The organism is Vibrio jasicida CAIM 1864 = LMG 25398, assembly GCF_000400365.1.
GTDB classification, from domain to species: Bacteria; Pseudomonadota; Gammaproteobacteria; order Enterobacterales; family Vibrionaceae; genus Vibrio; species Vibrio jasicida.
Map to the genome: position 1 here is coordinate 1 of NZ_BAOG01000054.1, position 57,671 is coordinate 57,671.

Consider the following 57,671-nt stretch of genomic DNA (forward strand, 5'->3'; position numbering starts at 1 on the left):
ATTTTAGCTCGCGGCTATATTTGGACATAAAAAGACCCCCAATAATTAGTGTCCAACTATTGGGGGTCAGTTCATTTCGCAGGCTTTTCTTTTTGTCTTACGCTTTGCGCCTAATCAGTTGGCTAAGCATAAATAGGGATGTCGCGCTAATCACAACAGAAGGACCTGCGGGTGTATCAAAATGCCAAGACAGACTGAGTCCCATTAATACAGCAACAGAGCCAATGATTGAGGCGAAAAAGGCCATTTGTTCCGGCGATGAAGAGACTTTACGTGCGGTTGCTGCAGGGATGATCAATAGGGAAGTCATAATCAGTGCACCAACAAACTTCATACCTACTGCGATAACAATACCGACCATCAGCATTAATACTAAGCGCACTAAATCTGTATTTACGCCTTCGACAGCAGCTAACTCTTCACTTACGGTGCTCGATAACAATGGACGCCAGAAAAAGTACAAACATGCACTTACAGCCACAACACCAGCGTAAATGAACATTAAGTCTTGTGGAGAAACGGCGAGTAAATCACCAAATAGGTAGCTCATCAAGTCAATGCGAACATTATCCAAGAAGCTCACAGAAACTAAGCCGATGGAAAGGGCGCTATGAGCTAAAATACCAAGTAGGGTATCGGTGGCAACGAGTTGCTGTTTTTGTAGCGTTACGAGCAATACCGCAAGGGCTAAACAGCACACTAAAAGAGCCAGATACAAATTTACATTAAGCAGAAAGCCAAGGGCGAGTCCCATTAGGGAAGCATGCGCTAACGTATCACCAAAGTAAGCCATTTTCCGCCACACGACGAAAGAGCCTAATGGTCCTGCAATAATGGCAATACCAATGCCAGCAAGAATAGAAGGCAGTAAAAACTCAATCATGGTGGTGATGTCCGTGGTTATGTTGTGAGCAAGATGTCGCATCGCCTGTTACAGGAGAGCCAGCAAGATCGTGATGATGGTGTTCATGATCATGATGATAAAAAGCAAGCGATTCACGAGTCGCGTTACCAAATAGAGCGATGTACGACGGATGCTGAGTAATCGTCGCTGGTGAGCCAGAGCAACAAACATGATGGTGCAAACATATGACATCATCTGTTTTCGCCATTACCAGATGCAGGTCGTGCGATACCATGAATACACCACAATCGAAGCGATGACGAATGCTTTCGATTAAATCGTATAAGTCAATCTGACCTTGAATATCAACGCCTTGAGCTGGTTCATCAAGTACTAAGAGTTCTGGTCGCTGGAGTAGAGCACGAGCGAGCAATACCCGCTGGTTCTCACCACCAGACAAGCGATGCATATTGCTATTTAGTAAGTGTTCCGCTCCAACTAATCTCAAAGCATCTAGGCATTCTTGTTTGCTGTATTTCCCAGCAAGATTAAGGAATCGAACGACATTGAGAGGCAGAGAGTCGTTGAGTTTCAGTTTCTGAGGAACATATCCAATCTTCAGCTTTCGTTTGTTCGTAAGTTTGCCACTTGTCGGTTTTTGTAACCCTAAAATGACTCGAACTAAAGTGGATTTTCCCGCTCCGTTGGGACCGATAAGAGTAGTGATTTTACCCTTTTCTAATTCCATGCTGATGTTATCAAGAACTCTACGACCATCGAATTCGACGCACAGCTGTTCAAGACGGACTAATGAAGACATGAATGAAACTCATTTGCAAACTGATGATGTTATAATGTAACATTATCTCACTTTCAACGCCATATCCCAAGTAAAACTATGAAAAGAGCACTAATTCTTGTTGCTTCAGCAATACTAACTTTACCTGCACACGCAGTGACCGTGTTAACTAGCATCAAACCTATTCAAATGATCACAACTGAGCTAACGGAAGGTGTAACAACACCGGATGTGTTACTTCAGAATAATGCCTCTCCTCATGATTATGCTTTGCGTCCTTCGGATGTAAAAAAAGCGGCTGCGGCTGATCTTGTTATTTGGTATGGGCATGATTTAGAACCCTTCCTTGAAAAAGTGGTAGCAGACAAAGACAACACGCTTACCGTAAGTAAAATCCCAGACCTTAAATTGCGTGAATTTGGTAGCGAGCATGCTCACGACCATGATGGGCACGATCACGGTACCCATGATCCTCATTTTTGGCTTGGTATTGAAACCGTTCAACAAGTCGCTAACGCGATCGCCCATAAACTCGCTGAAATCGATCCTGCTAATGCCAGCACTTATGCAGCAAACCTGAAAAAATTTGATGAACATCTGAAAACGACAGACGCAGAAATTAAGCAAGAGCTTACGCCAGTTAAAGACAAGGGGTACTTCGTTTTCCATGATGCCTATGGTTACTTTGAAGCGCGTTATGGGCTAAACCAAATGGGCCACTTTACTGTCTCTCCTGATCGCAAGCCTGGCGCAAAAACATTGATTCATATCCGTAAAACACTAGGGACGGGCGATGTAGCATGTGTCTTTTCTGAGCCACAGTTTACTCCTGCAGTGATCGAAAGTGTTATGCGTGGTAATGACGTGAACACTGGCGTACTTGATCCGCTAGGCAGTGAAATTGATGTACAGTCAGGCAGTTACTTTGCATTTCTGAAACAAATGTCGAATAGCTTTAGTCAATGTTTGAGCGAAAAGTAACAAATGTGTTGTTACTCCTTACACTGAATTCGTTTTTAACGTGATCCAACAGTAAGAATTGCAACCTTTGGCGCAGTGAGTCTTTCCTATTAAAGGATTTGAAGTATCATTATCAATAATTAGCGGCTCGAAATAACCATATTGACACTTAGCTATGGAAGGCATGAATGTACAAGAGCACGCACGTATTGATACATGTAAGGATTTCAACTTGCTGCGCCCATTAGCCCTATTTTTTGGGGTTTTTATCCTCTCATTTCAAACGTTTGCTTCAAGTGAAGCGAATGCGATCTTCTACCCTTTGCCAAATCAGGTTAAGGGCACTTTTATTGCGGCGAAAAAATTGTTTCCTGGTGAACAGGGCGGGCTATGGATCCATGATGTTCACGGCAGAGTATTGTTCTATGACGGTCAAACGACGCTTCCCAAATCAGGCAGTTTCCTGCCAGCGAGAGAAGAACAATTAGCCTATCACAAAGGGTCATTTTGGACCTTTGTTGAAAATGAAGTTTATCAAACCTACCCAAATCGAGATCGTCGGCTAGTCTTTAGCCTCAATCCAGGCTCCCAAATACGTAAAATTGGTTCTTCGGGTCAATATATTTGGGTCAGTGATGGTGCGCATTTCTATACGTATAACATCGACACCAGCGAGCTGAATTCCTTCTCATTGCTCCAGCTTTATCAGCACAGCAACAATAGTTATGTATACATCAACGATGCCATATTTGTTGAAACAAAATGGGCCTTGGCGACGACATCAGGTGTCTACCTTTCTGAAGGCAATTCGTTTAACCACGTCGTTTCCTCAGGTAAGCACTACATAGAAAAAGTCTATTATTCGCATACCCGAAGGGAAATACTCATCGGAACGTTGAAAGGTGCGCTGATTTTCAATATTTACGAGCCTAACAAACCCGTGATCAGAATCGGAGCCTCCCATGTTTTGACGTTTGCAGAGACGAACCAAGAGTATTGGGTTGGTACAGAACAAGGGTTATATCTGTACTCTTTTTTGACTGGTGCTGTGACTCAGGTGACGCCTGCAAGTTTCTTGGAGATCGAATTAGCGAGTACCAAAATTTACTCTTTGTTGAACGATAATATGGGAGGAATGTGGATCGCGACGAATCAAGGGATTCGCTATTACTCACTATTCAGCAAAAAGTTTGAACGTATTACTTTCAGCAGTTATGACTCACAAACACTTTCTGGCCGTATTCGACAGACATTAACTGGCCCAGATGGCGTGTTATGGTTTGTCGATGACCACAACTTATATCGTTCTGGCTCTAAAGGTGTCATGAAAGTGATGAATTTAGCATCACAAATCAATGAGTTTGCTTTCCAAGGCGACAGATTATGGCTGGCGACGTCTTCAGGATTAGAGATCTACAATTTAAATGATTTAGAACGTGTTAGTTATCCCTATTTAAGGGTTATGGCTGGTCGACCTATCGAACATATCGTTGCTGATGGTTCAACAAGACTGTGGGCTTCAAGTGGGTATCAATTATTTAATATTGATGTTTCTAGCCAAGAAGTTAGGAACTTTGGTAGTGATTGGTTAGTCAGCCAATACCTACCTGCTAAGATCACCCGTCTCTACGACAAAGAAGAACTGTTATTGATTGGTACTGACCACGGTGTGTACGAGTACGATGGAGAACGAATCCGATTTAACCGTTTCTCAGAAAAATACGGTGAATCCTTAGACATGATTACAGCAATCGACGGTTCTCAGTGGTTTGCCTCTGCATACGGCGTGTTTAAAACGGTGCCAGGTAGTGATTCAAAGCAAGTCATGGAAATGAGTGTTTCCAACTCTCGTCCTGCATGTATGATCAGTGACTCTGAAGGCGTCTGGCTCGCATCGTCTGTTGGCCTGAGTTATTACCATTTGTCTGGTCAGTTAATGAAACATTATTCCTCTTCATCCGGCTTGATAAATAATGAGTTCTTGCCTGGTGTATGTAATACGATCAGGCGTGCTGAGGATAGTGACCGCCAACTTATCTTTGGTTCGCAATATGGGTTGGTCAAGGCTGATGCTTCTAAGCTTCTGGTGTCTAATACGCCAGAATCCAAGCTTATTGTTAGCCAAGTCATGTTAGAAAATGATGTGGTTCAAGTCGGAAGCGCCGATCTTTTGGAGATGAAGCTACCGTATGGGTCTTCTTTAAGTTTCCTTTTTGGTGTCATGCCTAAACCTGACAATCAGAATTTGTATTATCGCTTGCACGAAAATGAGAAGTGGCAAACTTTAGAAGGTGGACAACTGACTCTAGAGCACCTGAATTCAGGAGAGTATCACTTACAAGTGAGTAATGACTCACAATTAGCCTCTGGAATGATAGGGCTTGATTCGAAATTTACTGTCTTGGAACCGTGGTATTTATCTAAACTCGCGATCACGGGTTTTACCATGGTGGTTATTGTCATTCTTGCTTTGATTATTTACTGGCGTTCTCGCTATGTACTACAGGCCAACCGTGACCTCGCTGCTCAAGTTACATTGAAAACAAACCAATTACGCCATCAAAGTCGTGTATTACTCACCAGTAATCAGCAGTTGAGAAAGCAAATACAGGTAAGAAACTTATTAGTCGACCATGTTGCCCAATCGATTAAGACAAGCGTCGATTCCATTGCCAATAGGTTGCCTATAGATCTGGACTCAGCAACCCAAGACCATCTTTCGAAAACCTACTGGCAACTTAACGAATTAAAGAGTTCGCCAGAAGATAGCAGCGGTGGCAGCCAAAATTACAACCTAAGCCAAATAACGCAGTCTGTCGTTGACGTATGGCGAGAGGATTTCTCGAAAGCTGGCATTGTTGTCGAGTTGGAAGATGCTTATAAATCCAGTCGAATCGCACTTGAGAGTTTTAATCTCGATGTTATCTTCAATAGCATCTTTGCTAATGCGATAAAGCGTTCATTCCGAGGTCAGTCAGTTAAGCTGGTCTTAGAGGAGGGAAATGACATTGTTTCGCTCAGCTTTATCGATTACGGAACTCAACTGCCTAGTAAAGTGTCGACGATGCGTCCTTCTAATACTACAAATGTAGACTTAAGTATGGACAACCTGCCTCAACTGGTATCGGTGAGTGGAGGACATTTATCAATGTTCGCCTCTGATGCTCAGAATAAAATCGAAATCACTTGGCCATGTGCGCAAGAGCTGAGCCATGTTGAGGAATCATTACCGGAATTTACCCAATCAGAACCAATATCGGAGAAAGTGTCACCGGAGCAAGAGTGGCTGATGAAAGTTTATCAATTAGTTGCAGAAAATTATCATGATGCGGAATTCGGTACCGCCTCTGCGGCGAAGTTGCTGTTTATGTCTGAACGTAGCTTACAGCGTCGTTTCAAATCCGCGTCATCGAGAACTTTCAAAGATTATCTTACAGAGGTGCGCTTAGAAACAGCATGTGAGCAACTATTAGCGGGTGAAAAAATCAGTGAGGTTGCATTTAATTGCGGATTTAATGACCCTTCCTACTTCAGTCAAAAGTTTAAGCACCACTTCGGTTTACCTCCGTCTAAGTTTGCTATGACGCAAGAGAATCAAGTTAGCTAGATTCATTAGCTTTTGATGCTCTGCTATTAAATTGTTAAGCCCGGCTCGTTTTGATGCTGGGCTTTTTATTACGCCAAGCATCGAATCGACTTGGTTTGACGCGGCTTGTTAGAGGCATGCTTTGAGATGCGAGTTATGACTATTTATCACATGATCTTTTGGTTGTGTGGGGTTGAGCGTGCTCGAGGTAGTGCAATTAAGTTCGGGAAACTAACAGTGAACAATGGAGTGTTGATGTATTGAGTATTAAGGGGAGTAAAGCGTTAAGTGGATAAAGAAAGAGAAGAAAAAAATATCGTGGTATAGCCGGGGGGACTATACCACGGGTGTCAATGACACCTTCGCTTGCTGCCGGAGTGACATGTTGCCATGTCACCTCTGGAATTCTTTTGAGTGGCTGTTGCCTCTCGATGGATTAACTATACGAGACCTTACTTATTTTTCTTATAAAAATAACGACAGGTTAATGTGAGAAAAGCGACAAAATGCCAAGTTTAACCTAAGCTCATGTTTTTGTTTGTTATTTTGTTTGACTAGTATTGGCTTGTTGCGATTGTGTTAATTGCTGTATTGCTGAAAATATTCAATTTTGACGAAAATGACGAGAGATTGATTAACGGAGTTGACGTTGTATTTCGTCAAAAGCATTAATGAAATCTTTGATTTCACACAATGAATGCAAGGGAATGGCGGAGTATCATCTGCTTCCTGTATACTATTAATAATAATATTTCTCATTAGCACTACCCTTAAGGGCCATTATGAAGTTATCAGAGATTAAACCCGGCGAAACGGTGACTATTCGTTTATTGGAAGGTCTTACATCGGATGTCAGAAAAAAGCTTATGGTGATGGGTTTACTTCCCAATACTGAAGTGAAAGTCATTCGACGAGCTCCAATGGGTGACCCACTGCAAGTAGAAGTACGTGGTGTTTCTGTGGCACTACGAGAAGCTATTGCTCAAAGCATCGAAGTGGAGCGCGTATAATGCAATACCAAATTCTTACAGTCGGTAACCCAAACAGCGGTAAAACGACGCTTTTTAATGGTCTTACTGGTGCAAAGCAGCAAGTAGGTAACTGGGCAGGTGTCACCGTCGAGAAGAAAACCGGTCAGTTCAAACATGCCGGTGACGACTTTGCTTTAACTGACCTGCCGGGCATTTACTCTTTAGACAGTGGTAATGACAGCAACAGTATTGATGAATCCATTGCCTCTCGTGCGGTTCTGACGCACCCTGCTGATCTGATCATCAACGTAGTCGATGCAACAAGTCTTGAACGTAGCTTATATATGACACTGCAGTTGCGCGAACTTGGTCGTCCGATGATTGTTGTATTAAACAAAATGGACGCACTTAAGCGTGAACGCCAAATCATCAACGTTGCAGAACTAGAAAAAACGTTGGGTTGCCCGGTAGTTAGCCTTTCAGCGACAAACAAAGCACAAGTAGCAGAATTTAAAGAGAAGCTGCACAAGTCTGTGGTTCAAGGTGTCGCGTTAAAAGAAGTCGCTTTGAATTACGGCGAACAAATGGAAGCGGCGATCGGCAAAGTTTCGGCTCTTTTCAATGATCAAACCGTTTCTCACCGAGCATTGGCGATTCGCGCACTAGAAAAAGATGCACTGGTTCTTAATAGCATGTCGGATGCAGACCGCAATGGTGTTGAAAATACGATTGCCGAGCTAGATCTTGATGTTGACCTGCATGTGGCTGACACCAAATACACACATCTTCACGAAGAGTGTAAGAAAGTACGCCGTAGCGAAGGTAAGTTAAGCCGCAGCGTGACTGAAAAGCTAGACCAATTCATTTTGAACAAGTGGGTGGGCATCCCATTCTTCTTCGTTGTGATGTACCTAATGTTCATGTTCTCTATCAACATTGGTAGTGCGTTCATCGACTTCTTCGATATCGGTGTTGGTGCTCTGTTGGTTGATGGTGGTCACCACTTGTTAGACGGTCATTTGCCTGTGTGGTTAGTGACGGTGCTTGCTGATGGTATCGGCGGCGGTATCCAGACGGTTGCAACCTTCATTCCGGTTATCGCTTGTTTGTACCTGTTCCTAGCGGTACTTGAGAGCTCAGGTTACATGGCTCGTGCAGCATTCGTACTAGATAAAGTGATGCAGAAGATTGGCTTACCGGGTAAAGCATTCGTTCCGCTCGTGCTGGGCTTTGGTTGTAACGTACCGTCAATCATGGCGACTCGTACTCTAGACCAAGAACGTGAGCGCAAACTGGCTGCATCTATGGCGCCATTTATGTCATGTGGTGCTCGTCTGCCTGTATACGCGTTATTCGCTGCGGCATTCTTCCCAGGTTCTGGTCAGAACATTGTATTCGCACTTTACCTACTTGGTATTGTGGCAGCGATCTTCACGGGTCTTTTCCTTAAGCACACGCTTTACCCAGGTAGCAGTGATAGCCTAGTGATGGAAATGCCAGACTATGAGCTTCCTACGCTACAAAACGTCGTGATCAAAACTTGGCAAAAACTGAAGCGCTTTGTTCTAGGTGCCGGTAAAACCATCGTAATCGTTGTTGCTATTCTGAGTTTCTTCAACTCATTGGGTACTGATGGCAGTTTTGGTAACGAAGACAGCGAAAACTCTGTGCTTTCTAAAGCAGCGCAAGTTGTGACTCCAGTATTCTCACCAATCGGTGTTCAAGAAGACAACTGGCCAGCGACGGTAGGTATCATTACCGGTATCTTCGCAAAAGAGGCGGTAGTTGGTACGCTGAACAGTCTATACACTACGCCAAGCGACGGCGAAGACGCAGAATTTGACCTAATGGGCAGCCTAGAAGAGGCAGTAATGAGTATCCCAGAAAACCTAGCCGGTTTGAGCTACTCAGATCCACTAGGTATTGAAGTGGGTGACTTAACTGACTCAAATGCGGTTGCAGAAGAACAAGAAGTCGATGCTTCTATCTTCGGTAACATCAAATCGCAGTTTGCTTCTGGCAATGCAGCGTTTGCTTACCTAATCTTTATCTTACTGTACACACCATGTGTTGCAGCAATGGGTGCTTACGTACGTGAGTTTGGCCATAAGTTCGCTCGATTTATAGCAGTATGGACAATGGGATTGGCTTACCTATGTGCGACGTTCTACAACCAACTGACACATTTCGCAGATAGCCCAGTGACCAGTGGTATTTGGATTGCGGTAATTGTAGCAATCTTCTTTGGTACATACCGTGTGTTCAAACGAGTTGGTAAGAAGCAAAACGGTGCATTAGAGGCGCAAGTAGCATGATTTTAAAAGAGCTTTATCAATACATTGCAGACAAAGGAATCGTCTCTCAATCAGATCTGGCTAAGCAGTTTGGGATGAGTGAAGATGGCGCCGACGCGATGTTAAGCGTGTGGATCAAGAAGGGAAAAATTAACCGTCTAGTCGACACCAATAAAGCTCATGATGTGACTCGAGTACGTTACTCAGTAACTAAGCAAGATGGTTTATCACTGACAGTGACCATGTAGCAATTAAAATTATCATGTAAAGACGACAAAGCCGCATCAGTAACGATGCGGCTTTTCTTTTGCTAGTTATTGTATTGTGAATACAGCGGAATCAATGCTCTTCAGAGTGTTTAGTCGCACCTAACCCGAGGAACTTCAACCCTAGACTTAAAACTAAAATCGAAATAGGTAAGGTCAAGATCGTCCAATTTAAGCTGTCGAAGTTAATCAGTACGAGCTCCAAGAACTTCACAAACAAAATCACAATGATGACTTCAGCCAAGATATTTTTCAGGTGGCCGATGTTTGGGGTTCTGATCCAATGTAAAACCGACTGTTCTTGTGTTTTCGCTTTAGCTTTGTTGGAAATAAATAGTGTGTAGATGCCGTGAGCAAAGATGAACAAAACTAGCGCAACAAGAAATGTATCCAGCGACTTAATCAAATAAGCGATCGCGATATCTGCTTTATCTAAATGTGCGAGTGCTTCCGGAGGTGTTTGATTAAGAATGAAGACTGCAAACGCCGAATAGGTTTTCGCTGCGCCCATAACAAAAAGCAAGAACGAAGCAGCCATAGAACAGATGATGGCGATCCAGCTGACGTATCGGAATGTGTTGAAGACTTGTTTCATGATGACCCTCTCTAATTGAGCTGGCAGTCTAAACAAGTTTGATTTAAGTGATAATCCCAGAAAAATGAGAAAGATTGTTACAAATATGTATTAATCTTCCTCTACTTATCTCGTGTGTATTCAAAGGCGGATGATTTTTACTCGCGGTGCTTATGCCTTTTGGAAAATAGAGCTCAGTGACAGTACGTTCTTAATGCGCCCAAGTAGCTCGTTTTGCTCTTCTTCTGTACGGAATTTACCTTTGGTGTTACCCCAAACCGGTCCAGGCCATGCGACGTCATCTTTGAAGCGAGCGATATGGTGAATGTGCAGCTGTGGCACCATATTACCTAGCGCACCAAGGTTTAACTTGTCTGGACGGAATGTGGCTTCCAGTGCTTGGCTTACCGCTTGAGACTCTAGCAAAAATTGTTGCTGTTCTTGCATTGGCAAGTGGTGAAGCTCTTTTAGGTTTGCACGTTTAGGTACCAAGATAACCCATGGCACGGCATTGTCTTTATGCAGAAGCGCCACACACAGTGGGAAGTGACCGATAACGGTGGTGTCTTTTGCCAGTTGAGGGTGCAGTTCAAAACTCATTATATTATCCGATTTGAATTGAATGACATCAGTATACGCCAGATAAAACAAAAGGTTGGCGCTTTCACGCCAACCTTTCTAAATCATCTCGATTCTCAATTCGCTTACATGCGCTCTAGAGTATCGATACCTAGTAGAGACAGCCCCTGCTTGATAGTCTTCGCTGTTAGCGCTGCTAGTTTCAGACGGCTTTGTTTCACTGCTTCGTCTTCTGCAACTAGGATAGGGCACGCTTCGTAGAAGCTAGAGAACTGACCTGCTAATTCGAATAGGTAGCTACACATGATGTGTGGTTGACCTTCGCGAGCAACAGATTGAACCGCTTCTTCGAACTGCATGAGTTTTGCAATAAGCGCTTTTTCTTTCTCGTCAGTGATTTTGATTTCACCTTGTAGATCATCCATAGAAACGCCAGCTTTAGCGAATACAGATGCTACACGAGTGTAAGCGTATTGCATGTACGGTGCAGTGTTACCTTCGAACGCTAGCATGTTGTCCCAATCGAACACGTAGTCCGTTGTACGGTGCTTAGAAAGGTCTGCGTATTTAACCGCTGCCATTGCAACAGTATTTGCGATCGCTTTCTTCTCGTCTTCAGCTAGCTCAGGGTTCTTAGATTCGATCAGCTGTGCTGCACGAACTTCTGCTTCATCAAGAAGGTCTGCTAGACGAACAGTACCACCAGCACGAGTCTTGAATGGTTTACCGTCTTTACCTAGCATCATGCCGAATGCATGGTGTTCAAGAGAAACAGATTCTGGAATGTAACCCGCTTTACGAACGATAGTCCAAGCTTGCATTAGGTGTTGGTGCTGACGAGAGTCGATGAAGTAAAGTACGCGATCCGCGCCTAGTTCCTCGTAACGGTATTTCGCACATGCGATGTCCGTTGTTGTGTATAGGAAGCCGCCGTCGCGTTTCTGAACGATAACGCCCATCGCTTCGCCGTCTTTGTTCTTGAATTCTTCAAGGAACACAACTTGCGCGCCATCATCTTCAACCGCAAGACCTTGTGCTTTAAGGTCTGCTACGATCTTAGGTAGCATGTCGTTGTACATGCTCTCGCCCATTACGTCATCACGAGATAGAGATACGTTTAGACGATCGTAGTTGCGTTGGTTTTGGATCATGGTAACGTCAACTAGCTTCTTCCACATTTCTGCGCAGAACTCGTCACCGCTTTGCAGTTTTACAACGTAGCCACGAGCTTTTACTGCAAACTCTTCGTCTTCATCGTACAGCTTTTTCGATTCACGGTAGAAACCTTCAAGATCCGCCAGTTCCATAGAAACTTCGCCAGACTCTTGTTGTACACGCTCAAGGTTTGCGATAAGCATGCCGAACTGAGTACCCCAGTCACCGATGTGGTTCGCACGGATCACTTTGTGACCTAGGAACTCAAGAGTACGTACTACTGCATCACCGATGATGGTTGAACGTAGGTGACCAACGTGCATTTCTTTAGCAACGTTTGGTGCAGAGTAGTCAGCAACGATAGTTTGAGCTTCGTCTGCTGCAACGCCAAGACGTGAGTCAGCCAGTGCTGCTTCCGCTTGTTTTGCTAGGAACTCTTCGCTTAGGAAAATGTTGATGAAACCAGGACCAGCGATTTCTGTCTTGCTCGCAATACCATCTAGGTCTAGAACATCCAGTACTTTCTGTGCAAATTCTCGTGGGTTAGTACCCAGTTTTTTAGCAACGCCCATTACGCCGTTTGCTTGGTAGTCACCAAATTGTGGCTTTGCTGATTGGCGTACTGCCGCAGGGCTGCCTGCAGGTGCGCCAGCGGCTTCTAGAGCCTGAGATACTTTGTCATTAATAAGTGCTTGGATATTCACACGCGTTTCCTTCAATTCAAGGACGAAGAACTCGGCGAAGTAAGTGCCGAGTTCTGTTGGAGTTCACAAAAATGGGGCTAATGATAACAACTTTATTGCTTTTCATACAGAGAGGAATTGGGGAAATTTATACTTTTTCGATTGAATGGAAATGTGGCTTAGTTTGCGTTTACTATTGCGCTCAGAGTAATGAGATAAATCGCCCTATAAGAGAGCCACAATGACGACTCAACTAGTTGAAAAACGCCTAGCGCCTGAATTGATGATCCAAGATCTGGATGCATTTATGGCGAAGATTGAAGAGCTTGCATCCCTGTTAAAACTGGATCTGAGCTTTGCTCAAGCAGATCATATTGCATTGCGTATTAATGATACTGAAACAGCGAAAGCAGCGCATGAAGCATGGAGCCAATACGGTAAGGTGATTTCACAAGCGAAAATCAACGGTCGCCCAATTATCGTCATTGAATTTGATAAAGCACTGGAAAGCCGTGGCTGGAAGATAGAGTGTTTGGAGCTACCATACCCAGCGGAAGGCAAAATCTACTCAACTGAAAGCTGGGAACATGTGGAGTTTGTGATTCCGTCTCATGCTGAAACCGCCGATGAGTTTTTAGCGGATTTGAAACACACTTATCCTGCGTTTGGTGCGCGTTTTGATGAGTTAGGAGAGCTGGGCGTGAAGATCAAACTGTCGAGCCCAAAAGGGGAAGGCGAACGCTTGAACAACCCAACCGTGGCGTTTAAGTATCAAGGTATTTGTATCAAGTTGCACCCACATTCACTCAAGCGTATTGTGGAGTCAGAGCAGGCTGAATAAGTTAGCTTTTAACGATTAGAAAGAAGAAAGGGTTGCCCAATGAGCAACCCTTTCTTTTATTGAAATTCGATAAACTTAAAGAATAACCGTCTTATTGCCGTAAACAAAAACGTGATCATTGATCACTTTATTCAAAGCCTTGCTCAATACGTTCTTCTCGACATCGCGACCCGCTTGCGCCATATCTTGTGCGCTAAACGTGTGATCCACTGGAATAACGTCCTGCTTGATGATTGGGCCTTCATCCAAGTCATTCGTCACGAAGTGCGCTGTTGCACCGATGATCTTCACACCGCGGTCGTAAGCTTGTTGGTACGGTTTTGCGCCGATAAACGCGGGTAAGAAGCTGTGGTGGATATTGATGATCTTGTGACGGTATTTCTCTACGAAAGTTGGAGTGAGAACACGCATGTATTTCGCTAGCACAAGATAATCGGCATCATATTGATCAATCACTTCAAGCATCTTCTGCTCGTGCTCTTCACGGCTAAGATCTTCGTGTGTCACGTGGTGATAAGGGATATCAAAACGTTCGGTCAGCGTTTGCAGTTTGTCGTAGTTACCAACAACCGCAGCAATTTCAACATCTAAGCTGCCGTCATAAGTCTTCATCAGAATATCACCCAAACAGTGCGCTTCTTTCGTCACTAGGATAACGATGCGTTTGCGGCGAGAGCTGATCAACGTGCGCTTTGCTCCTTGCGGCAGTGCTTGATCTAAATCAGCGAGAAGCGTTTGATCGTTGAAGTACCCCTCCAACTCAGTTCTCATGAAAAAGTGCCCACTGGTGTTATCAACAAACTCGTTATTATGAACGATATTCAGCTGATGCTTATAACAGATATTGGTGATTTTTGAGATTAGACCCGGTGCGTCGCTGCAATGAGTCAACAGTGTTTTCTTTTCCATAAATCAGATACTTCCATGCATTATTTTTCTAGCGTACGAATAAAGTACTCACTTTAGAAGCGTGAATCGTACGGCAATCTGACTTCATAAATAATCTATTCTTGGCGTGGTTTCAACAAATTATCCGCATGATGCTAAAACCTAGTGCTTTTGTTGGCTGATGTTTACGCTCAACTCCTGATATACTCTCGACAATTTTTCCAACCAGATGTCAGGCATGATCGCAAAAACATTCTCCTCTGAGGGCGCGTTAGGTAAAGCCATTCCGGGCTTCCAAGCTCGCCAGCCACAAATTGATATGGCAGAAGCTGTCAGCAATGCGATCAAAGACCAAACTCAGTTGGTGGTTGAAGCGGGAACGGGGACCGGCAAAACCTTCGCTTACCTTGTGCCTGCGTTATTAAGTGGCAAGAAAGTCATCATCAGTACCGGGTCAAAGAACCTACAAGAACAGCTATATCACCGTGATTTGCCTTTGATGGTGAATTCGCTGGGCTTCTATGGTCAAGTGGCACTTTTAAAAGGTCGTTCTAACTACCTTTGTTTGGATCGTTTAAGTCGTCAAATGGTTGAAAGCCATACGAATCAAGCTGACCCAACACTGCTTACCCAATTGGTTAAGGTTCGTAGTTGGTCGTCTGAAACTAAAACGGGTGACTTGGGTGATTGCGATGATCTGCCAGAAGACAGCATGATTATTCCGACGATTACGTCAACGAATGATAACTGTCTCGGTAAAGACTGTCCGAGTTACACCGATTGTTTCGTCTTGAAAGCACGTAAACGTGCGATGGATTCAGACATTGTTGTAGTCAACCACCACTTATTCCTTGCGGACCTTGCGATCAAAGAAACTGGCTTTGGTGAATTGATCCCAGAAGCTGACGTGTTTATCTTCGACGAAGCTCACCAGCTTCCAGATATTGCCAGCGAATACTTCGGTCAATCGATCTCTAGCCGTCAGATCCAAGAGCTCGCCAAAGACATTGAGATTGCCTACCGTACAGAAGCAAAAGACATGCGCCAGCTGCAAAAAGTGGGTGATAAGCTGATGCAAAGTGCGATGGACATGCGCATCGTGCTGGGTGAGCCGGGCTTTCGTGGTAACTGGCGTGAAGCGATGCAATCTGAGTCCATTAAACGTGAATTGGTGCGTTTAACTGATAGCTTAGATCTGGCGATTGATGTGTTGAAACTGGCACTGGGTCGAAGCCAGTTGCTGGATACTGCGTTTGAACGTGCCAATCTAATAAAAGGTCGAATTGACCGTGTTTGCGATGTCGACATCACAGGTTATTCCTATTGGTTTGATACATCGCCACGTCATTTTGCTCTGCACATTACGCCGCTTTCTGTGGCGGATAAATTCCATGAGCAAATCGAAATCAAACAAGGCGCGTGGATTTTTACCTCAGCAACCCTAGCGGTTTCGGGTGACTTTAAACACTTTACCGACCGTCTTGGATTAAAGCCGAAGCAACAGTTTTCGTTGCCATCTCCGTTTGATTACGAGAAGCAAGCACGCTTATGTGTGCCTCGTTATCTACCAGAGCCAAACAGCCCTGGCTTAGCCGACAAACTGGTGCGAATGCTTGCGCCTGTAATTGAAGAAAACGATGGGCGTTGTTTCTTTCTGTGTACTTCGCACAGCATGATGCGTGAGCTTGGTGAACGCTTTCGTGAAGTGCTGGATTTGCCAGTGCTAATGCAAGGCGAAATGAGTAAACAAAAGACCCTTGCCGAGTTTATGGAGCTAGGTAATGCATTGCTGGTGGCGACGGGGGCATTCTGGGAGGGGATCGATGTTAGAGGTGATGCGCTGAGCTGTGTTATCATCGACAAATTACCGTTTACTGCCCCTGATGACCCGCTGCTCAAAGCCCGAATCGAAGATTGTCGATTACGTGGCGGTGAGCCGTTTGCAGAAGTGCAAATCCCAGATGCGGTTATCACGTTAAAGCAGGGTGTAGGACGTTTGATTCGAGACCAAAAAGACCATGGTGCCTTGATCATTTGCGACAACCGTTTGGTAACGCGTGATTACGGTGGCATCTTCCTCGGCAGTTTACCGCCAATCCCAAGAACACGGGATTTGGAACGAATCAAAACATTCCTAAAAACAGAACAACCTGCCGCAGATTAATACGCTGTGGCATCAATAAATTAAAGAAGAATTGTAGAGAGTTACATGAGCGCAAAAATTCTTGCTATCGATACGGCAACTGAAAACTGTTCAGTTGCGCTACTGGTTAATGACCAAGTGATTTCACGCAGTGAAGTGGCTCCTCGTGACCACACTAAGAAAGTGCTGCCTATGGTAGATGAAGTACTGAAAGAAGCGGGCCTGACTCTACAAGATTTAGACGCATTGGCGTTTGGTCGTGGTCCGGGCAGTTTTACTGGCGTTCGTATCGGGATTGGTATTGCACAAGGTTTAGCGTTTGGTGCTGATCTGCCAATGATCGGCGTTTCAACGCTGGCTGCGATGGCGCAAGCAAGCTACCGTCTACACGGCGCAACGGATGTAGCTGTTGCGATTGATGCACGCATGAGTGAAGTTTACTGGGCACGTTACACTCGCCAAGAAAACGGTGAATGGGCCGGTGTGGATGCAGAATGCGTTATTCCACCAGCGCGTCTAGCGGAAGAAGCGCAAGCAGACGACAAAACGTGGACTAAAGCGGGTACTGGTTGGGATGCTTACCAAGACGATCTTGGCAAACTGCCATTCAACTTAACGAGCGGTGATGTGCTTTACCCTGATTCGCAAGACATCGTGATTCTTGCTGAGCAGGAGCTTAAGAAAGGTAACACAGTCCCAGTAGAAGAATCGAGCCCGGTTTATCTGCGTGATAATGTGACGTGGAAGAAACTTCCGGGTCGCGAATAATTCATCACTACTAGAATATACGGGGCGTTTGCGTTTGCCCTGTATTTTTATGGAACGTTATGGCGTCTATCAATGGTTTACCTCCTGCGTTAATACCGGGTGCAAATCGCACCAATAAAGTCGGTAAAAAAGGGCAGGTAAAGAAAACTCAAGATAAGCAGTCCGTTGGTCAACCTTCTAAGGTGGCGAACGCCGTCGCGCATTCCATTAAGCAAGTGGATGAGTCTCAGATTCATCGTGCTCAAGTGCAATACGATTTGCCTGAGGGTCATGCTCGCAAAGCAATGGAACAGTATATGGATGTCATGAATCGAGCGAAAAAAGAGGAACTTGCTCAGTTACTCGGTGTCGATATCTATGTGTAAAACAACGAAATGATAGTAGGGGTTTATGAAACTTTCTGGACGTATTTTTCTGGTTATTATCGCAGCATTCGGGCTTTCTGCCTGTAGCTCTCTTCCTGAAGAGTTAAATGCAAGCACCGAGCAGGTTCTGACGGATTACAAAACCTTTGCCGAAGACCAAGGACAGGCTGCAAACGATGTTCGCCTTGGTGGTGTTATCGCGAAAGTGGATAACTTGAAAGACCAAACGCGTCTTGAGATCGTAAACCTTCCAATCAGCAAATCTGGCAAGCCAGATATCGACCAAGAACCAACGGGTCGCTTTGCGGTGTATTTTGATGGTTACTTAGAGCCAGTTTCTTTTAGTAAAGGTCGAATCATTACCGTTGTTGGTAAAGGTTCGGGCGAAGAAGAAGGCAAAATTGGTGAGCACCAATACATCTTCCCAGTCATCAAAGGCGATGGCTACCGCTTATGGAAGATTGAAGAGCGCGTACGTATGTACGACACACCAACCTATTACTACCCTTGTTACTCTATTAACTGCCGCATGTGGCGAAATGACTTCCCGCAAGATGGCAAGGTGATCAAGAAGGTTAAATAATCTGTGATGAATGAGCGCCGTTTCGAACTCCCAAATGGGAGTATGGCTGCCTTAGAGATCGGAAACGAAAAAACGACTGCTTGTTCAGTCGTTTTTCTTCATGGGTGGATGGATAACGCGGGCAGCTTCAAAAGTTTGATGAATGCCATCCATCAGCGAAACCCTGACCTTCATTTATTGGCGATTGACCTATTTGGTCATGGCTTATCCAGTCATAAATCCTCGGACAATTACTACCCCTTCCACGACTACATTGCTGATTTACACCAACTATTGGATGAATTATCACCAAACAGACTGATGTTAGTAGGGCATTCACTAGGCGCCTTAATCGCAAGTTGCTATAGTGCTGCCTTTCCTGAACAGGTCGAAGCGTTAGTGCAAATTGAAGGAGCGGGTCCACTCGCTGAACAACCTTCCAATAGTGTTAAACGACTGCGAGATGGTGTCCTTGGCCGACAACGTCAACGCAATAAACCGGAGCGAGCTATCGCTTCTTTCGATCTGGCGTTAAAGCTACGCATACAAGCGAATCACCTGACCGCCGAGCAGTTGATGCCAATCGTAAAGCGCGGAACTGAATGTCGTGAGAACCAGTGGTTTTGGCGACACGATGCCAAATTAAAGTGCAATTCTCTTTATCGTATGGCACAGGACCACGCGAACTCGATCACCAGCCAAATACGCTGTCCGCACCTGATCATATTGGGTGACAAAGGATTTCAGCATTTACAGTCTAACCAAGTCGATTGGGGCGAAAATCCACCAAATGTGGTTTCTGTCGCGGGTGGGCACCATTGCCATTTAGAGCAAACACTCGAGGTCGCAAAGCGAATTCTTGGTGTAGTTAACAAAATTTAAACAAGTGTTTGAGAGTTACGTGCTCAAGCACGTTTGCTGTGCTGTAATAGTGTTCAAAATAAAAAGGACGCTATTTTTTAGCCAGTTATAAACGAGGAGTAACATCGTGGATAAACCATGGCTTTCACGTTATCCAAGTGACGTACCTGAAACCATTAATCCAGAGCAATATGAGTCTTTGGTAGAAATGTTCGAACAGTCTGTTCAAAAGTACGCAGACCAACCGGCATTCATGAACATGGGCTCGGTCATGACCTTCCGCAAATTGGAAGAGCGTAGCCGCGCATTCGCCGCATACCTACAAAACGAACTTAAGCTGAAGAAGGGCGACCGTGTCGCGCTTATGATGCCAAACCTGCTGCAATACCCTGTCGCGCTATTTGGTGTTTTGCGTGCTGGCTGTATCGCTGTGAACGTGAACCCACTTTATACTCCACGTGAGCTTGAGCATCAGCTAAACGATGCTGGTGCAACGGCGATCGTTATCGTTTCTAACTTCGCGAACACACTTGAGCAGGTTGTAGAAAATACACCAGTGAAACACGTAGTCTTGACCAGTCTTGGCCAAATGCTACCACGCGCGAAAGGTACACTTGTCGACTTCGTCGTTAAGTACGTGAAAGGCATGGTACCTAAGTACGACTTACCTGGCGCAATCTCAATGCGCAAAGCACTGCACAGAGGTCGTCGCCTTCAGTACGTGAAGCCATTCATGTCTGGTGATGATATCGCATTCCTGCAGTATACCGGTGGTACAACGGGCGTAGCGAAAGGCGCAATCCTGACGCACCGCAACATGATTGCTAACGTTATGCAGGCGAAAGGTGCATACGGTCCAGTACTGTCTCCAGGTCGCGAGCTTGTTGTTACGGCACTGCCGCTTTACCACGTATTCGCGCTGACAGTGAACTGTCTACTGTTCGTTGAAATGGGTGGCAACAACTTGCTTATCACTAACCCGCGTGATATTCCGGGCTTTGTGAAAGAGCTGCAAAAATACCAGTTCACTGCAATTACTGGTGTTAACACCCTGTTTAACGCGCTAGTGAACAACGAAGATTTCCATGAGCTAGATTTCAGCAACCTTCGCCTAGCTGTAGGTGGTGGTATGGCAGTACAACGTGCCGTGGCTGAAAAATGGCAAAAGACCACCGGCTGTTACCTACTAGAAGGTTACGGTCTAACAGAATGCTCTCCATTGGTGGCGGCTTACCCGCACGACCTAGTGGAATATAACGGCTCTATCGGTCTGCCTGTACCATCAACTGAAGTACGTATTGTTGATGAAGAAGGTAATGCACTTGCAAACACAGAGACAGGTGAGCTTCAAGTTCGCGGTCCTCAAGTGATGCAAGGTTACTGGCAGCGCCCAGAAGCGACCAAAGAAGTGATCAACGAAGACGGTTGGCTATCGACGGGTGACATAGTTAAGTTTGATGATGAAGGCTTCTTGCACATTGTTGATCGTAAGAAAGACATGATTCTTGTATCAGGCTTCAACGTTTACCCGAACGAAATTGAAGACGTAGTTGCACTGCACGGCAAAGTACTGGAAGTCGCGGCTATCGGTCAGCCTCACGAAGTGTCTGGCGAGTTGGTGAAGATCTACGTTGTAAAACGCGATCCAAGCCTGACCAAAGACGAAGTGATTGCACACTGTCGCCAACACCTAACGGGCTACAAAGTACCGAAGTTGGTTGAGTTCCGTGAAGATCTACCTAAGACCAACGTAGGTAAGATCCTTCGTCGCGTATTGCGCGAAGAGAACGACGCAGAGCTCGCGAAGAAGAGCGCATAAGCGGATTTCTTTGTGCAACAATCATTTATTGCCAAATAGTGTTAGAATGCCAGCGTTTTGCTGGCATTTTTTTATAGCGAGAAGCATGTGAACTATCAGATCATTACGAAAAACAAAGACCTAGAAGAAGTCTGCGCTCTAGCAAGAGAAGCCGACGTAGTTATGCTGGATACCGAATTCGTCCGAATCAGAACTTACTATCCGCAACTAGGTTTGATTCAGCTTTTCGATGGCAAACAACTTTCCCTTATCGACCCGACTGAACTGACGGACATGACGTCGTTCGTCGAGTTGCTAAAAGACACCTCAGTACTCAAAGTACTGCACGCGTGTGGTGAAGATTTAGAAGTCTTCCAAAATGCCTTTGGCTGCACACCATTCCCAATGGTTGATACTCAACTTATGGCGGCATTCCTAGGTCACGGCTTATCGACGGGCTTTGCTACGCTGGTGGAAGAATACCTAGGCGTTGAGCTCGACAAGAGCGAGTCTCGCACTGACTGGATGGCACGTCCATTGACTCAAAAGCAGCTTGATTACGCCGCAGCTGACGTTCATTACCTAATGCCTCTTTACGAGAAGCTACTCGATAAAGTCAATGAAGCTGGCTGGTGGGAAGCGGTTCAGCAAGAGAGTGATCTGCTTGTTTCAAAGCGTATTCGCAACGTGAACGAAGAAAACGCGTACCTAGACATTAAAGGCGCATGGCAGTTAAGACCGGCTGAACTTGCGATCCTTAAGCCGTTAGCAACTTGGCGTTATAAAGAAGCAATTAAGCGCGACCTCGCATTAAATTTCATCTTCAAAGAAGGTGACTTACTGACGGTTGCTCGTCTTGGTTTGACTGGCTTTAAGAAGATGGAAGCGGAAGGTATCGACATCCGCGCGATTAACCGCCACGGTGCGAGGATTGCGGGTATCGTGAAAAGTGCAAAGCAAATACCTGCCGATGATTACCCAGCGAAAATTGAACGTTTGATGGATTACCCAGGCTACAAGCAAATCTTCAAGAATATGAAAGATGTAGTGAAGGTAGCATCGCAGAAGTCAGGTTTGGCGACCGAGTTTTTGGCTTCTAAAAAGCAGATCAATCAAATCATTAGTTGGGTATGGAAGAAAGATCGCGACCCAGCGCGCCTACCAGATGTCATGCAAGGCTGGCGCCTTGAACTTCTCGGAAAGAACATGGATAAGCTTCTGAAATAGGAGCAAATAAAAAAGGTTGGCATTATCGCCAACCTTTTTTGTAACACGCATTTGTTTTTGTTTTGAGTACTCAAGTGTTTAGAGCGCTCAAGCAAAGTCGAAAAGTAATTACTTCTCGTCTTCTGGCAACTTCACGTTTAGCTCAAGAACCGAAATATCATCGTCCTTGTGTTCAAACGTCAAATCCACCATGTTTGGATCAATCGCAACGTACTTGCTAATTACCTTCAAGATGTCCTCTTTCAATTGAGGTAGGTAAGAAGGTGCAGGATCGTTCTGGCTACGACGCTCAGCAACGATGATCTGCAAACGCTCTTTGGCTAGATTCGCAGAAGTTTTCTTTTGTGGGCGGAAAAATTCTAGTAGTGACATGTCTAGCCTCCGAATAGTCGTTTAAAGAGTCCTTTCTTCTCCTCAGTAAGGAAACGAAATTCAACCTGATTGCCCAGTAGGCGGTCTACCGTATCAGAGTAAGCCATACCCGCGTCGGTGTTCTCGTCAAAGATCACAGGTACACCTTTGTTTGATGCATTCAGTACCGCTTGGCTCTCTGGAATCACACCCAATAGAGAAATGTGTAGGATCTCTTCCACGTCTTCAACGCTTAGCATCTCACCCTGTGTTACGCGAGAAGGGTTGTAACGCGTCAGTAGTAGGTGCTGCTTAACTGGCTCAAGACCTTGCTCTGCGCGTAGCGACTTCGAATCCAAAATACCTAGGATACGGTCGGAGTCACGTACCGAAGATACTTCCGGGTTCGTCGTTACGATCGCTTCATCTGCGTAGTACAGCGCCATCAGAGCACCTTGCTCGATACCTGCTGGCGAGTCACAGATGATGAAGTCGAAGCCCATCTCATCCAACTCAGTGAACACACGTTGTACGCCATCTTTCGTTAGCGCGTCTTTATCACGTGTTTGAGAAGCTGGAAGAATGAATAGGTTATCTGTGCGCTTGTCTTTGATCATCGCTTGGTTAAGCGTTGCTTCGCCGTTGATGACGTTAACAAAGTCATACACCACGCGGCGTTCACAGCCCATGATAAGATCGAGGTTACGCAAGCCGATATCAAAATCGATCACCGCAGTCTTTTTACCCTTTAGAGCCAGACCCGAGGCGATGGCTGCGCTTGAAGTGGTTTTACCAACGCCACCTTTGCCAGACGTTACTACAATAATGCGTGCCATTTTATTTCCTTTTTAGACTAAATCGTGAGTGTTTCTAGATGTAATGATTCTTCGGCTTTACTGATCATTACTTTCTTTTGCCAACACTCACTCTCAATTTGATCGCTCAACCAGTAATCTCCTGCAATGGAAACCAGTTCAGCTTGTAAATCGTGACAAATAATTCGTGCTTCTTGTTGGCCACTCGCCCCGGCAATAGCACGTCCGCGTAGGGTGCCATGAATGTGAATAGAGCCATCAGCAATCACTTCTGCACCAGCGCTTACGTGTGCCAGTACAACCAAGTCACCATCTTTGGCGTAAATCTGCTGGCCAGAACGAACTGGCGTGCGCACGATCTTCGTTGGAGCCATTTTGGCTGGTGCTTGAGTTGGAGATTTGCTCGCAGACATGATGGCGAAGCCCGCTTCTGAAGCAAGGTTTTGAACGCGTTTATCTTTACAGCCAGTCACACCAACCGGAATAAAACCTGCGTCAGCGATGCCTTGTTTAAGTGCGAGGAAATCAATATCACCTTCTACTTTTGCTATATTGATAACCAGAGGTGCGGATGCGAAGAAAGAAGGCGCTTGAGAAACCTTTTCTTGCAAAAATTCGACAGTCGTAGCGATCTCATTGTCAGAAAGGTGTAAAACTGACAATGTAAAACTGCTACCTTTAAGGTCAGGTGAATGGGTCATCGTGGACTTCTTGCCTTTATTGAAAGAGCGTTGCCTTAAACTAGGTCTGTCATGTTATATTTCATCCTTTAGCGCAGCAAGTTCTCAAGCGAGCAAATAAGTGAATTAATCTCAAATTTGCAATCAAGTTTGCGAGAATTTTACGTTTTCAACAAAATCCGCACTCAAAGCGGGTAAATCAGCACAAAAGGCTCGTCATGCTTTGTTCTATTTATAAAAGTTCTAAAAAAGAAGGCACTTATCTCTATATTCCGAAAAAGGATGATTTCTCACAGGTTCCTGACATGCTTATGCAAATGTTCGGTAAGCCTATGCCGGTGATGACAATCAAACTTGATGGCCGTACTTTGGCACAAGTTGATGTCGAGAAAGTGAAAGCTTCATTAATTAATGACGGTTTCTTCCTACAGGTTCCGCCTCCGCCGGAAAACCTACTCGATAAATACAAAGAACAAAAAGCCCAGCAGAAAGGCGAATAAACTCGTAACTTTTCATCTGGGAATTCTGCCTCGCTCATAAAGGAGGGCGATATGAAAAAATTACTGGCAGCCATGCTCAGCGTTGGTATGTGTACTTCAGCCTTTGCAAGCAGCGACGGCTTTGATGAATACCTAAATAAATTGCGTGCAGAAGCGCGTGATAAAGGTATTTCTGAGCAGGTGATCAGTGCCGCTTTTTCTGATGTGGAATACAAACCACGAGCAGTAAAAGCAGACCGTAACCAGCCAGAGAAGAAACTGACGTTAGACGAATACATTCCGCGTGCGGTTCCTGAGTGGAAGGTCAAGCAAGCGAAGCAACTGTATAAAGAACACTACGCTGAACTAAAACGCATTGGCGATGAGTTTGGCGTGCAGCCGCGCTTTATCGTTGCACTTTGGGGCGTGGAAAGTAACTTCGGTAAGTTCACCGGTAACTTCCGCGTGATCGACGCGTTGTCGACCATGGCATTTGAAGGTCGTCGTGAAGAGTTCTTCCGTAAAGAAACCATGGCGGCGCTACAAATCCTAGATGAAGGTCATATCGAGCTAGAGAACTTCAAAGGTTCTTGGGCTGGCGCGATGGGTCAATGTCAGTTTATGCCAAGCTCATTCCTGCGCTTTGCCGCGGATGGTAACGGTGACGGTAAGAAGGACATCTGGCAATCAGAAGCAGACGTGTTTGCTTCTACTGCGAACTACCTAAGCAAATCTGGCTGGGATGATAAGTTCACTTGGGGGCGTCAGGTTAAAGTGCCGCACGGCATTGACCACAACCTGCAAGGTCGCGAAGCAGAAAAAGGTAAGTACCTTCAAGAGTGGAGCAAGCTTGGTATCACCAAATACGATGGCAGCCCGCTTCCTAAGCTGGACGAAGACATTAAAGCTTGGCTGATCATGCCAGACGATGAGAACGGTCGTACTTACTTGGTGTACAACAACTACAATGTGCTGATGAAGTGGAACCGCTCTTACTACTTCGCACTGGCGGTAAGTCATTTAGCTGACCGCATCACATTCTAGGTTGAATGTATAAACGAATAAAAAGGGCTCTTCGGAGCCCTTTGTTTTCTCTATTTTAAACGAGGTTTGCGTGTTATCTGAACGTGCTGCACAAATGGTGATCTTCTCGGCGTTGATCAAACATAAGAATTTTACCGCTGCGGCAAAAAGCCTTGGTGTGTCTGTTTCTCACGTCAGTAAACAGCTTAGCCAATTAGAAGCTTCATTAGGCATCAAGCTTGTGCAACGTACCACGCGCAGCTTCACGCCAACCGAAGCGGGGCAAACCTTCTACCACCACTGTGAGCAAGTGGTACAAGCCGTTAGCAGTGCCACGTTAGAGATGGAAAGCCAACGCGATGAAGTCGCCGGCTTGGTTCGTCTTGGGTTGTCGCAATCTTTTGGCACACTCCACATCATTCCTGCTATCCAAGAACTTCGCGAGCAGTACCCACAACTGCAAGTTGAAGTGCATTTGTTCGATTACAAAGTCGATATGCTCGAAGAAGGCTTGGATCTGTGGATCACCAATAATGAACATTTGCCAGAAGGCTACATTGCTCAGCGCTTAGCAGATTGCCAATTCGTGGTTGCGGCATCGCCGGATTACTTACTCAAGTACGATACACCAACCGAACCGAATGACTTGTCGCAACACAACTGTCTTATCTACCGCAGTTGGGAGCGTGACTACACCAGTTGGGCGTTCACCAATCGCGAGCAAGAGCTCAACGTGAAAGTCTCTGGCAACTACTCAGTCGATTTGGCAGAAGCGGTACGTGATGCTGCGATCGCAGGGTGGGGGATTGCTTACTTAGCCACTTACTTGCTAGGGGATGAATTTCGCTCAGGCAAACTGATTCAGCTTCTACCAGATTGGAGAGCCAGCCAATCTATGCCGTTTTATGCGGTGTACCCAAGTCGTCAGCATATGCCAAAAAAGATCTCTGCAGTGATCGATTTCATCAAACAGAAGATCGGATCGCCTTGCCATTGGGATCAGCGATTAGCTCCTTATATCTCGATTCCTAAGTAGCGAGTACATAAGGTGATTTGAATCACAAAATTTTTCCAAATTCAGAAACATCTTTTCCATTTGGAAATGATGATTTTAGGCAAACGTTTATCTTCATTTAATTCAATGGGTTATTTGGCTGGTTAAATTGCAACCAGCTGACTTATTCAGCCTGTTAACATCTCCAACTTGCAGCATTTATTATGCTCTATACAATCCGACGCCTTTCCTGTTCCCCCTTTGTCGGATTCATTTTATGAACTCAATTCTTGGTATCGTAGCCATCCTATTCGTAGCATGGCTGCTTTCGACTAACCGTAAGAACATTCGTCTACGAACGGTGTCTTTGGCTTTTGCTCTGCAAGTTATCTTCGCGCTTTTGGTATTGTATGTACCAGCGGGTAAAGAAGCGCTTAACGCAGTAACTGGCGCGGTTTCTAATCTGATCAACTACGGTCAAGAGGGCATCGCGTTCCTATTTGGCAACCTAGCAACAGGTGGCTTTACCTTCGCGATCAACGTACTTGGCATTATTATCTTCTTTTCAGCACTGATTTCAGGTTTGTACCACATCGGTCTGATGCCTAAAGTGATCAACCTAATCGGTGGTGGTCTACAGCGCTTGTTAGGCACTGGCCGAGCAGAATCACTGTCTGCTACAGCGAACATCTTTGTGGGCATGATTGAAGCACCACTAGTCGTTAAGCCATATCTTAAGCACATGACAGACTCTCAGTTCTTCGCAGTAATGACTGGTGGTTTGGCATCGGTTGCTGGTGGCACACTAGTAGGTTACGCATCACTGGGTGTGGATCTGAACTTCCTAATCGCAGCGGCATTTATGTCTGCGCCAGCGGGTCTTCTAATGGCAAAAATTATGATGCCAGAGACAGACACCACAACTCAGGATATGGATCTAGACCAAGTAGAAATGCCACGAGCAACCAACGTGGTTGAAGCAATGGCAGACGGCGCAATGTCTGGTCTACGTATCGCAGTAGCGGTAGGTGCAACTCTATTGGCGTTCGTGAGTGTTATTGCGATGCTAAACGGCATTCTAGGCTGGTTCGGCGGTCTATTCGGTATGGAACTGAGCTTCGAGCTAGTGCTTGGTTACCTATTCGCACCAATCGCATGGTTGCTAGGTATTCCTTGGAACGAAGCTATCGTGGCCGGTTCTCTGATCGGTAATAAGATCGTGGTAAACGAGTTCGTAGCCTTCATCCAACTGATGGAAGTGAAGTCTCAGCTAAGCGCACACTCACAAGCTATCGTAACCTTCGCACTGTGTGGTTTCGCAAACATCTCAACCATGGCGATGCTGATTGGTGGTCTAGGCTCACTCGTACCAGAGAAGCGTTCATTCATCTCGAAATACGGCTTCCGCGCAATCGCTGCAGGTGTAATGGCGAACTTGATGAGTGCATCAATCGCTGGCGTGATTTTGAGTTTGTAACAGAACCCCTCCCTAACCCTCCCCTTAAAAAGGGGAGGGGACTAGGCCTGAGTGCGCTGAGTATGGAGCGCCAATCGACAGTTAATATAATGTCTGTAGCGATTGCATTAGTTGAATCGATCTCTTTCCGGTCCTCCCCATTTTCAAGGGGGAGTTAGAGGAGGTTATTACTCCGAACTAAATCCGGTCGCTGCATTTGAATAAGTTAACAAACGAGTAGCGAGCTCAGTCCAGTCCTCCCCATTTTTAAGGGGGAGTTAGAAGGGGTTATTAATCCGAACTAAATCCGGTCGCTGCATTTGAATAAGTTAACAAACGAGTAGCGAGCTCAGTCCAGTCCTCCCCATTTTTAAGGGGGAGCTAGAGGGGGTTATTACTCCGAACTAAATTGAATAATCCTTTCCAAAACAGACTCGGTTTGCTTCATCACTTCTTCGTTGGTAAATCGCAGAACCTTAATCCCCAACGCTTCTATGAATGCATCCCTCTTTGTATCTTTCTCTTTTCCCTCGGTAGAGAAATGGCTATCGCCATCAATTTCTATTACGAGACTCAATTCTGCACAATAGAAGTCAACGATGTAGCGACCAATACCGTGTTGCCTACGAAACTTTACACCGAGTTGTTTTCGTCTAATTTTTTGCCAAAGTACTTCTTCAGGTTTTGGCATATTCGAGCGTAGCTTGCTTCTGATTTTCTTTTGATACTTCAAGTTAAACGTTCGTTGTTGCACTTGTGCTTCCTTTGCGTTCTCAACCCCTCCCTAACCCTCCCCTTAAAAAGGGGAGGGGACTAGAGCGGAGTGCGCTTAGTGTGAAGCGATAATCGAGAATTCATATAATGTTTGCTTTGATTGCATCTGTTAGAGCGATCCAGTCCTCCCCATTTTCAGGGGGGAGCTAGAGGGGATTATTACTCCGAGCTAAATCCGGTAGCTGCATTTGAATAAGTTAACAAACGAGTAGCTAGCTCAGTCCAGTCCTCCCCATTTTCAAGGGGGAGTTAGAGGGGGTTGTTACTCCAAACTAAATCCGGTCGCTGTATTTGAATAAGTTAACAAACGAGTAGCGATCTCAGTCAGGTCCTCCCCATTTTTAAGGGGGAGTTAGAAGGGGTTATTAATCCGAACTAAATCCGGTCGCTGCATTTGAATAAGTTAGTGAACGAATAGCGAGCTCAGTCCAGTCCTCCCCATTTTCAAGGGGGAGTTAGAGGGGTTTGTTACTCCAAACTAAATCCGGTCGCTGCATTTGAATAAGTTAACAAACGAGTAGCGATCTCAGTCAGGTCCTCCCCATTTTTAAGGGGGAGTTAGAGGGGGTTGCTGCTCCAAACTGAAAGGGCTCCTTGCGGAGCCCTTTCAGTATCGTAATTCTTTATTTCTTCGTATGAAACTGCTCGCAAGCGAGCATCGTGTTCTCAATTAGGCTTGCTACCGTCATAGGACCTACGCCGCCCGGTACAGGAGTAATAAAGCTCGCGTTCTCACGTGCTTTATCGTATTCCACGTCGCCGACTAGCTTGCCAGACTCAAGACGGTTGATGCCCACATCGACCACAACAGCCCCTTTCTTAATCCACTCGCCAGGAATGAAGTTTGGCTTACCAACCGCAACCACAACAAGGTCTGCTTGGCGAACGTGGCCTTCTAGATCTTTCGTAAAGCGGTGACAAGTTGTCGTTGTACAGCCTGCAAGTAGCAGCTCAAGTGTCATAGGACGACCAACGATGTTTGATGCGCCAACCACAACCGCGTGCTTGCCACGTAGTTCGATGTTGTAACGATCAAGAAGAGTAATGATGCCTTTTGGCGTGCAAGAGCGAAGCTTAGGAATACGCTGCGCTAGACGGCCCACGTTATAAGGGTGGAAGCCATCCACGTCTTTCTCTGGGTGAATACGCTCAAGAACATGCGTTGCATCGATGCCAGCAGGAAGTGGCAACTGAACAAGAATACCGTCGATTTCTGCATCATTGTTCAACTCGTCAATGAGAGATAGCAACTCTTCTTCCGACGTAGTCGCAGGAAGGTCAAAAGACTTAGAGACAAAGCCAACTTCTTCGCACGCACGGCGTTTGCTGCCAACGTAAACTTGAGAAGCTGGATCTTCACCAACTAGAACAACTGCAAGACCTGGTGCACGTAGGCCCGCTTCAACGCGAGCTTTCACTCGTGCTGCAACTTCGGATCGAACAGTTTGGGAAATGAGAGTTCCATCTATATTTTGAGCAGTCATGACTTTCCTTTTAAATTGAGAAGGGAAATTATTTGCGGCGCATTGTCGCAGAAAATCTATTTAACATCCATACGCAAACGTTTGCTTTGTGGTGTTTTTGAACATTTCTCGTTTCAATGCCCTTTTTTTAGGCATTCAGGTCAGAATGTTATGAAAACACGTTGATTTAAGCGCTTGAACTCGTATAATCCTGTCCCTGTAGCGCGCCCTTAGCTCAGCTGGATAGAGCACGTCCCTTCTAAGGATGTGGTCATAGGTTCGAATCCTATAGGGCGTGCCATTTATTCAAAAGCCCCGATAACTCCTCGAGTTATCGGGGCTTTGTCGTTTTAGCCAATTTAATAAAAAAGCGCTAGTCTCTACTAGCGCTTTTTTAACGGGTTAAATCTTCTTAAAAATGATCGAAGTGTTGATGCCACCGAACGCGAAGTTGTTACTCATTAAGTATTCCACTTTCAGTTCACGGCCTTGACCGGATAAGTAATCGAGATCACCACATTGTGGATCGAGTTTATCCAAGTTGAGGGTCGGGCTAAACCAACCTGTATGCATCATCTCAAGACTTAACCAGGCTTCGATAGCGCCGCAAGCGCCTAGAGTATGGCCAAAGTAGCTCTTTAAAGAACTGATTGGCACCTTACCGAGTGCATTGGCAGTCGCGTTACTTTCTGCGATATCTCCTCGGTCGGTTGCCGTTCCGTGAGCCGAAACATAATCGATTTTATCCGCAGGAATACCTGCATTCTGTAACGCCATTTCCATACAGATCTGCATGGTTTCCATTTGAGGTTGCGTCACGTGTGCCGCATCGCAGTTACTTGCAAAGCCGATAATCTCTGCATAGATTGTCGCACCACGTGCAACGGCGTGTTCGTATTCTTCTAAAACCAACGTACCCGCACCTTCACCGATCACTAGGCCGTCGCGGTCAGTGTCATAAGGCCTCGGTGTGCTTTTCGGCTCTTCATTTTTTAGACTGGTCGCAAAAAGGGTATCGAAGACAGCCGACTCTGTCGGACAAAGCTCTTCAGCGCCACCTGCAACCATAACGGTTTGGTAGCCGTGTTTGATAGCTTCGTAGGCGTAACCAATCGCTTGACTGCCAGAAGTACAGGCGCTGCTGGTCGGAATCACTCGACCACGTAAGCCGAAGAACAGCCCAACGTTAACTGCAGTCGTGTGCGGCATCATTTGTACGTAGGTGGTTGCAGTGATGGCTTTGGTGGTTTTCTCGTTAAGCATGACGCCAAAGGCACCAATCGCATCGGTACTGCCTGTTGAAGAGCCGTAAGCAATGCCAGTTTGGCCGTTTGTCAGCACTTCGTTGCCAATTAAGCCAGCTTGGTTTAATGCGTTTTCGGTGGCTACGGTAGCCAGTTTAGAAACACGACCCATGCCGCGAACTTGTTTGCGCTTGTAGTGCTTAGGCAGTTCAAAATCCATGACTGGGGCTGCCAGTTTGGTATTCAAACCATCATATTGCTCGTAAGAGGGCATGTATTGAGTGGCGTTTTGACAATCGCGTAGTTTAGGTTCTACTGCAGACCAATCGTTACCAAAAGCAGTAACGCCGGACATGCCTGTTACAACGACTCGACGACTCATACTAAGCCTCCGTTTACTGAAATGACTTGGCGAGTCACGTAGCCCGCGATGTCTGACATTAAGTAACTCACAAGGCCAGCGACCTCCTCTGGTTCACCCATCCGGCGCAGAGGGATTTGTGGCATCGCGTGCTCTTTTACGTGCTCGTCAACCATGCCAGTATCGATAAGACCGGGCGCCACGCAGTTTACGGTGATCTTGCGTTTTGCTAGCTCAAGAGCCAATGACTTAGTTGCACCAATCACGCCTGCTTTTGCTGCGCTGTAGTTGGTTTGGCCGCGGTTGCCCATCAAGCCAGATACCGAAGCCAGCGTTACAATGCGGCCGCCTTTGCGTTTTTGTACCATTGGCATCACACAAGGGTGCAAGACATTGTAGAAGCTATCTAGGTTAGTATGAATCACACCGTCCCACTCTTCTTCTGTCATTGCAGGGAAGGCGGTGTCGCGAGTAATCCCAGCATTGTTAACTACGCCGTAGTACGCGCCATGCTCGGCAATGTCCGCTTCTAGCTTGTTGCGGCATTCTTCACGGTTACTGATATCAAACTGAATTAGGCGGCCGTTGCCACCATTTTGTTGAATAGTATCTAAAGTATCTTGTGCGCCTTGTTGATCGCCCATGTAATGCACGACGATGTCAAAACCGTCTTTCGCAAGTTGAACGGCGATGGCTTTACCGATGCCTTTACTAGCACCTGTTACGAGGACTTGTCGGGTCATTGTTGACTCCTGATTTTCATTTCTTTTAATTTTTCTTCTGATGGGACGTAAACGTTCAGTTGGCAGGTCGCAATGGTCTTTTCTTGCCACTCAATTCGAGCCGAAAATACTGCCATACCATTGTCTTCCATCATTTTTTCTGCGTATACGTCGAGTATTTGCCCCTGCATAAACGCATCGCAATCTGCCACGTAGCGTCGGCTGCCAAGCAAAAAACCGATGGGCGGTTCTTCACCTTGAGTAAGCGCGTGATAGCCGGACCAAGCGGCGACAGATTGAGCCATGAACTCGATACCGACATAAGCAGGCACCGAGAGGCTTTCTTGGTTGAAGAATGGATTGTGGTCACCGATATCAACTTGGCAATGAATGGTGTCTTGCTGAACGTCTAAAGCACGATCAACCAGAATCATCGGTTTATCGTGCGGAAGCAGTTGTTCAATAGGGGGAAGTTTAGTCATGAGCGTAACCAAAAATGAGACTAACGTTATTACCACCAAAAGCAAAAGAGTTGCTTAAAATGGCCTTACTATTCAGTTTCGTTGCTGTTTCTACCAACGAAATCTCGATGTCTTCGGCTTTATTTTCACAAGACTGAATCGGAAGGTCGAGGTCGTAATTTAAAATATGCCACGCAATGGCCGCTTCTGTGGCGCTGGCTGCACCCAACGTGTGACCTGTTAACGGTTTGGTTGAGCTGACAGGGACTGCATCGCCAAAGCAACGATGGATGGCTTTGCTTTCCATCGAATCATTCAGTGGTGTTGCTGTGCCATGGGCGTTGATGTAACCAATGTCACTTGGTGATAAGCCCGCATTTTCGAGTGCCTTCATCATCGCTTGTTCTGCGCCAACACCTTCAGGGTGAGGGGCGGAGATATGATGCGCGTCAGAGCTGTCACCTGTGCCAAGTAAGGCCACTTTGGTTGGAGATGTACTTAGCAACATAACAGAAGCCGATTCGCCAATGTTGATGCCATTACGGTCAGCACTGAAAGGTGCGCAGTGCCGTTCTGAAAGAGCTTCTAATCCGTTGAAGCCGTTAAGTGTTAGGCGACAAATCGTATCGACACCACCGACAATCACCGCATCTACAAGCCCGGTTCGAATCAGGCGTTGAGCAGTAATAAATACGCGGCCACTCGAAGAGCAAGCTGTGGAAACTGCATAACACGGTCCGGTTAAACCAAAGTAAGCGGCGACAAAGTCACTGCAATTGCCAAGTTCTTGCTTGCGATAGTGGTAGCTTGCAGGGAAGTCTCCTTCGGAGAGTTTTTCTGCAAATGCCACCTCGCCATCGGTGATGCCTGACGTGCTGCTACCGATAACAACGGCAACACGTTCTGCGCCATACTGTTCTATGGCGTCGCGCACAGGCCCTTCAATCTGACGAAAAGCAGATAGTGCCAGACGATTGTTGCGAGTATCAAATGGGACTAACTCAGGCGGTATCTCTGGTAACGACTCTGCCACTCGGCCAATCACTGTTTGGCGGCCAGAGTTCAGAATATCCGCATCAATGACCATGTTAGATGGTTGGATTCCAGCTAGGCACCGATGAATAACGTTTTCATCTTTGCCCAATGCGGAATGAAAACCACAGGCCTGAATATACAAAGGTTGAGGAGAGCGAGTTGGCATATAGATTTACTAAGGTCGTTCTAATTTAATTGATATTGCAGTGTTTGAATGGAGATTGAAAACCCATGTTTGAGGTGGTGAAAATCAATCTGACCTTTTAACTTGTCAGCGTTTGCATAGCGTATCGCTATGACCTTTTCACCGTCGCTATCAAATACGGTTCGGGAATATCCATCATCAATCATTCGCCACCTTACCTTATTTAGCGGCGCTTCCCAAGCGGAACTCGGCCACAGCGTGATCATTAGATTGAATAGTACCTGCTCTGGTTCCGGTAAGGTGCCTTGTAGCCCGTTTAAAATTTCAGTATTGATTTGCGTGCCATCGTATTGCAGTGACAAGACGCGAGTTCCCCATGAGGAAAAACCAGCCAAGACCACATCAGCGTCGCTGACTTGCAATTGTACGGGTAATTGTTCTTGCTTGTCTTTGCCATCAATCGACCAAGTCGCGGTGATCAATTGGCTTGCTGTGAGCTGGTAGCCTAGTGCGTTCGGGGCTGGAAGAGAGACTTGGGTGCCTTTGGCTATTTCCACCGTTGGCGTTGACTGCTGAGGAACTAAGCTACACGCACTGAGCAGAATGCTTAGCGTGAGGCCAACAGTAACTCGGAGCATCGTGGTTATCTTCATCGTTCTGAGCTTCATTGTGATTTATCTTCCGTCATGATGGCGATAGGAGAGAGCAGCCAAGCGATAAAAATACCGCTTAATACCGTGATACCAAAGCTATGGATGGCATGCGTTTGGCTCAACGAGAGCAGGCCAAAAGATAAGACTGTGGTAATGGCTGACAACGTAATTGCAAGCAAGGTGCTGAGACTGCGAGCCTTCTCGGCAAAGAACAAGGTGTAGTCGATACCAATACCAAGAATCAAAATCAGGCCAAGTAAGTTAAACAGATTGAGCGTTGAACCCGCGGCCACGGCTGCTGCCAGGCCCCCGGCACAAGCAATGGCAGACGGTAACAAGATTCGCCAAGCGTGTTTAAAGCCGTAGCGTTTGACTAATACTGCAAAAATTAAGGCTGTCGCTGCCAGCAATAGCTCCATGATTTTGATTCGGTATTCGCCAAACAGGGTCGAAATTTCTTCTGCTTTGTTTAGGTAAGTCACGTCAGCTTGTGATTGAGCGAACGCTTGCACCAGACCGAGATTCTTAACTTCATTCAGTGTAATCACGGCGGCTGATTTACCTGCAATCTCACCTAAATGCAGAAAGCGAATCGGTTCTGATACCGGGTTACTGAGGTACTGTGATAGCGTGATTGGCGCAAATTCAGCTTGTAACTCTGGCACTTTAGTCAGTTGTAATCCTGCTGCTAATGCTGGCCCCTGAGTTTGGTACAAGTGGCTGATTAAGCTGAAATCTTGTTGTTGGCGCTGATTCGAACCTAAGTATTGAGCCAAACTCTGATGGCCTTTGATAAGGCGCTCTTTTTGCCAGTTAACTAAAATCAGCTCAAGGCTTTCCAAGCGCTGCATTAAGGCTTCATCTGAGTCAGCAGTAACGACCAACATTTGTTGTGATGCCTGTATGCCACTCACTTGTGTTATCAAGGCTTCTTGTTGCTTTAACGTCGCTGGCATGGCTTGCAGTTGGCGAATATCATCATCGTATTTGAGTTGAGCAAGATAGTATCCGCTGATGGCTAAACACAACACAGGCAAACCGAATTTGAAAGCAGGGTGCTGCCATAAGTTTAACCAAACTGAGAGCAAGCGCTTACTCGGTAAAATTGCGGCCGATTGAGAGGGCTTTGTCGCCAATATCGGATACCAAGCCACGACGGTCGCATAGGCGGCAATCAAACCAATCGATGAGAACAGAGCCAACTGCTGCAGCCCAGGAAAAGGCGCGACCAGCATACCTAAATAGCCAATCAAACTGGTGACAAGCCCAAGTGTGATTGCAGCAAAGATGTGTTTCAGCCCCAAGCGGCTGTCCCATTGATTACCAGCGGCTAATCGTTCTGTTAGATAATGGAAAGCGTAGTCAATGGAAACGCCAATCAGACTCGCGCCAAAAACCAAGCTAAACAGGTGAACTCTGCCAAAAATCCATGTCGTGATACCTAGTGCGATGGCAAGTCCAACCGAGATAGACAATAGTGCTAAAGCCAATGGCGTTACACTACGGAAGACTACGAGAAACAGCACTACAATTCCTAGCAGAGAGAATACGCCGATGGTACTGATTTCTGACTTCGCGCTTTGAGTTCCAAAATCGGCATAAAACAGCACACCAGTATGTGCCGTTTGTACGCCATATTTGTTAGCAATGGTGTGTTCCAATTGGTCAATTTCAGGCACCGCCAATTGGGTTGATAATGCGTAAGGTGAGCCACCTAATGTCGCCGTGATCAACAAATAAGGTTGGCCGTTCTTCTCGGTAAACAAATACCCATTTTCTAAATGAAACGCTGAGGTTTGTTGAGTTACCTGACCTAAATAATCACGGAAGAGTAAGAACGGGTCGGTTTGTAACTCTTGTCCAGTCACGCCAGAAAAGGGATTGTAGAGAGATTGAATCACATGCTGAACTTGCGCTTGAGGATTTGTTGTTAATCGTACGCGTTGTTCAGGAGTGAGCTGCTGAAAGCGATGGTTGAAATAGTAACTTGCCCATGCTTTTTGCTTGTCTGGTGAGATTTTGCCGACAACTTCAGTAAAGTGCTGAGTTTGTTGTAAGCCTTGCTCAAATGCTGCTGCAGCCTGAAAAAGTTTGGCTTTATCTGGTGCCGACAAAACAAAAATAACCTTATCACTCATGCTGCTAGAAACCGCGTCGAAGGCTTGCTCAGCAATTGGGTTTTGCTGATTTTCTGGCAATAGCTTCAGAATGTTAGTTTCAATTGGTGAGTGCTCGCTACCAAGCCATTGCGTCAGCAACAGCGAACTTGCAAGCACTACAACCCCCAACCAAACCAAAGCCAGTGAGTGCGAACCTAGCCGGAATTTAGAAGTCAAATTGAGCCTTTTCAGCATCCGTCATTTCCAGTGGTAGTGAAGTCTGTTGAGTGAACTCGATTTCTGTTTTGTCACCACGCAGTTCTTCTAGCATTAATTGGTCGATATGTTGTTCACCAGAAAGGGTAATCACTTTAAATACCGCATTGAGGGGCGCTTGTTTAGGCGTTAGAGCCAGTTGCCATTTACCGTTTTCTTGAGCAGAGAAATTAAGCGTAAATTGCGCTTTTAGTGCTGCTGTATCGCCATGGAATACCGAAAGAAACACATGGCTGAAGTAAAACGCCATTGGGTTTTCTTGGGCCGTAATGATCTTTGAAACTTGATCCCCAAACGTTTGACGCAACTTGTTTTGAGTAAGCACTAAGTTCACAGCAAATGGCACTTGTTGTTGCCACAATAAGCCATGCGATTTACTGAGCGTAAATTTACCGGTTGATGTTAGCGGTTGATTGAACATTTCAAGGTGGCGGCTTTGTTTAAAGTCACCACGTACTATCTCGTTCTGAGATAACTGCTGTTGAAGGGATTCTAAATCAGTCACTTGAGCCCAAGCAGAAACAGAGAACAGCATCAATAAAGAGCATAACCATTTGCGCATTAAGCAAGGCTCCCATGCTTGTGCCATTGTTCGATTTTGTCCATGAATACGGCAGGTGAAGCAAAGCACATCTCTTGTTTCTCAATCGATACCGCGACTTGGGTCGTGTGCGCTTTACACATACGTTGGTCAGTGTTGGCATCGTAGATCACGTAGTCGACGCGCAAGCGGTTCTCCCACTCTGTCAGCTTTGCGGTAATACGAATTTCATGATTGAACGGAATCGCTTTTACGTACTTCACTCGCGTATCAATGATTGGCCACATGTAGCCAGACTCATTCATATCGCGGTAGCTGTATTCAATCTTTTCCATTAGGACACGACGTGCTTCTTCAAAATAGCGAAAGAAGTTTCCGTGATAAATCACACCCATTGGATCTGCATCTTGAAATGAGGTGATCATCGTCACCTCAGCTTCCAAAGGGTAAAGGACTTGTTCTTGCATTACGCCTCCGCGTACAACGACCATTGACGTTGCTGAATTTTAGCAATGAAGTTACGCAGATCATGCTCTAAAGGACGATCTTCGACAACAAACTCAAACTCTTCCAGTACCGCATCGCGAATCATCTTCAAGTTACTGCTCATGTGGTGCTCATCAAGCTCATTATGGCGACGACGAATTTCTACCGCTTGCACACTTGCCAGCAATGACGCGGCTGCAACTTGTTCGGTTAGTTCCAGTACACGCATACAATCGCGTGCAGCAATGGTGCCCATGCTGACTTTGTCTTGGTTGTGGCACTCTGTTGAACGAGAGAACACGCTTGCAGGCATGGTGTGTTTCAGCGCCTCTGCTGTCCATGCGGAGATGCCGATTTGTACTGCTTTGAAACCGTGGTTGATTGGTTTACGTTCGCCCTCTGCACCGGTCAGGTTAAACGGAAGGCCGTTGTTGAACTTGTAATCCATCAGCTGTGCCATTTGACGATCCAACAAATCAGCAAGGTTAGCAATGTTCGCTTTTAAGGTATCCATGGCCATTGCGATGTGGCCGCCATAGAAGTGACCGCCATGCAGTACACGTTCGTTGTCACCATCAATGATTGGGTTGTCGTTAGCACTGTTGAGTTCGTTTTCGATCAACTGACGTAACCAAGGCAGAGAATCTTGCACCATACCAATCACATGCGGAGCACAACGCAGAGAGTAACGGTCTTGAAGACGGTCGCTATTGCGTGGTGGGCGCTCGGCTTTAAGGTCGTTACGTAGCCAAGCGGCAACTTGTTGTTGGCCTGGGTGCGGCTTCACGGCGAACAAGGCTTCATCAAAGTGGAAATCATTCCCTTGCATGCCCACCGATACCATTGCCGTTATCTTGGTACACAACTGCGCAAGATATTCTGCGCGTTTATAAGCGATACAAGCCAGCGCCGTCATGACCGATGTGCCATTCATTAGCGCCAACCCTTCTTTTGGCTTAAGCGTAATTGGGTTAATACCTAATTCGGCAAACACTTCTTGGGTTGGACGTACTTCACCTTTGTAAAGCACATCGCGTTCACCAATCAATGTTGCAGCAAGGTAAGAAAGCGGCGTTAGGTCACCACTTGCGCCTACGGAGCCTTCTTGCGGAATACGTGGAGCAACATCATGGTTGATTAGGTTTACGATCTGGTTAAGTAGATCGTGAGAAACACCCGATACACCTTGCGATAATGAACACAGACGCGTCGCAAGAACGGCTCTTGCTTGCTCGTGAGAAAGGATTTCACCTAAGCCACAACCATGAAAGCGAGTTAAGTGCAGCGGTAACTCATCAACCAATGCTGGTGGAATCGCGACGGTACACGAGTCACCGTAACCTGTGGTCACGCCGTAAATGACGCCTTCTTCTTTCAGCAATTTCTCTAGAAAAGCGACGCCACGATCGATCTTGGACGTAAATTCTGGTGACGCATTCATGCTTGCGTTTGCGCCTTGTGCAATCGCAACCACATCTTCGATAGAAAGAGCTTGTGCGCCGAAGGTAATGTTTTGATTAGTGTTCGTTGTCATGTTGCTGATTACTTAAAGTCCAGAAGTTGAAAAAGTTATACCACTGCAACGGTGCTTGCAGAGTATGGTGCTCCAATCGTTGTGCGTATTGCTGTACCACAGTATCTAACGCTGCTTGGCGCGTTTTGCGTGGTAGGACGATTTGGTCACTAAAATGTTCGAAGTACACATTGAAGTGCGGGGTGATGGCATTGTCGTCTCGTAGGCCAAACAGCAAATAAACCGGCGCTTTCAGTACCGAGGCCAACATAAATGGGCCTTGAGGGAAGGGGGCGGGTTTACCTAAAAAGTCTGCCCAAACCACACGGCTTTCAACGCTGGTTGAAGTGCGATCTCCCACAATCACAACCCATTCACCTTGCTCAATTTTTTGTTGTAGCAAAATGGCGGTGTCTGGCCCCATTGAGCTGACTTGAATCACGTTGAGTTCTGAGCTCGGGTTTACGGCTTTCATGACCGCATTGAACTGCTCAGCGTGTTCGGTGAACACCAAAGCATTAATTTTGACATGAGAATGGCGACGACCCAGTGCGCGGCACAGTTCGATGTTGCCTAGGTGTGAGCCCAGAATGACCACACCTTGTTGTTTCTCTGCCATTGCTTCGAAGTGGTGCTGACCGTGAATGGTGAGATTACTCACGTCAAAGTCACCTTGCCACGCGGCCAGCTTATCCAGCATGGTGCGGCCAAATGACAAAAGATGATGATAGCTATCGAGTGGCTGTGGTAACACTAAACTTTGCTGTTTCGCGTAAGTCTGTAATTGGTTGAGATAAAGCTCAGATGCTTGACGTGAAGACTTACCAGTAAGGTGGTAATAGCGCATCACTAACTTCAGGATGAAGTCGAACGCTTTGCGGCCAAACAGACGGTAGATCGCCAGAAGCGTCTTGATGCCTAAAACGGTGCCTTGCTCTTTGCGTTTCGACCAATGCGCATCGCTTTGATTGTGCTTTTGTTCGATGTCTTTAAATTGACGTTTTCGAGCTAACAAAGATGGAATGCGTGGCAACATGCCAAAGAACAAGCGAGTATGCATCCAACTGATTTTGACGTTGTCCCACAACGCGTCAAAGTGAGAAATACCGCCTTCAGGGTAAATCACCCGAGTCGGAACAAAGTCGATATCAGTGCCATCCCAATACATGCGAACAAGGATCTCGATATCGAAGTCCATGCGTTTACCAATCTCATTCTTATTGAGGACGTTGGCCGTAGCTTCGAGAGGATAGGCACGAAAGCCGCACATGCTGTCTTTAATCGACAGAGACAAGGTTTCAATCCATACCCAGATATGGGTCGCGTATCGGCCATACAGACGCGATTTTGGTACGCTGTCGTCGTAAATCGGTTGACCTGAAATCAAGTTATCTGGCTTATCTTGTGAAGCTTGAAGCAGATTAGGTAGAGCATCAAGATCATGTTGACCGTCAGCGTCGATTTGAATCGCATGACTAAAGCCATCCGCGTAGGCTTGTTGAATACCAGCCATTACCGCTCCGCCTTTCCCTTGGTTTTCGGTCAGACGAATTAAGGTGATTTTCTCTTCGTTTGCTAACGCATCCAGTGTTTGCTTTGTCGCCTCTTCACTGCCGTCATCCACGACCAAAATGGGCATGGAAAATGACGCGAGAGAATCTACAACGGCAGCGATGGTGCTGCCATGGTTATAGCAAGGGATCAGAAAGCACGGTTGATAGGGGTTTGCGCCGCTCACACTAGCTACCCAATTTCATTTTGCCAGATGAGTGAACAATCGTCTGTTCAGCGGATTGAGAAGTATATTTGAACGCCAGCTTTTCACGTTCAGAATCCCAAGACAGCGATAAGCTAACCTGCATATCTGGCAGGATAGGTTCTTGGAATTTGATCACTTCCATCCCTTTAAATACTGCAGGCGTATTGAGGTATTCGACGGCATAAAACAGCGCCCAATCGATTTGAGTTACGCCCGGCAGTAGGGGGAAATGCGTAAAGTGCCCTTGGAAATCCATGATGTCAGCGTCGACAAGCATCTCAATGGTCGCTGTCTGATCTAACACGTCTATGTTCTTGAGCGTTGGTTTTCTTTTGTCCATGTTCGATGCTTAATTATTCTTGGAATAGTTTTTCTATTTCAGCGACTTGTCGCTTACCTTGGCTGTTAAGTGGTACTTCATCCAGCACTCGGAATTTGCGTGGTATCGCAATCGGCTCTAACCAGTTACGTAGCGCTTTTCTCAGTGCAAGCCAAAACTTGCCTTTGCCCAGTTCACTTAATGTCTGCTGGCCTTGCTCGTTCAATACTATGACAGCAAAAAGCGACAATCGTCCTGCTTGCTCCATAGGAATAACAGCACTTTCCTTAATCCAAGGCAGCTGTTCTAAACGTTTTTCTACTTCAACCAAAGACACACGTTTTTCTTCGACCTTAACGATTCGGTCTGTGCGGCCGCGTAATTCGAAAGAAATACTATCATGGAAATAGCATTCATCTGCGGTTTGATACCAAGCGTTTTCATCGATGTGCGGTGAGCGAAGCTTTAAACAATTTTCATGGTTTAATGCCGCTTCAACTCCAGGGAACAGCGTCCAAGGTTGTGTCGCAGTAAGCTGTTGACGATAAGCAATACCGCCAGTTTCTGTACTACCAAATACTTCGACTGGATAGTCACCAAAAATCTCAGCACTGTGTTGTGCGGCGTCATTCGGTAACGGGCCACCAGAGGAGAAAACGCAGCGCAATGCCGTCGGTTTATGCTCCTCGGTGAGACGCTTGAGCAGAGCAGGGCTGCTAATTAAAGCGGTATTACTGGTGGCATGATTCACAATTTGCTCTGGAAACTCCAGATTGTGGGTAGCAAAAGCGCGACCAGCACAAAGTGGCCAAAGCACACGGAAAAGTAAGCCATAAATATGCTGATGAGAGACCGTACTTTCAATCTGACAGCCAGCGATTTTCTCTCCCCATAAGGATTGAAGAATCGCAATTTCGACATCCAGTTGTTTAAGTGTTTTCGCAATGGCTTTAGGTTTACCGCTAGAACCGGACGTAAACAAAGTGATGCTCAGAGCGCTGGCGTTAAGCGAGTGCCACTCCATCGAGCGGTCATCTGCTTCTTCCGTCACGCAACGTGTGGCCAAGCTGTCTGGTACCGAAACGTCAGCATCATGAAGGACGAGGTCGTAATGTTCATCAAGTTCTTTTAATGCTTCTGGTTGGTAGTTCCCTGGCAAAACGATGGCTTTATTGGCATGGCAACAAGCAAGAAAACTGATGGCAAACAGGTAGCTATTGGCAAAGCAAAGAGCAATACGCTGTGATGGATTGGCGTCGAGTTGTCTTTTAAGAGCGGAAACACTGCGCTGAAATTCATCCCATGTTTTTTCTTGAGCGGACTCGAAGGCGACGACCGATGGTTCAGGACGTTGAGCGCGCATTAACATCGCAATAGAAGAGAAGTCAGAAGAACGGGTGTTCATACGATCTAGTGTTCCTTTCGTACAAATTGGCGCACTATCCATTCACCGGCAAATAAACTGCCTGCAAGTAGGTAGCTGATCAGGCCGTTGTATAACGTCCAAATCTCGATGGATTCAAAGCAGGTATACAGTGCAGTTGCCGCATTCATAATAAAAAATGTGCACCATACCAGAGTGACTTTACGTGTGTAGAGTACGCCGCTTTCAGGCAAATCTGGTTCTTGAAGCCGAGCCAATCGCTCAATGATGGTTTGAGGCTGTCTTAAGCTGAGGGCGAACACCCCAAGCATGCAAAGGTTCACCACGACAGGATAGAACTTTAGCCACCCGTGTTGCTTAAATACAACCCCAAGGGTGACCAGAACGATACCAACAATGCCAGTGGTGAAAGCAAGAAACTTAAATTCTTTCAGCGGGGTCTTGTTTGCAACCAATAATCGCAAGAGCAACGCTGCAATTAACAAGCCCCCAACGAGGTTTAAGCCAAATCGATCAATGCCGAAGTAAACAGCAAAAGGGTAGGCAAACAGGACAATTGCAGACAGACCAGTCAGCAATTGGCGCATTAACTTTCCTTAAGAAGTTCAGCGACAGCCGTTACCACGTCATCCACCGTACGAACGGTGCTGAATTCAGCTGGCTTGATTTTCTTACCAGTGACATTTTGCAGGTGAACCACAAGGTCTACCGCGTCAATGCTGTCTAGGTCGAGATCGGTGTAAAGGTGTGCTTCTGGCTGGATATCTGCAGCGTCGATTTCAAACAGTTCTACCAGTGCATCTTTAACTTGTTCAAATACTTGATCTTTATTTACATCTGTCATGAATATACCTAAAAACTATTCATTATCTTGGGAAGAAGTTTGAGAAGAAATGTACTTCGCAAGGTTAGCTACTGAAGCAAAGTGCTCACGTGTATTTGAATCGTCAGCATCAATGACAATGTTGTATTGCTTTTTAATCGCTAAGCCAAGCTCAAGTGCATCAATAGAATCCAAGCCTAGACCATCACCAAACAGCGGCGCTTCGGTTTCAATATCGTCGACGGTTAAATCTTCTAGGTTCAATGCGTCAATAATAAGTTGCTTGATATTGTTGTGTAATTGTTCCACTGGGACCTGCTTATAATTCTGGAAAAATAGTATCAGCTAAATGCTGCTGTAAGCGACGAGCCGCTATTGTTGGGGACGTAGTTTGCTTTATAAAAGGCTCAATCTCAACTTTATCCTTCACTTCCACTTTGAAAAAGGGTTTTGTCGCCGGAACTTGATACCACTTTTTCTCTTTTGTTAAGAAGCTAGGCGTCACCGTAATATGTACAACTCTTAAATCTCGCTGCGTTCTTACTGCTATTTGTGCAGCACCACGCTGTAATTTTGATTTTACCCCAGGAGTGGTTCTTGTGCCTTCCGGAAAAATGAGCAATACATTGCCATTATCAAAACGTTCTTCACACATTGTTAATAAATCATCAGGAGCTTCATTAGGAATATAACCCGCAGCTTTCACAATGTGTTTCATAAATGGGTTGGCCCAAATCGCTGACTTTACTAAACAATCGCAACGCTTTAATTGAGATGCGATAAGAACGTAATCAATTAAACTTGGGTGGTTGCCAACAATAAGGCAATTTTGATCTTGTTGAATAATATCTGCGCCGATGATCTTATAATCGATTGCGCCAGTAAATTTCATCAATTTACAGAAGGTATTAAAAGCAAACTGTATCGCACCTTGGACTTTATATTCCTTGGCGGTTTGATCGGAGGTGGTTAAACCAATGAGTGGAATGACGATAAAACTGAGTACTAGACCGCCAAGCCCAAATACGGAAAAACAAAAGCCAGTAGCAAAGACACGCCAATATTGATTCAAAACCCTCATCGACGATGCCATTCCCACGTTTGCTGTGGCGAATGAATCAACCAGCTGGGATCTTCACAAAGATAGTGTTTTAAGAAAGCTAATCCTTGTGGGAGCGGGCAAGGTTGGGACGTGTGTCCGCTTCTTTTTGTTGCGACTTGCTCTATCTTAAAATCGTCACCAGCAGACAACACCATACCGACGGCATAACCTTGATACTGCTGGGTCTCAAACTCCGAGTAAGCATCAGGCAAGGGTTCATCAAAGTCGATAAACAGTACTTTTTTGTCTGGGTTTTCTGCGAGAAACAACCACGCTTCAATCAATGCGCTTTGAAAAGTGTTCTCTGATGCCGCAATCGATGTCAATGGGATAGGTTGCTTAGTCGCAATGGTTGCCAAGCCCGCTGCGGTATTGTGCACCGACTGAGAAAACGCCATTGGGGAAGCTTCTTCGCCTTGGATAATGTCTTCAATCAACGCTGCGCTGCGATGTAACTCGCCATGGCGACTCGCAAAAACCAAGTAATCCACATCGTACTGTTTGAGTAAACCAATCGCGGTTTGTACCGCAAGTTTGCTTAATGCGCTCATACGTCGGCGCATCATTGGTGGGATATCTGCGACGTGTAATTTGCCCTCTTCAGGCCATATATAGTCCGATGCCCACTGCTCCCATTCTTCTGGTTGATTTAAACCCAATGAATTGGCGGATAATGCATCGATATTAAACGAAATTTTGATCTTCGAGTTTGGCATATTTGTTTAAATTGTTTATTTTACAGCTCGATAGAATCTGGGTTTCACCAGAGTCACAATAAAAGGAAACGACCATGTCTCGCTTAAAGCTGCTTATCTCTGTGTTATTAACAGTGCTTCTTGTCGGTTGTGGAAGAGTACAACCTGTAATGAATGTGGAGGATACTCCAGTTGCTTATGATCTTCAAAATAAACAAGTAAAAGCTGCGATTGTGCAATCAGCAACAAATCGTGGTTGGACGATAGAAGAAGTAAGCCCAGGTGTATTAATTGCCAAAATTCACGTTCGTAGCCATTTTGCTGAAGTAAAAATTCCATATAACAACAAATATTATTCAATTATTTATCTCAACTCAGTAAATCTAAAAGCGAGTGATGGCAAAATTCACCGTAATTACAATCGTTGGGTTAACAACCTGAATGTTGATATTCAGAGAGCCATCGCACTTTTAGGTGCTGAGTCTCAACAATAATTTTATTAATAGTAGTTAGGTTTTTTCGTGTTAAATCAAAATATTGATCCATTCAACGCTTTTGAAGCAAAAACAGAAGCTCAAAAATTATCTTTCGCCCCTATTGTTTTCCAGACCGCGAGAACACTTCGAGATCTTGGCATTTTAGCTGCGTTGGATAGTGCGGGCTCAAAAGGCATGAATGCCGTAGAGATCGCAGAGAAAACGGGCGTATCTGAATATGGCGTCAAAGTGCTGTTAGACATGGCCATTAGCGCGCATATCGTGCTGTGGGAAAAACCTAACTACTCATTGGCAAACCTTGGCTTCTATTTGCTTTATGATGGCATGACGCAAGCCAACATGGATTTTACAGCAGACGTTTGTTATGCCGCAATGATGCACCTAACCGATGCGATCAAAGAGGGCAAACCGTCAGGCTTAAAAGAATTGGGTGATTGGGAAACCATTTACCAAGGGCTATCGACCTTACCAGAGCAAGCGAAGCAGAGCTGGTTCAAGTTTGATCATTTCTACTCAGACCGTTCCTTCCCATTGCTACTAAAAGAAGTGTTTGCCAACAAACCAAGCCACATTGTCGATATCGGTGGTAACACAGGTAAGTGGGCGATGCAGTGTTGTAACCACAATCAAGACGTTCAAGTGACGATTGTCGATTTACCACAGCAGCTTGAAGTGGCGATGTCGAACGCAGCGGATAACCAGCTAAGTGATCGCATCAAACCATTCCCTGCTAACATGCTGGACAAAGCTCAAACCTTGCCTGAGCATGCCGACATTTGGTGGATGAGCCAGTTCCTCGATTGTTTCTCTCCAATCGAAATTCTCAATATTTTAAAGAAAGTCAAAGCGCAACTACGACAAGGCGATACCGTATACATTCTCGAATTGTTCTGGGACGCGCAAAAATATGCCGGTGCCTCTTACAGTTTGAATGCCACGTCGCTGTACTTTACTTGCCTTGCAAATGGTAACAGCCGCTTCTACCGCAGTGATGACTTCCTAGAGATTGTTGAAGCTGCAGGCTTAACCGTGGCAGAAAGAACAGACAACATTGGCCTTGGTCACACACTATTAAAACTACAAGCAAACTAGAAAACAGAATGAAAACAGAGCAAAAGCAAGTCGTCGTTATTGGTGCGGGCCCGTCAGGTTCTACCGTATCAGCATTGCTCAACGCACGAAATATCGATGTTGTTGTGATTGAAAAAGCCACCTTTCCACGTTTCTCTATCGGTGAAAGCCTACTTCCAGCGTGCATGGAAGTTGTAGAGCAAGCGGGCATGTTAGAGGCAGTCAACCAAACTGGTTTCCAATACAAAGACGGGGCTGCATTTCGTCGCAACGGCGTTTACACCCAATTTGATTTTACCGATAAGTTCACCTCAGGTCCGGGTACAACCTACCAAGTCCAGCGTGGTCACTTCGATAAAGTATTGGCAGACAGTGCCGCGCAGCAAGGGGTTGAAATTCGTTACCAGCACGAACTGAAAAGCATCGAATTTGAAGGCTCAAAGTCGGTTCTTTCTGTTATCGATGAAAACGAATTAGCGTATCAAATTGAAGCCGATTATGTATTAGACGCCAGCGGCTTTGGACGTGTGCTTCCAAGATTGTTAGAGCTGGAAGAGCCGTCTTGCTTGCCACCAAGAAAGGCGATCTTTACCCACATTGAAGACAACATCACTGCCGAGAACATCGAATACGATCGCAACAAGATCCTGATCTCTGTGCATCCAGATAACCACGATGTTTGGTATTGGTTGATCCCATTCTCCAACGGCACCTGTTCATTTGGTGTGGTGGGTGAGCCAGCGTTTTTTGAAAACTACCCAGAAGACAAAATCGCAGCCATTAAACGGCTAGCAAGTGAAGAGCCTGGTTTGGCTGAGTTGCTTAATCAAGCCAACTACCCGAACCCAGCCGGTGAGCTCGGTGGATACTCGGCCAATGTAAAACACCTTGCAACATCGCACTATGCGTTGCTTGGCAATGCCGGTGAATTCCTTGATCCTGTCTTTTCATCTGGCGTGACCATCGCGATGAAGTCGGCTCAATTTGCAGCAGACTGTATTGAGCGTCAGCTCAACGGTGAAGCCGTGGATTGGCAAGCAGACTACGCCGATCGCCTGATGGTTGGAGTGAACACCTTCCGCACCTATGTAGAAGGTTGGTACAACGGTAAGCTACAAGATGTCATCTTCTACCAAGAACCGAATCCACGTATCAAACAAATGATCAGCGCGATCCTCGCTGGTTACGCATGGGATGAAGCAAACCCATACGTCAAACAAAGCGAGCAACGCTTATCTACATTAGCGGAACTGGTAAGAAGCGAAAAGCGTTAAGGCTCAGAGCCGAAACTGAGTGATAGTAATTTAATATCAAAGCCCCGATAACTTTATGAGTTTTCGGGGCTTTGTTGTTTTCGCTGCTTTCATTTTCAACATAATCTCTCAAGCCTGCAATTTGTGATCGGATTACCCATTAACCATACTATTGTTGCGTTCTTATTTTTCACCCATATGAACTTTGTTATATAATCCGTCGCAATTCAGTATGGAATCAAAGTTGTATGGTCGAAAAGTTCTCCAAGTCTCAGCTGTCTGAAGCCGACATCATCTCCAAGTTCATTCTTCCCGCTATTAAAGAAAACGGCTGGGATGACATGAACCAAATTCGCCAAGAAGTAAAACTGCGTGACGGTAAAGTTGTAGTTCGTGGTCAGATTGCCGCGCGTAAGAAAGTGAAGTCTGCTGATATTGTGCTGTATCACAAACCGAGTATGCCGCTTGCTGTAGTGGAAGCGAAAGCGAACAAGCACGAAATTGGTAAGGGAATGCAGCAAGGCTTGGATTATGCGTCACTTCTGGATGTTCCGTTTGTGTTTGCGAGTAATGGTGATGGGTTTATATTTCATGATAAAACGAACCCTGAGCAACTAGAAACAGAAATCAGACTCGAAGACTTCCCATCACCTCAAATGCTGTGGGAAAAATACTGTCAATGGAAAGGTTACTCAGACGAGCAACTGCCGCTAATTACACAAGCTTACTACGATGATGGAAGCGGTAAATCTCCGCGTTACTATCAATTAAATGCGATTAACAAAACCATAGAAGCCGTCTCTGAAGGAAAGAACAGAGTGTTGCTGGTGATGGCAACGGGTACGGGGAAAACCTACACAGCATTTCAGATCATTTGGCGGTTATGGAAGTCTGGGACGAAAAAGCGAATTTTGTTCTTGGCAGATCGTAATATCTTAGTTGACCAAACGAAGAACAACGATTTCCAGCCATTTGGTACTGCCATGACCAAAATTGGAAACCGTAATATCGATCCTGCTTTTGAAATTCACCTAGGTCTCTACCAAGCGATGACGGGGCAGGAAGAGCAGAAGAAAATCTTTAAGAACGTGAGCCCTGACTTCTTTGACTTAATTGTTGTTGACGAGTGTCACCGCGGTAGTGCGTCTGAAGACAGCGCTTGGCGAGAAATTCTGGAATATTTTAGTTCCGCTACTCAAATTGGTTTGACTGCTACGCCAAAAGAAACAGACGAAGTTTCTAATATTGAATATTTTGGTGAGCCTGCTTATACCTATTCTCTAAAGCAAGGGATCGAAGATGGATTCCTCGCTCCTTATAAAGTGGTTCGTGTCGATCTCGATGTAGACTTACAAGGTTGGCGTCCAACCAAAGGTCAGAAAGACAAGCATGGGGAAACCATCACTGATCGCATCTACAACCAAAAAGATTTCGACCGAACAATGGTGATAGATGAGCGAACAGCATTAGTTGCTCACACCATTACTAAATATTTAAAACGTACAGATCCGATGGCGAAAACCATCGTATTTTGTAACGACGTCGACCATGCAGAGCGTATGCGACGTGCCATTGCTAACTGCAACCCAGAGCAAATGGCAAAAAACGAAAAATACGTAATGAAGATTACAGGGGATGATGAAATCGGCAAAGCTCAGCTTGATAACTTCATTAACCCGAAAAAAGCATATCCGGTGATTGCAACAACATCTGAATTGATGACGACAGGGGTCGACGCAAAGACATGTAAATTGGTCGTACTTGATTCGACGATCAAATCCATGACCAAATTCAAGCAGATCATTGGTCGGGGCACGCGTATTGATGACCGATTTGGTAAGCTGTGGTTCTCTATTCTTGACTTTAAAAAGGCGACAGAGCTCTTTGCCGATGAACGTTTTGACGGTACACCAGAAAGGGTAAAAGTCACTAAACCAGAAGATTTTGAAAACCCAGATGATCTCAACGATATTGTCGATGGCACAGGTGATGAAGGGATAGATGACTCGTTTTTCGAGGATGATATAGACCCCACTACAATTTCTGAACCGACGACGCCAACAGATACCCCAACGGATGGAGGTAACATCCCTGAAGGTGGAGATGAACCGATTCAAGAAGAAGTGCGCAAGTTTTATGTGTCTGGTGTTTCGGTAACTAAGGTCGCTGAGCGTGTCCAGTACTATGACAGTGACGGTAAATTGGTAACGGAATCATTTAAAGACTATACCCGCAAAGCAATGGCAACGCAGTTTGCGTCAATGGATGATTTCACCAAGAAATGGAATGATGCAGATCGCAAGCAAGCCATTATTGATGAACTTGCTGAGCTCGGCATTATATGGGAAGCGCTGGAGCAGGAAGTGGGCAAAGACATGGACCCATTTGATATGATTTGTCACGTTGTATATGACCAACCGCCATTGACTCGAAAAGAGCGAGCGGAGAACGTGAAAAAGCGCAACTACTTCACTAAGTACGGTGAAACAGCACAGCAGGTACTGAATAATCTACTGGATAAGTACGCGGATGAAGGCGTTCAAGAGATTGAAAATATTCATGTATTGAAAGTAAAACCTTTCGATGAAATGGGGCGACCGATTGAAATCATCAAGAAAGGCTTTGGTGGTAAGCCGCAGTATCTCGAAGCGGTAAATGAACTAGAAGCGGCAATCTATCAAACTTCATTTGAACAAACCGCATAAACTCCCTTCGCAAAGGTCGCTAAATTTAGCGACCTTTTTATTTTGACTCACCCACTCGATCTAACTCTGAAGAAAACTCTGAAAGAAGCTTAGTGAACTCATCGTCTAAGCAAGAATGATTTATGTACTTTGTAGGCACCATATTTAGCTTTAAAGAAAGGTAGTCTGGGTGTTCAGTAATGACTTTTAGATACGCATCAAGGCGCTTTTCCGATGTCGTTTCTCTTTTCAAATGTTTCTTTAGCTTCTCATAAAAGTTTGAGACTGCCTCTGGGGTTACATCTTGAAGATCCTCGTAATCATCGCAATAAAGTTCTTCATATAGCACATCAGCCAACTGACGAATGCTCCATCCCAAAGACGCAATAAGGTCTCGTATCTCTGTTTGTTTTTTTCTTGTCCCCATTTGTCCCAAGTCCGTTCGTTAATATGCAATTGTCTTAGCGAAGACACGTAAATAATCAATTTTAAAGGATAAAATCATGACTAAATCAAAAACACCAATGACACCAGAAGCCGCTGCTCGCATCCAAGGTAATGCCGCAAAACAAAATGGTGGGCAAGTTCCTAAAGGTGACTTTGCTGGCCGAGCTCAACGCGCGGCTGCTCACAACCAAAAACAAGGGAAATAGGAGTTCATCATGAATAAACCAGCTTCAAGTACACCAAAAGGTGGTGCTAAGCCGAATCCAAATTACCCAAGCACGACGGGCAAACCGTCGGGCGGCGGTCGCGGAAATACCCCTAAAAACAAATAGCTGTATATACCCAGAGGCGTACTAGCGCCTCTTTTTCGTTTGTTTACTCAACAGCTTTTAGAGTTGTGGATGAATGCTGCGATAAACGGCTTGTTGTCAGCTTTATATTCCGAATACGGGATGGCTTTTTCAGTTTTACTCATCGCGCATAAACAAGTATCTCGCTTGTTTTCATACCAGCTTACATCGACCATATTTTGGGAAGAATTCACGCAGGTATCTATGATCGCGTACTCCACTTCCAGGGGATAGCGTTCTTCATCGAAAGCATTATTCACTTGGTAACCACCAAAAGCACCAATAAGCAATGTGGTACTTGCTGATATCCATTTTCGCTTACTAAAGCTAAAGCCTTTAAAACTCTTCTCGCACTCTTTACAAGAGATATTCTCAGCAAACTCGATGTCATTATCGGCTTGGCAATGGGGGCATTCTATTTTCATTAGCAACTAACATGATTGATTTATAAGTATTTATTGAATCTATAATTCTAGCGTGATTATACGCCTACATTCATAGACATAAATCGATTTTTTCGAGCGATGTTCTGCTATAATTCGCCCCAATTTTCAGTTAGCTAAAGTAGTAAAACATGTCTATCAGTTCTGTAATTAAATCCATTCAAGACATTATGCGTAAAGATGCAGGTGTTGATGGTGATGCTCAACGCCTTGGTCAAATGTCATGGCTTCTATTCCTAAAAGTATTCGATGCTCAGGAAGAAGAGTTAGAGCTAGAAATGGACGATTACAAAACACCGATTGATGAAAAATATCTGTGGCGTAATTGGGCAGTAGATGCAGAAGGTATTACGGGCGACAAACTGCTGGAATTTGTAAACGATGACCTGTTTTTTCATCTAAAGAACATGACGGCGCCGGTAGATAAGAACCCGCGTGGCTTTGTGGTAAAAGAAGCATTCAGCGACGCGTTTAACTACATGAAGAACGGTACGTTGCTACGCCAAGTCATCAACAAGCTTAATGAAATTGACTTTACCGATTCTGATGAACGTCACTTGTTTGGTGATATCTACGAGCAAATCCTGAAGGACCTACAAAGTGCAGGTAATGCAGGTGAATTCTATACCCCTCGTGCCGTGACTCGCTTTATTGTTGACCGTCTAGATCCTAAGCTCGGTGAATCTATCATGGACCCAGCTACGGGTACGGGCGGCTTCCTTGCTTGTTCATTCGATCACGTTAAAAACAACTACGTGAAGACGGGTGCTGATCACCAAACCCTACAAAAGCAAATCCACGGTGTAGAGAAGAAACAGCTTCCGCATCTACTGTGTATCACCAACATGATGCTGCATGGCATTGAAGTACCCGTACAAATCAAGCATGGCAATACACTAAACAAGCCGCTTTCAAGCTGGGATAGCACCATTAACGTGATTGCGACCAACCCACCGTTTGGTGGCACCGAAGAAGACGGTATTGAGAAAAACTTCCCTGCCGAGATGCAGACGCGTGAAACTGCCGATCTGTTCTTACAACTAATCATCGAAGTTTTAGATGAAAATAACGGTCGAGCAGGTGTGGTACTGCCAGATGGCACATTGTTTGGTGAAGGTGTTAAAACCAAAATAAAAAAAATGCTGACCGAAGAGTGTAACTTGCACACCATCGTTCGCTTACCTAATGGCGTGTTTAACCCATACACAGGCATCAAAACCAACATTTTGTTCTTCACCAAAGGTAAACCGACAAAAGAAGTGTGGTTCTACGAGCACCCATACCCAGAGGGCGTAAAGAACTATAGCAAAACCAAGCCAATGAAATTTGAAGAGTTCAAACAAGAACAAGAGTGGTGGGGCAGCGAAGAAGACGGTTTTGCTTCTCGTGTTGAGAACAAGCACGCATGGAAAGTCTCGATTGAAGATATCATCGAGCGCAACTTCAACCTGGATATTAAAAACCCGTATCAAGAAGAAGTGGTAAGTAACGATCCAAACGAGCTATTAGAGAACTACCAACAGCAGCAACAAGATATCTCACAACTTCGTAATCAACTTAAAGGCATTCTAGGTGAAGCCCTGAAATCGTCTGTGGGTGGTGCTGAATAATGAGTGCTGACCAATCATCTATCAATCAGTTGATTACAAACAATATTGATACTTGGACTTCAACGGTAAAAACCAAAGCAACAACAGGTCGTGGCAGTAGTAAAAAACGAGAGCTGTATGGCGTTAAAAAACTGCGTGAGCTGATTTTAGAGTTAGCTGTGCGAGGTAAGTTGGTGCCGCAAGATCCGAATGATGAGCCAGCTTCTGTGTTGCTTGAGCGAATTGCGGCACAAAAAGCGCAGCTAATCAAAGACAAAAAGATAAAGAAAAATCGTAAACAACCAGTGATTACTCAAGAGGAAATTTATTTCTCTGCGCCTAAAAGCTGGGCATATGCTCGTTTAGAAGATGTATATGATGTTCGGGATGGTACTCATGATAGTCCTAAGCCAACTAGTGAGGGTTATCCATTAGTCACTAGTAAGAACTTATCTTCAGGTAAGCTAGATCTTTCAGAAGTAAAACTGATTTCTAAAGAAGATCATATGAAGGTGATCGAGCGCTCTAGAGTTGATAGGAATGACATCTTGTTTGCTATGATCGGTAGCATCGGTAACCCAGTGATAGTAGATACTGAGATTGAATTTAGTATCAAGAACGTAGGGCTATTCAAGTATTACAACCCTAAAGACTCATCACCAAACTATCTAAATCATTTTTTGAAGTATGCTGCGGAAATCATGAAGAAGCAGTCGGCAGGCGGTGTTCAGCCATTTGTATCGTTAGGCAAGCTAAGAGGTTTTGTTATGCCAACTCCTCCGCTGGCCGAACAACACCGCATCGTCGCTAAAGTCAACGAACTAATGACCCTATGCGACCAACTAGAGCAACAAGCTGAAGCCAGTATTGAAGCGCATCAGGTGTTAGTCACAACCTTGCTAGACACCCTAACCAATTCAGCAGATGCCGCTGAACTAATGCAAAACTGGCAAATGGTTGCGGAGCACTTCGATATCCTGTTCACCACCGAAGAGAGCATTGATCAGCTAAAACAAACCATCCTACAATTGGCAGTAATGGGTAAGCTTGTCCCACAAGACCCAAATGATGAATCAGCTGCAAAGCTGCTTGAGCGTATTGCGGAAGAAAAAGCACAGCTAATCAAAGAGAAGAAAATCAAAAAGCAGAAAGCACTGCCGCCGATTGCTGATGACGAAAAGCCGTTTGAACTGCCGAATGGGTGGAAGTGGGCGCAACTTGGAGAGCTAACAGCTTCTGAAGATAATGCGATGTGTGATGGCCCATTCGGAAGCAAGCTTAAGACTGAGCATTATATTTCTGATAAGGGTTACGCGGTCATCCGATTAGGAAATATTGGCGTTGGAAAATTTTTATGGGGAAAAGAGGGCTATATAAGTCAAGAGCACTACGCCACTCTACCTAACAATCATATTCAAAGCGGTGACCTTATTATTGCAGGTATGGCTGAGCCTCTTATTCGAACCTGTGAAGTTCCGCCAAACCTTGGCCCTGCGGTTAATAAAGCGGATTGCTTTAGGCTTCGAATGCACGCCCTGATAGAAAAAAAATATATCACCCACTACCTAAATTCCTATGTCGCAAAACAGTTTGCTTCTGAAGACAATCGCGGGATGACTAGGCAGAGAATTAACCTCAGTAAATGCAAGGCGTTGCCTGTTCCCATACCACCTTTTGCTGAACAAGTTAGGGTTGTTACGGCAGTGTATGAGTTGTTTACAATCTGCGATCAGCTAAAGTTTCGCTTAAAAGGCATCCAAACTACTCACTTACACCTCACTGACGCTATTGTCGAACAGGCGCTATAACCATGGCAATTGTCTTCAATCAGCCTCAAACCATTGCACAGTTGTTGGAACAAAAACTCACCATTCCTGAGTACCAACGCCCATACAAATGGCAGCCTAAGCACGTTAATCAACTGATTGATGACATCTTTAACCACCGCACTAAGCCATGCTATCGGCTAGGTACGGTGGTGCTACATCAAAACAAGGAAGAAAATGGTGCTCTCAATATAGTTGATGGTCAACAGCGTCTTCTTACCCTAACGTTAATTTGCACCATTCTGGATACTGAACAGAAACGTATCTCATCGACTCTTCTTGAGCACAAATTTGAGTCATCAGTCAGTATCGAAAATCTTAAGAATAATGCGCAAGTCATCTCTGAGCGAGTAGCGAGTCTTTTATCTACAGAAAAGCAAGAGCTACTCGATTTCGTTCTTAACAAGTGCGAGCTTATCCAAGTTACGCTTGATGACCTAAGTGAAGCCTTCCAGTTCTTCGACTCACAAAACGCTCGTGGTAAAGCCCTTGCTCCTCACGATCTGCTAAAGGCTTACCATCTTCGTGAAATGATGGACTCAACAGAGCAAACCGAACGTTTACACCATGTTAGCTTGTGGGAGCAGGGCGTAAACCCAGATGACAACTCTGCGAATTTACACACCATCATGGGTGAGTTCTTGTTCCGTATGCGCCGTTGGGTTGATGGTGACTACGGCATACAGTTCAGTCGCCATAACATCGATGTATTCAAAGGCATCAACCTAGAAAGCACTCAGTACGCCTATGTGGACTCGATGCTTGCGCTCGATTATGCGATTGAAACCTTTAATGCTGATCCCGCCCGTAAATGGGACAAGCAAACCAAAGGCTATCCGTTCCAAGTGGATCAGGTGATGATCAACGGTAAGCGTTTCTTTGAGTACATTCAGCACTATATGGCAATTCACTCAACTCTATTTATTGTTAAAGATGCAAGGCTATCTTCATTTGTAGATAAGCATGCTAAGTACAAAGGCAGTAGCCGAAAAGGGGATAGCTATGTACGAAACCTATTTTTGTGTGCAGTGATGTACTACTACGACAAGTTTGGTGATGTGGAGTTAGAGAAAGCCGCACAGGTTTGTTATCGCTGGAGTTATTTCCTTCGCCTTGAGCTACAACGTATCGGTATGGAGTCGGTAGATAACCACGCTAAGGATCGTAGTGGGCTGTTTAGAGCAATCAGCAAAGCTGTTCACCCTCAACAGGTGTTGAACTTTCAGCCTCCTTACATTCAAGAGCCTAAGTTCAAGAACGCGAAGGACGTGCAGGCATCTATTGAAGCTATGAAATCGGGAAGTGTAAATGAGTGATTCGAACCAAGTAGAGCAGTTATCCGTAAGAGCACTTTTCGACAGCAAAACCCAATATGTGATTCCTATCTATCAGCGTAATTACGCTTGGGGTGCGACAGAAATTGAGCAGCTTATCCAAGATATCAGTGATGCTGCAGGGCTGATTACTCAGTCAGGTGAAGCCACTATAGCTGAACAAGCACAGTACTATCTGGGTAGTCTTGTGGTTTATCAGCGCACAACGCATTCACACCAATCTAATATCGTATACGAAACCATTGATGGACAGCAAAGGCATACCACGCTCTCTATCTTGTTGGCGTACCTCAAACATCGTAATGTGCTCGAAGAGAATGAGCTAGAAGGGCTAGACATTAATCTCACCTTTGATAGTCG

56 protein-coding genes and 1 tRNA gene (1 of these 57 running past the window's edge) are annotated in these 57,671 nt (G+C 45.4%); 27 read left to right on the forward strand and 30 right to left on the reverse strand.

Annotated features, from left to right (window positions below):
• Positions 1-97: 97 nt before the first annotated feature.
• Positions 98-883, reverse strand: coding sequence for a zinc ABC transporter permease subunit ZnuB (gene znuB / locus VJL_RS15745; RefSeq protein WP_038879265.1), 786 nt, complete (start codon positions 881-883; stop codon positions 98-100).
• Positions 876-1,664, reverse strand: coding sequence for a zinc ABC transporter ATP-binding protein ZnuC (gene znuC / locus VJL_RS15750; RefSeq protein WP_038865671.1), 789 nt, complete (start codon positions 1,662-1,664; stop codon positions 876-878). Before znuC ends, znuB begins: the two co-directional genes overlap by 8 nt.
• A 78-nt stretch (positions 1,665-1,742) precedes the next feature.
• On the opposite strand from znuC, the gene znuA reads away from it, so the two are divergent.
• The 5 genes from znuA (at position 1,743) to VJL_RS15775 (ending at position 9,702) form a co-directional block, all read left to right on the forward strand.
• Positions 1,743-2,624, forward strand: a complete 882-nt coding sequence (gene znuA / locus VJL_RS15755) for a zinc ABC transporter substrate-binding protein ZnuA (protein ID WP_038879268.1) — start codon at positions 1,743-1,745, stop codon at positions 2,622-2,624.
• A gap of 211 nt (positions 2,625-2,835) precedes the next feature.
• On the forward strand, positions 2,836-6,210 hold the full coding sequence (locus VJL_RS15760) for an AraC family transcriptional regulator (RefSeq protein ID WP_038879455.1): 3,375 nt from the start codon (positions 2,836-2,838) through the stop codon (positions 6,208-6,210).
• Between the two features lie 761 nt (positions 6,211-6,971).
• On the forward strand, positions 6,972-7,199 hold the full coding sequence (locus VJL_RS15765; protein ID WP_038879271.1) for a FeoA family protein: 228 nt from the start codon (positions 6,972-6,974) through the stop codon (positions 7,197-7,199).
• The gene (gene feoB / locus VJL_RS15770; protein ID WP_038879274.1) at positions 7,199-9,475 is read left to right on the forward strand and encodes a Fe(2+) transporter permease subunit FeoB; all 2,277 of its coding nucleotides are present in this window, start codon (positions 7,199-7,201) and stop codon (positions 9,473-9,475) included. The genes VJL_RS15765 and feoB overlap by 1 nt, the downstream gene beginning before the upstream one ends.
• A complete protein-coding gene (locus tag VJL_RS15775; protein WP_038865666.1) occupies positions 9,472-9,702 on the forward strand; it encodes a FeoC-like transcriptional regulator in 231 nt (76 codons plus the stop codon). Before feoB ends, VJL_RS15775 begins: the two co-directional genes overlap by 4 nt.
• Before the next feature lie 91 nt (positions 9,703-9,793).
• On the opposite strand, the gene VJL_RS15780 is transcribed toward VJL_RS15775, so the two are convergent.
• The 3 genes from VJL_RS15780 to argS form a co-directional block, all read right to left on the reverse strand.
• Complete coding sequence (locus tag VJL_RS15780) at positions 9,794-10,315, reverse strand: YqhA family protein (RefSeq protein ID WP_038865664.1); 522 nt, start codon at positions 10,313-10,315, stop codon at positions 9,794-9,796.
• Positions 10,316-10,465: 150 nt separating this feature from the next.
• A complete protein-coding gene (locus tag VJL_RS15785; RefSeq protein ID WP_038879276.1) occupies positions 10,466-10,894 on the reverse strand; it encodes an HIT family protein in 429 nt (142 codons plus the stop codon).
• Between the two features lie 104 nt (positions 10,895-10,998).
• The gene (gene argS, locus VJL_RS15790) at positions 10,999-12,732 is read right to left on the reverse strand and encodes an arginine--tRNA ligase (protein WP_038865662.1); all 1,734 of its coding nucleotides are present in this window, start codon (positions 12,730-12,732) and stop codon (positions 10,999-11,001) included.
• A 220-nt stretch (positions 12,733-12,952) separates the two neighbouring features.
• Between argS and VJL_RS15795 the strand changes: the two genes are divergently transcribed.
• Complete coding sequence (locus VJL_RS15795) at positions 12,953-13,552, forward strand: VOC family protein (RefSeq protein WP_038879278.1); 600 nt, start codon at positions 12,953-12,955, stop codon at positions 13,550-13,552.
• Between the two features lie 75 nt (positions 13,553-13,627).
• On the opposite strand, the gene purU is transcribed toward VJL_RS15795, so the two are convergent.
• On the reverse strand, positions 13,628-14,461 hold the full coding sequence (gene purU, locus VJL_RS15800) for a formyltetrahydrofolate deformylase (RefSeq protein ID WP_038879279.1): 834 nt from the start codon (positions 14,459-14,461) through the stop codon (positions 13,628-13,630).
• 217 nt (positions 14,462-14,678) lie between these two features.
• On the opposite strand from purU, the gene yoaA reads away from it, so the two are divergent.
• The 7 genes from yoaA (at position 14,679) to rnd (ending at position 22,164) form a co-directional block, all read left to right on the forward strand.
• Positions 14,679-16,604 carry a DNA repair helicase YoaA gene (yoaA, locus tag VJL_RS15805; protein ID WP_038879281.1) on the forward strand — a complete coding sequence of 642 codons (1,926 nt, stop codon included), beginning with the start codon at positions 14,679-14,681 and terminating at the stop codon, positions 16,602-16,604.
• A gap of 45 nt (positions 16,605-16,649) precedes the next feature.
• Complete coding sequence (tsaB, locus tag VJL_RS15810; RefSeq protein ID WP_038879283.1) at positions 16,650-17,351, forward strand: tRNA (adenosine(37)-N6)-threonylcarbamoyltransferase complex dimerization subunit type 1 TsaB; 702 nt, start codon at positions 16,650-16,652, stop codon at positions 17,349-17,351.
• 59 nt (positions 17,352-17,410) lie between these two features.
• Positions 17,411-17,716, forward strand: a complete 306-nt coding sequence (locus VJL_RS15815; RefSeq protein WP_005428720.1) for a hypothetical protein — start codon at positions 17,411-17,413, stop codon at positions 17,714-17,716.
• A gap of 25 nt (positions 17,717-17,741) precedes the next feature.
• Positions 17,742-18,299, forward strand: coding sequence for a Slp family lipoprotein (locus VJL_RS15820; RefSeq protein ID WP_038879286.1), 558 nt, complete (start codon positions 17,742-17,744; stop codon positions 18,297-18,299).
• A 6-nt stretch (positions 18,300-18,305) separates the two neighbouring features.
• Entirely contained in the window at positions 18,306-19,160 is an 855-nt protein-coding gene (locus VJL_RS15825) for an alpha/beta fold hydrolase (protein WP_038879288.1), read from the forward strand.
• 106 nt (positions 19,161-19,266) lie between these two features.
• Positions 19,267-20,958, forward strand: a complete 1,692-nt coding sequence (fadD, locus tag VJL_RS15830; protein ID WP_038865654.1) for a long-chain-fatty-acid--CoA ligase FadD — start codon at positions 19,267-19,269, stop codon at positions 20,956-20,958.
• An 87-nt stretch (positions 20,959-21,045) separates the two neighbouring features.
• A complete protein-coding gene (gene rnd, locus VJL_RS15835; protein ID WP_038879291.1) occupies positions 21,046-22,164 on the forward strand; it encodes a ribonuclease D in 1,119 nt (372 codons plus the stop codon).
• A gap of 108 nt (positions 22,165-22,272) precedes the next feature.
• On the opposite strand, the gene minE is transcribed toward rnd, so the two are convergent.
• Genes minE through minC form a run of 3 tightly spaced genes read right to left on the reverse strand, consistent with a single transcriptional unit; the run spans position 22,273 to position 24,031 of the window.
• Positions 22,273-22,536, reverse strand: a complete 264-nt coding sequence (minE, locus tag VJL_RS15840; protein ID WP_005437690.1) for a cell division topological specificity factor MinE — start codon at positions 22,534-22,536, stop codon at positions 22,273-22,275.
• Positions 22,537-22,538: 2 nt separating this feature from the next.
• Positions 22,539-23,351, reverse strand: a complete 813-nt coding sequence (gene minD / locus VJL_RS15845; RefSeq protein ID WP_005437688.1) for a septum site-determining protein MinD — start codon at positions 23,349-23,351, stop codon at positions 22,539-22,541.
• Positions 23,352-23,368: 17 nt separating this feature from the next.
• Entirely contained in the window at positions 23,369-24,031 is a 663-nt protein-coding gene (gene minC, locus VJL_RS15850; protein WP_038879294.1) for a septum site-determining protein MinC, read from the reverse strand.
• 197 nt (positions 24,032-24,228) lie between these two features.
• On the opposite strand from minC, the gene VJL_RS15855 reads away from it, so the two are divergent.
• The 4 genes from VJL_RS15855 (at position 24,229) to VJL_RS15870 (ending at position 27,983) form a co-directional block, all read left to right on the forward strand.
• A complete protein-coding gene (locus VJL_RS15855) occupies positions 24,229-24,510 on the forward strand; it encodes a YcgL domain-containing protein (RefSeq protein ID WP_038865650.1) in 282 nt (93 codons plus the stop codon).
• Between the two features lie 51 nt (positions 24,511-24,561).
• The gene (locus tag VJL_RS15860) at positions 24,562-25,533 is read left to right on the forward strand and encodes a lytic murein transglycosylase (RefSeq protein WP_038865648.1); all 972 of its coding nucleotides are present in this window, start codon (positions 24,562-24,564) and stop codon (positions 25,531-25,533) included.
• 70 nt (positions 25,534-25,603) lie between these two features.
• On the forward strand, positions 25,604-26,548 hold the full coding sequence (locus VJL_RS15865; protein ID WP_038879297.1) for a LysR family transcriptional regulator: 945 nt from the start codon (positions 25,604-25,606) through the stop codon (positions 26,546-26,548).
• A 235-nt stretch (positions 26,549-26,783) separates the two neighbouring features.
• Positions 26,784-27,983 (forward strand): NupC/NupG family nucleoside CNT transporter, encoded by a 1,200-nt coding sequence (locus VJL_RS15870; protein ID WP_038879300.1) that lies wholly within the window; start codon positions 26,784-26,786, stop codon positions 27,981-27,983.
• 373 nt (positions 27,984-28,356) lie between these two features.
• On the opposite strand, the gene VJL_RS15875 is transcribed toward VJL_RS15870, so the two are convergent.
• A complete protein-coding gene (locus VJL_RS15875) occupies positions 28,357-28,716 on the reverse strand; it encodes an endonuclease domain-containing protein (RefSeq protein ID WP_038879302.1) in 360 nt (119 codons plus the stop codon).
• A 643-nt stretch (positions 28,717-29,359) separates the two neighbouring features.
• Positions 29,360-30,220 (reverse strand): bifunctional methylenetetrahydrofolate dehydrogenase/methenyltetrahydrofolate cyclohydrolase FolD, encoded by an 861-nt coding sequence (folD, locus tag VJL_RS15880; protein WP_038879305.1) that lies wholly within the window; start codon positions 30,218-30,220, stop codon positions 29,360-29,362.
• A 203-nt stretch (positions 30,221-30,423) separates the two neighbouring features.
• Between folD and VJL_RS15885 the strand changes: the two genes are divergently transcribed.
• Positions 30,424-30,500, forward strand: a tRNA-Arg gene (locus VJL_RS15885).
• 101 nt (positions 30,501-30,601) lie between these two features.
• On the opposite strand, the gene VJL_RS15890 is transcribed toward VJL_RS15885, so the two are convergent.
• From VJL_RS15890 to VJL_RS15970, 17 genes are read right to left on the reverse strand one after another with little or no spacing between them, the layout of a single operon-like run.
• Positions 30,602-31,825 carry a beta-ketoacyl-ACP synthase gene (locus tag VJL_RS15890; RefSeq protein WP_038879308.1) on the reverse strand — a complete coding sequence of 408 codons (1,224 nt, stop codon included), beginning with the start codon at positions 31,823-31,825 and terminating at the stop codon, positions 30,602-30,604.
• On the reverse strand, positions 31,822-32,547 hold the full coding sequence (locus VJL_RS15895; protein WP_038865638.1) for a 3-ketoacyl-ACP reductase FabG2: 726 nt from the start codon (positions 32,545-32,547) through the stop codon (positions 31,822-31,824). Before VJL_RS15895 ends, VJL_RS15890 begins: the two co-directional genes overlap by 4 nt.
• On the reverse strand, positions 32,544-33,008 hold the full coding sequence (locus VJL_RS15900) for a hotdog family protein (protein WP_038879310.1): 465 nt from the start codon (positions 33,006-33,008) through the stop codon (positions 32,544-32,546). The genes VJL_RS15895 and VJL_RS15900 overlap by 4 nt, the downstream gene beginning before the upstream one ends.
• Positions 33,001-34,188: a beta-ketoacyl-[acyl-carrier-protein] synthase family protein gene (locus tag VJL_RS15905; RefSeq protein ID WP_038879313.1), complete on the reverse strand. Its 1,188-nt coding sequence runs from the start codon at positions 34,186-34,188 to the stop codon at positions 33,001-33,003. The genes VJL_RS15900 and VJL_RS15905 overlap by 8 nt, the downstream gene beginning before the upstream one ends.
• Positions 34,189-34,208: 20 nt before the next feature.
• The gene (locus VJL_RS15910; RefSeq protein ID WP_038879457.1) at positions 34,209-34,820 is read right to left on the reverse strand and encodes a DUF3261 domain-containing protein; all 612 of its coding nucleotides are present in this window, start codon (positions 34,818-34,820) and stop codon (positions 34,209-34,211) included.
• Between the two features lie 11 nt (positions 34,821-34,831).
• Positions 34,832-37,174 (reverse strand): MMPL family transporter, encoded by a 2,343-nt coding sequence (locus VJL_RS15915; protein ID WP_038879316.1) that lies wholly within the window; start codon positions 37,172-37,174, stop codon positions 34,832-34,834.
• Positions 37,146-37,757 carry a LolA family protein gene (locus tag VJL_RS15920; RefSeq protein ID WP_038865630.1) on the reverse strand — a complete coding sequence of 204 codons (612 nt, stop codon included), beginning with the start codon at positions 37,755-37,757 and terminating at the stop codon, positions 37,146-37,148. The genes VJL_RS15915 and VJL_RS15920 overlap by 29 nt, the downstream gene beginning before the upstream one ends.
• Positions 37,757-38,203 carry an acyl-CoA thioesterase gene (locus VJL_RS15925; RefSeq protein WP_038879318.1) on the reverse strand — a complete coding sequence of 149 codons (447 nt, stop codon included), beginning with the start codon at positions 38,201-38,203 and terminating at the stop codon, positions 37,757-37,759. Before VJL_RS15925 ends, VJL_RS15920 begins: the two co-directional genes overlap by 1 nt.
• Positions 38,203-39,756 (reverse strand): HAL/PAL/TAL family ammonia-lyase, encoded by a 1,554-nt coding sequence (locus VJL_RS15930; RefSeq protein WP_038879321.1) that lies wholly within the window; start codon positions 39,754-39,756, stop codon positions 38,203-38,205. Before VJL_RS15930 ends, VJL_RS15925 begins: the two co-directional genes overlap by 1 nt.
• Complete coding sequence (locus VJL_RS15935; protein WP_038879325.1) at positions 39,740-41,473, reverse strand: glycosyltransferase family 2 protein; 1,734 nt, start codon at positions 41,471-41,473, stop codon at positions 39,740-39,742. The genes VJL_RS15930 and VJL_RS15935 overlap by 17 nt, the downstream gene beginning before the upstream one ends.
• A gap of 1 nt (position 41,474) precedes the next feature.
• A complete protein-coding gene (locus VJL_RS15940) occupies positions 41,475-41,834 on the reverse strand; it encodes an ApeI family dehydratase (RefSeq protein WP_038879329.1) in 360 nt (119 codons plus the stop codon).
• Positions 41,835-41,847: 13 nt separating this feature from the next.
• Entirely contained in the window at positions 41,848-43,218 is a 1,371-nt protein-coding gene (locus tag VJL_RS15945; protein ID WP_038879331.1) for an AMP-binding protein, read from the reverse strand.
• A gap of 5 nt (positions 43,219-43,223) precedes the next feature.
• Positions 43,224-43,784, reverse strand: a complete 561-nt coding sequence (locus VJL_RS15950; RefSeq protein ID WP_038879334.1) for a COG4648 family protein — start codon at positions 43,782-43,784, stop codon at positions 43,224-43,226.
• The gene (locus VJL_RS15955; protein ID WP_038865615.1) at positions 43,784-44,041 is read right to left on the reverse strand and encodes an acyl carrier protein; all 258 of its coding nucleotides are present in this window, start codon (positions 44,039-44,041) and stop codon (positions 43,784-43,786) included. Before VJL_RS15955 ends, VJL_RS15950 begins: the two co-directional genes overlap by 1 nt.
• Before the next feature lie 15 nt (positions 44,042-44,056).
• Entirely contained in the window at positions 44,057-44,329 is a 273-nt protein-coding gene (locus VJL_RS15960; RefSeq protein WP_038865613.1) for a phosphopantetheine-binding protein, read from the reverse strand.
• Positions 44,330-44,339: 10 nt separating this feature from the next.
• Positions 44,340-45,101, reverse strand: a complete 762-nt coding sequence (locus VJL_RS15965; RefSeq protein ID WP_038879337.1) for a lysophospholipid acyltransferase family protein — start codon at positions 45,099-45,101, stop codon at positions 44,340-44,342.
• Positions 45,098-45,838 carry a beta-ketoacyl synthase chain length factor gene (locus tag VJL_RS15970; protein ID WP_038879340.1) on the reverse strand — a complete coding sequence of 247 codons (741 nt, stop codon included), beginning with the start codon at positions 45,836-45,838 and terminating at the stop codon, positions 45,098-45,100. The genes VJL_RS15965 and VJL_RS15970 overlap by 4 nt, the downstream gene beginning before the upstream one ends.
• A 74-nt stretch (positions 45,839-45,912) precedes the next feature.
• On the opposite strand from VJL_RS15970, the gene VJL_RS15975 reads away from it, so the two are divergent.
• The 4 genes from VJL_RS15975 to hsdR all read left to right on the forward strand — a co-directional run bounded on the left by VJL_RS15975 (position 45,913) and on the right by hsdR (position 51,343).
• Entirely contained in the window at positions 45,913-46,311 is a 399-nt protein-coding gene (locus tag VJL_RS15975; RefSeq protein ID WP_038879342.1) for a hypothetical protein, read from the forward strand.
• 27 nt (positions 46,312-46,338) lie between these two features.
• Positions 46,339-47,406 (forward strand): class I SAM-dependent methyltransferase, encoded by a 1,068-nt coding sequence (locus VJL_RS15980; protein ID WP_038879344.1) that lies wholly within the window; start codon positions 46,339-46,341, stop codon positions 47,404-47,406.
• 8 nt (positions 47,407-47,414) lie between these two features.
• Positions 47,415-48,659 (forward strand): NAD(P)/FAD-dependent oxidoreductase, encoded by a 1,245-nt coding sequence (locus VJL_RS15985; protein WP_038879347.1) that lies wholly within the window; start codon positions 47,415-47,417, stop codon positions 48,657-48,659.
• Between the two features lie 227 nt (positions 48,660-48,886).
• The gene (gene hsdR, locus VJL_RS15990) at positions 48,887-51,343 is read left to right on the forward strand and encodes an EcoAI/FtnUII family type I restriction enzme subunit R (RefSeq protein ID WP_038879350.1); all 2,457 of its coding nucleotides are present in this window, start codon (positions 48,887-48,889) and stop codon (positions 51,341-51,343) included.
• 37 nt (positions 51,344-51,380) lie between these two features.
• On the opposite strand, the gene VJL_RS15995 is transcribed toward hsdR, so the two are convergent.
• On the reverse strand, positions 51,381-51,749 hold the full coding sequence (locus tag VJL_RS15995) for a hypothetical protein (protein WP_038879351.1): 369 nt from the start codon (positions 51,747-51,749) through the stop codon (positions 51,381-51,383).
• A gap of 76 nt (positions 51,750-51,825) precedes the next feature.
• Between VJL_RS15995 and VJL_RS27980 the strand changes: the two genes are divergently transcribed.
• Positions 51,826-51,975, forward strand: a complete 150-nt coding sequence (locus VJL_RS27980; RefSeq protein WP_080971540.1) for a hypothetical protein — start codon at positions 51,826-51,828, stop codon at positions 51,973-51,975.
• Between the two features lie 173 nt (positions 51,976-52,148).
• Here the strand turns inward: VJL_RS27980 and VJL_RS16000 are convergent, their stop codons facing one another.
• Complete coding sequence (locus VJL_RS16000; RefSeq protein WP_038879353.1) at positions 52,149-52,544, reverse strand: hypothetical protein; 396 nt, start codon at positions 52,542-52,544, stop codon at positions 52,149-52,151.
• 149 nt (positions 52,545-52,693) lie between these two features.
• On the opposite strand from VJL_RS16000, the gene VJL_RS16005 reads away from it, so the two are divergent.
• The 4 genes in view from VJL_RS16005 to VJL_RS16020 are tightly spaced (at most 2 nt apart) and all read left to right on the forward strand, a layout consistent with a single transcriptional unit that may run on beyond the window.
• A complete protein-coding gene (locus tag VJL_RS16005; RefSeq protein WP_038879355.1) occupies positions 52,694-54,172 on the forward strand; it encodes an N-6 DNA methylase in 1,479 nt (492 codons plus the stop codon).
• Entirely contained in the window at positions 54,172-55,959 is a 1,788-nt protein-coding gene (locus tag VJL_RS16010) for a restriction endonuclease subunit S (protein WP_038879357.1), read from the forward strand. The genes VJL_RS16005 and VJL_RS16010 overlap by 1 nt, the downstream gene beginning before the upstream one ends.
• A 2-nt stretch (positions 55,960-55,961) precedes the next feature.
• Positions 55,962-57,293: a DUF262 domain-containing protein gene (locus VJL_RS16015; protein WP_038879359.1), complete on the forward strand. Its 1,332-nt coding sequence runs from the start codon at positions 55,962-55,964 to the stop codon at positions 57,291-57,293.
• Positions 57,286-57,671: the 5' portion of a DUF262 domain-containing protein gene (locus VJL_RS16020; RefSeq protein ID WP_038879361.1), read on the forward strand. It continues 1,528 nt past the right edge of the window; the window shows 386 of its 1,914 coding nt (coding positions 1-386); the start codon lies at positions 57,286-57,288; its stop codon lies off the right edge, out of view. Before VJL_RS16015 ends, VJL_RS16020 begins: the two co-directional genes overlap by 8 nt.

Bases quoted from the DNA above. Each gene is read 5' to 3' on its own strand.
- VJL_RS15870 (WP_038879300.1), top strand. From the start codon at position 26,784: ATGAACTCAATTCTTGGTATCGTAGCCATCCTATTCGTAGCATGGCTG.
- VJL_RS15860 (WP_038865648.1), top strand. From the start codon at position 24,562: ATGAAAAAATTACTGGCAGCCATGCTCAGCGTTGGTATGTGTACTTCA.
- tsaB (WP_038879283.1), top strand. From the start codon at position 16,650: ATGAGCGCAAAAATTCTTGCTATCGATACGGCAACTGAAAACTGTTCA.
- feoB (WP_038879274.1), top strand. From the start codon at position 7,199: ATGCAATACCAAATTCTTACAGTCGGTAACCCAAACAGCGGTAAAACG.
- minE (WP_005437690.1), bottom strand. From the start codon at position 22,536: ATGTCACTACTAGAATTTTTCCGCCCACAAAAGAAAACTTCTGCGAAT.
- minD (WP_005437688.1), bottom strand. From the start codon at position 23,351: ATGGCACGCATTATTGTAGTAACGTCTGGCAAAGGTGGCGTTGGTAAA.
- folD (WP_038879305.1), bottom strand. From the start codon at position 30,220: ATGACTGCTCAAAATATAGATGGAACTCTCATTTCCCAAACTGTTCGA.
- VJL_RS15785 (WP_038879276.1), bottom strand. From the start codon at position 10,894: ATGAGTTTTGAACTGCACCCTCAACTGGCAAAAGACACCACCGTTATC.
- VJL_RS15985 (WP_038879347.1), top strand. From the start codon at position 47,415: ATGAAAACAGAGCAAAAGCAAGTCGTCGTTATTGGTGCGGGCCCGTCA.
- minC (WP_038879294.1), bottom strand. From the start codon at position 24,031: ATGACCCATTCACCTGACCTTAAAGGTAGCAGTTTTACATTGTCAGTT.
- VJL_RS27980 (WP_080971540.1), top strand. From the start codon at position 51,826: ATGACTAAATCAAAAACACCAATGACACCAGAAGCCGCTGCTCGCATC.
- VJL_RS15930 (WP_038879321.1), bottom strand. From the start codon at position 39,756: ATGACAACGAACACTAATCAAAACATTACCTTCGGCGCACAAGCTCTT.
- VJL_RS15950 (WP_038879334.1), bottom strand. From the start codon at position 43,784: ATGCGCCAATTGCTGACTGGTCTGTCTGCAATTGTCCTGTTTGCCTAC.
- VJL_RS15975 (WP_038879342.1), top strand. From the start codon at position 45,913: ATGTCTCGCTTAAAGCTGCTTATCTCTGTGTTATTAACAGTGCTTCTT.
- VJL_RS15920 (WP_038865630.1), bottom strand. From the start codon at position 37,757: ATGCGCAAATGGTTATGCTCTTTATTGATGCTGTTCTCTGTTTCTGCT.
- VJL_RS15795 (WP_038879278.1), top strand. From the start codon at position 12,953: ATGACGACTCAACTAGTTGAAAAACGCCTAGCGCCTGAATTGATGATC.
- VJL_RS15915 (WP_038879316.1), bottom strand. From the start codon at position 37,174: ATGCTGAAAAGGCTCAATTTGACTTCTAAATTCCGGCTAGGTTCGCAC.
- VJL_RS15815 (WP_005428720.1), top strand. From the start codon at position 17,411: ATGGCGTCTATCAATGGTTTACCTCCTGCGTTAATACCGGGTGCAAAT.
- VJL_RS15775 (WP_038865666.1), top strand. From the start codon at position 9,472: ATGATTTTAAAAGAGCTTTATCAATACATTGCAGACAAAGGAATCGTC.
- VJL_RS15945 (WP_038879331.1), bottom strand. From the start codon at position 43,218: ATGAACACCCGTTCTTCTGACTTCTCTTCTATTGCGATGTTAATGCGC.
- VJL_RS15965 (WP_038879337.1), bottom strand. From the start codon at position 45,101: ATGAGGGTTTTGAATCAATATTGGCGTGTCTTTGCTACTGGCTTTTGT.
- VJL_RS15900 (WP_038879310.1), bottom strand. From the start codon at position 33,008: ATGACTAAACTTCCCCCTATTGAACAACTGCTTCCGCACGATAAACCG.
- VJL_RS15910 (WP_038879457.1), bottom strand. From the start codon at position 34,820: ATGAAGATAACCACGATGCTCCGAGTTACTGTTGGCCTCACGCTAAGC.
- VJL_RS15940 (WP_038879329.1), bottom strand. From the start codon at position 41,834: ATGGACAAAAGAAAACCAACGCTCAAGAACATAGACGTGTTAGATCAG.
- VJL_RS15890 (WP_038879308.1), bottom strand. From the start codon at position 31,825: ATGAGTCGTCGAGTCGTTGTAACAGGCATGTCCGGCGTTACTGCTTTT.
- znuB (WP_038879265.1), bottom strand. From the start codon at position 883: ATGATTGAGTTTTTACTGCCTTCTATTCTTGCTGGCATTGGTATTGCC.
- VJL_RS15955 (WP_038865615.1), bottom strand. From the start codon at position 44,041: ATGACAGATGTAAATAAAGATCAAGTATTTGAACAAGTTAAAGATGCA.
- znuC (WP_038865671.1), bottom strand. From the start codon at position 1,664: ATGTCTTCATTAGTCCGTCTTGAACAGCTGTGCGTCGAATTCGATGGT.
- VJL_RS15765 (WP_038879271.1), top strand. From the start codon at position 6,972: ATGAAGTTATCAGAGATTAAACCCGGCGAAACGGTGACTATTCGTTTA.
- purU (WP_038879279.1), bottom strand. From the start codon at position 14,461: ATGGAAAAGAAAACACTGTTGACTCATTGCAGCGACGCACCGGGTCTA.
- VJL_RS15995 (WP_038879351.1), bottom strand. From the start codon at position 51,749: ATGGGGACAAGAAAAAAACAAACAGAGATACGAGACCTTATTGCGTCT.
- VJL_RS16015 (WP_038879359.1), top strand. From the start codon at position 55,962: ATGGCAATTGTCTTCAATCAGCCTCAAACCATTGCACAGTTGTTGGAA.
- VJL_RS16005 (WP_038879355.1), top strand. From the start codon at position 52,694: ATGTCTATCAGTTCTGTAATTAAATCCATTCAAGACATTATGCGTAAA.
- VJL_RS15855 (WP_038865650.1), top strand. From the start codon at position 24,229: ATGCTTTGTTCTATTTATAAAAGTTCTAAAAAAGAAGGCACTTATCTC.
- VJL_RS15780 (WP_038865664.1), bottom strand. From the start codon at position 10,315: ATGAAACAAGTCTTCAACACATTCCGATACGTCAGCTGGATCGCCATC.
- VJL_RS15825 (WP_038879288.1), top strand. From the start codon at position 18,306: ATGAATGAGCGCCGTTTCGAACTCCCAAATGGGAGTATGGCTGCCTTA.
- hsdR (WP_038879350.1), top strand. From the start codon at position 48,887: ATGGTCGAAAAGTTCTCCAAGTCTCAGCTGTCTGAAGCCGACATCATC.
- VJL_RS16010 (WP_038879357.1), top strand. From the start codon at position 54,172: ATGAGTGCTGACCAATCATCTATCAATCAGTTGATTACAAACAATATT.
- yoaA (WP_038879281.1), top strand. From the start codon at position 14,679: ATGATCGCAAAAACATTCTCCTCTGAGGGCGCGTTAGGTAAAGCCATT.
- znuA (WP_038879268.1), top strand. From the start codon at position 1,743: ATGAAAAGAGCACTAATTCTTGTTGCTTCAGCAATACTAACTTTACCT.
- VJL_RS15820 (WP_038879286.1), top strand. From the start codon at position 17,742: ATGAAACTTTCTGGACGTATTTTTCTGGTTATTATCGCAGCATTCGGG.
- VJL_RS15970 (WP_038879340.1), bottom strand. From the start codon at position 45,838: ATGCCAAACTCGAAGATCAAAATTTCGTTTAATATCGATGCATTATCC.
- VJL_RS15925 (WP_038879318.1), bottom strand. From the start codon at position 38,203: ATGCAAGAACAAGTCCTTTACCCTTTGGAAGCTGAGGTGACGATGATC.
- VJL_RS15905 (WP_038879313.1), bottom strand. From the start codon at position 34,188: ATGCCAACTCGCTCTCCTCAACCTTTGTATATTCAGGCCTGTGGTTTT.
- VJL_RS15895 (WP_038865638.1), bottom strand. From the start codon at position 32,547: ATGACCCGACAAGTCCTCGTAACAGGTGCTAGTAAAGGCATCGGTAAA.
- VJL_RS16000 (WP_038879353.1), bottom strand. From the start codon at position 52,544: ATGAAAATAGAATGCCCCCATTGCCAAGCCGATAATGACATCGAGTTT.